The sequence below is a fragment of the Cryobacterium sp. M96 genome (assembly GCF_002929845.1).
GTDB classification, from domain to species: Bacteria; Actinomycetota; Actinomycetes; order Actinomycetales; family Microbacteriaceae; genus Cryobacterium; species Cryobacterium sandaracinum.
This window is the reverse complement of sequence record NZ_PJJS01000037.1, coordinates 1-57,671: the sequence shown is the minus strand read 5'-3', so window position 1 is coordinate 57,671 and position 57,671 is coordinate 1. Positions and strand designations below refer to the sequence as shown.

The 57,671-nt window shown below is 68.5% G+C and carries 48 protein-coding genes and 1 pseudogene (1 of these 49 running past the window's edge); 28 read left to right on the top strand and 21 right to left on the bottom strand.

All coding sequences use genetic code 11. From position 1 onward, the window contains the following. The 4 genes and pseudogenes from CXY79_RS04095 to CXY79_RS04080 all read left to right on the top strand — a co-directional run. On the top strand, positions 1-1,745 hold the 3' portion of the coding sequence (locus tag CXY79_RS04095) for an AMP-binding protein (RefSeq protein WP_104099875.1). The gene continues 190 nt to the left of window position 1, outside the view; only the last 1,745 of its 1,935 coding nucleotides appear in the window; its start codon lies off the left edge, out of view; it ends in the stop codon at positions 1,743-1,745. Between the two features lie 78 nt (positions 1,746-1,823). After that, on the top strand, positions 1,824-2,183 hold the full coding sequence (locus tag CXY79_RS04090) for a DUF485 domain-containing protein (RefSeq protein ID WP_104099874.1): 360 nt from the start codon (positions 1,824-1,826) through the stop codon (positions 2,181-2,183). Then, on the top strand, positions 2,180-3,823 hold the full coding sequence (locus CXY79_RS04085; protein WP_104099873.1) for a cation acetate symporter: 1,644 nt from the start codon (positions 2,180-2,182) through the stop codon (positions 3,821-3,823). Before CXY79_RS04090 ends, CXY79_RS04085 begins: the two co-directional genes overlap by 4 nt. 138 nt (positions 3,824-3,961) lie before the next feature. After that, positions 3,962-4,195, top strand: a pseudogene (locus tag CXY79_RS04080) (alcohol dehydrogenase catalytic domain-containing protein); the annotation flags it as partial. Between the two features lie 84 nt (positions 4,196-4,279). On the opposite strand, the gene CXY79_RS04075 reads toward CXY79_RS04080, so the two are convergent. Beyond that, positions 4,280-5,059 (bottom strand): SDR family oxidoreductase, encoded by a 780-nt coding sequence (locus CXY79_RS04075; protein ID WP_104099872.1) that lies wholly within the window; start codon positions 5,057-5,059, stop codon positions 4,280-4,282. Positions 5,060-5,085: 26 nt separating this feature from the next. On the opposite strand from CXY79_RS04075, the gene CXY79_RS04070 reads away from it, so the two are divergent. From CXY79_RS04070 to CXY79_RS04040, 7 genes are all read left to right on the top strand, one after another. Further along, entirely contained in the window at positions 5,086-6,282 is a 1,197-nt protein-coding gene (locus tag CXY79_RS04070; protein WP_104099871.1) for an acyltransferase family protein, read from the top strand. A gap of 117 nt (positions 6,283-6,399) precedes the next feature. Beyond that, positions 6,400-7,731 (top strand): bifunctional o-acetylhomoserine/o-acetylserine sulfhydrylase, encoded by a 1,332-nt coding sequence (locus CXY79_RS04065; protein WP_104099870.1) that lies wholly within the window; start codon positions 6,400-6,402, stop codon positions 7,729-7,731. 339 nt (positions 7,732-8,070) lie between these two features. Then, on the top strand, positions 8,071-9,297 hold the full coding sequence (locus CXY79_RS04060) for a homoserine O-acetyltransferase (RefSeq protein ID WP_104099869.1): 1,227 nt from the start codon (positions 8,071-8,073) through the stop codon (positions 9,295-9,297). A gap of 125 nt (positions 9,298-9,422) precedes the next feature. Continuing rightward, the gene (locus CXY79_RS04055; RefSeq protein ID WP_104099868.1) at positions 9,423-10,898 is read left to right on the top strand and encodes a DUF4389 domain-containing protein; all 1,476 of its coding nucleotides are present in this window, start codon (positions 9,423-9,425) and stop codon (positions 10,896-10,898) included. Positions 10,899-11,028: 130 nt separating this feature from the next. Further along, positions 11,029-12,198 (top strand): sensor histidine kinase, encoded by a 1,170-nt coding sequence (locus CXY79_RS04050; protein ID WP_104099867.1) that lies wholly within the window; start codon positions 11,029-11,031, stop codon positions 12,196-12,198. After that, complete coding sequence (locus tag CXY79_RS04045) at positions 12,195-13,493, top strand: hypothetical protein (RefSeq protein WP_104099866.1); 1,299 nt, start codon at positions 12,195-12,197, stop codon at positions 13,491-13,493. Before CXY79_RS04050 ends, CXY79_RS04045 begins: the two co-directional genes overlap by 4 nt. Positions 13,494-13,553: 60 nt before the next feature. Beyond that, complete coding sequence (locus CXY79_RS04040; RefSeq protein WP_255408575.1) at positions 13,554-14,240, top strand: response regulator transcription factor; 687 nt, start codon at positions 13,554-13,556, stop codon at positions 14,238-14,240. 450 nt (positions 14,241-14,690) lie between these two features. Here the strand turns inward: CXY79_RS04040 and CXY79_RS04035 are convergent, their stop codons facing one another. The 3 genes from CXY79_RS04035 to CXY79_RS04025 all read right to left on the bottom strand — a co-directional run bounded on the left by CXY79_RS04035 (position 14,691) and on the right by CXY79_RS04025 (position 17,201). Next, positions 14,691-15,026 (bottom strand): thiamine-binding protein, encoded by a 336-nt coding sequence (locus tag CXY79_RS04035; RefSeq protein ID WP_104099865.1) that lies wholly within the window; start codon positions 15,024-15,026, stop codon positions 14,691-14,693. A gap of 13 nt (positions 15,027-15,039) precedes the next feature. Beyond that, on the bottom strand, positions 15,040-16,269 hold the full coding sequence (locus CXY79_RS04030) for a glycosyltransferase 87 family protein (protein ID WP_158250221.1): 1,230 nt from the start codon (positions 16,267-16,269) through the stop codon (positions 15,040-15,042). A gap of 71 nt (positions 16,270-16,340) precedes the next feature. After that, a complete protein-coding gene (locus CXY79_RS04025) occupies positions 16,341-17,201 on the bottom strand; it encodes an ADP/ATP-dependent (S)-NAD(P)H-hydrate dehydratase (protein WP_104099863.1) in 861 nt (286 codons plus the stop codon). 74 nt (positions 17,202-17,275) lie between these two features. Here CXY79_RS04025 and CXY79_RS04020 point away from each other — a divergent pair, with 74 nt between their 5' ends. Continuing rightward, positions 17,276-18,367 (top strand): NADH:flavin oxidoreductase/NADH oxidase, encoded by a 1,092-nt coding sequence (locus CXY79_RS04020; RefSeq protein ID WP_104099890.1) that lies wholly within the window; start codon positions 17,276-17,278, stop codon positions 18,365-18,367. Between the two features lie 6 nt (positions 18,368-18,373). Here the strand turns inward: CXY79_RS04020 and CXY79_RS04015 are convergent, their stop codons facing one another. The 3 genes from CXY79_RS04015 to CXY79_RS04005 all read right to left on the bottom strand — a co-directional run bounded on the left by CXY79_RS04015 (position 18,374) and on the right by CXY79_RS04005 (position 22,480). Beyond that, positions 18,374-19,435 carry a hemolysin family protein gene (locus tag CXY79_RS04015; RefSeq protein WP_104099862.1) on the bottom strand — a complete coding sequence of 354 codons (1,062 nt, stop codon included), beginning with the start codon at positions 19,433-19,435 and terminating at the stop codon, positions 18,374-18,376. Next, entirely contained in the window at positions 19,428-20,861 is a 1,434-nt protein-coding gene (locus CXY79_RS04010) for a hemolysin family protein (RefSeq protein WP_104099861.1), read from the bottom strand. The genes CXY79_RS04015 and CXY79_RS04010 overlap by 8 nt, the downstream gene beginning before the upstream one ends. 179 nt (positions 20,862-21,040) lie before the next feature. After that, positions 21,041-22,480, bottom strand: a complete 1,440-nt coding sequence (locus CXY79_RS04005; protein WP_104099860.1) for a GuaB1 family IMP dehydrogenase-related protein — start codon at positions 22,478-22,480, stop codon at positions 21,041-21,043. Between the two features lie 132 nt (positions 22,481-22,612). Here CXY79_RS04005 and CXY79_RS04000 point away from each other — a divergent pair, with 132 nt between their 5' ends. Both CXY79_RS04000 and CXY79_RS03995 read left to right on the top strand, forming a co-directional pair. Further along, positions 22,613-26,425: a multifunctional oxoglutarate decarboxylase/oxoglutarate dehydrogenase thiamine pyrophosphate-binding subunit/dihydrolipoyllysine-residue succinyltransferase subunit gene (locus CXY79_RS04000; protein ID WP_104099859.1), complete on the top strand. Its 3,813-nt coding sequence runs from the start codon at positions 22,613-22,615 to the stop codon at positions 26,423-26,425. Positions 26,426-26,869: 444 nt separating this feature from the next. Beyond that, the gene (locus tag CXY79_RS03995) at positions 26,870-27,706 is read left to right on the top strand and encodes a VOC family protein (protein WP_104099858.1); all 837 of its coding nucleotides are present in this window, start codon (positions 26,870-26,872) and stop codon (positions 27,704-27,706) included. Here the strand turns inward: CXY79_RS03995 and CXY79_RS03990 are convergent. Together CXY79_RS03990 and CXY79_RS03985 are read right to left on the bottom strand one after the other, a co-directional pair. Further along, positions 27,703-27,945 (bottom strand): zf-HC2 domain-containing protein, encoded by a 243-nt coding sequence (locus tag CXY79_RS03990; protein WP_104099857.1) that lies wholly within the window; start codon positions 27,943-27,945, stop codon positions 27,703-27,705. The genes CXY79_RS03995 and CXY79_RS03990 overlap by 4 nt on opposite strands. Further along, positions 27,942-28,547, bottom strand: a complete 606-nt coding sequence (locus tag CXY79_RS03985; protein WP_233191227.1) for a sigma-70 family RNA polymerase sigma factor — start codon at positions 28,545-28,547, stop codon at positions 27,942-27,944. The genes CXY79_RS03990 and CXY79_RS03985 overlap by 4 nt, the downstream gene beginning before the upstream one ends. A 110-nt stretch (positions 28,548-28,657) precedes the next feature. Here CXY79_RS03985 and aroA point away from each other — a divergent pair, with 110 nt between their 5' ends. The 3 genes from aroA to bcp all read left to right on the top strand — a co-directional run bounded on the left by aroA (position 28,658) and on the right by bcp (position 31,715). Next, on the top strand, positions 28,658-30,016 hold the full coding sequence (aroA, locus tag CXY79_RS03980) for a 3-phosphoshikimate 1-carboxyvinyltransferase (RefSeq protein WP_104099855.1): 1,359 nt from the start codon (positions 28,658-28,660) through the stop codon (positions 30,014-30,016). Continuing rightward, a complete protein-coding gene (gene rsgA, locus CXY79_RS03975; RefSeq protein ID WP_104099854.1) occupies positions 30,013-31,062 on the top strand; it encodes a ribosome small subunit-dependent GTPase A in 1,050 nt (349 codons plus the stop codon). Before aroA ends, rsgA begins: the two co-directional genes overlap by 4 nt. A gap of 173 nt (positions 31,063-31,235) precedes the next feature. After that, the gene (bcp, locus tag CXY79_RS03970; protein WP_104099853.1) at positions 31,236-31,715 is read left to right on the top strand and encodes a thioredoxin-dependent thiol peroxidase; all 480 of its coding nucleotides are present in this window, start codon (positions 31,236-31,238) and stop codon (positions 31,713-31,715) included. Between the two features lie 176 nt (positions 31,716-31,891). Here the strand turns inward: bcp and CXY79_RS03965 are convergent, their stop codons facing one another. Further along, positions 31,892-32,347 carry a hypothetical protein gene (locus CXY79_RS03965; RefSeq protein ID WP_233191224.1) on the bottom strand — a complete coding sequence of 152 codons (456 nt, stop codon included), beginning with the start codon at positions 32,345-32,347 and terminating at the stop codon, positions 31,892-31,894. 183 nt (positions 32,348-32,530) lie between these two features. On the opposite strand from CXY79_RS03965, the gene CXY79_RS03960 reads away from it, so the two are divergent. Beyond that, the gene (locus tag CXY79_RS03960) at positions 32,531-32,779 is read left to right on the top strand and encodes a WhiB family transcriptional regulator (protein WP_035837005.1); all 249 of its coding nucleotides are present in this window, start codon (positions 32,531-32,533) and stop codon (positions 32,777-32,779) included. A 125-nt stretch (positions 32,780-32,904) separates the two neighbouring features. Here the strand turns inward: CXY79_RS03960 and CXY79_RS03955 are convergent, their stop codons facing one another. Beyond that, positions 32,905-34,398 carry a sensor histidine kinase gene (locus tag CXY79_RS03955; RefSeq protein ID WP_104099852.1) on the bottom strand — a complete coding sequence of 498 codons (1,494 nt, stop codon included), beginning with the start codon at positions 34,396-34,398 and terminating at the stop codon, positions 32,905-32,907. 76 nt (positions 34,399-34,474) lie between these two features. Between CXY79_RS03955 and CXY79_RS03950 the strand changes: the two genes are divergently transcribed. Further along, positions 34,475-34,939, top strand: coding sequence for a hypothetical protein (locus CXY79_RS03950; RefSeq protein ID WP_104099851.1), 465 nt, complete (start codon positions 34,475-34,477; stop codon positions 34,937-34,939). Then, positions 34,912-36,645 carry a DUF5671 domain-containing protein gene (locus CXY79_RS03945; protein WP_233191222.1) on the top strand — a complete coding sequence of 578 codons (1,734 nt, stop codon included), beginning with the start codon at positions 34,912-34,914 and terminating at the stop codon, positions 36,643-36,645. The genes CXY79_RS03950 and CXY79_RS03945 overlap by 28 nt, the downstream gene beginning before the upstream one ends. A 93-nt stretch (positions 36,646-36,738) precedes the next feature. Here the strand turns inward: CXY79_RS03945 and CXY79_RS03940 are convergent, their stop codons facing one another. Continuing rightward, the gene (locus tag CXY79_RS03940; protein ID WP_199186721.1) at positions 36,739-37,995 is read right to left on the bottom strand and encodes a regulator; all 1,257 of its coding nucleotides are present in this window, start codon (positions 37,993-37,995) and stop codon (positions 36,739-36,741) included. A gap of 2 nt (positions 37,996-37,997) precedes the next feature. Next, positions 37,998-38,630, bottom strand: a complete 633-nt coding sequence (locus tag CXY79_RS03935) for a hypothetical protein (protein ID WP_104099850.1) — start codon at positions 38,628-38,630, stop codon at positions 37,998-38,000. Between the two features lie 211 nt (positions 38,631-38,841). Between CXY79_RS03935 and CXY79_RS03930 the strand changes: the two genes are divergently transcribed. Continuing rightward, positions 38,842-39,174 (top strand): helix-turn-helix domain-containing protein, encoded by a 333-nt coding sequence (locus tag CXY79_RS03930; protein ID WP_104099849.1) that lies wholly within the window; start codon positions 38,842-38,844, stop codon positions 39,172-39,174. 460 nt (positions 39,175-39,634) lie between these two features. On the opposite strand, the gene CXY79_RS03925 is transcribed toward CXY79_RS03930, so the two are convergent. Then, a complete protein-coding gene (locus tag CXY79_RS03925; protein ID WP_233191220.1) occupies positions 39,635-40,300 on the bottom strand; it encodes a hypothetical protein in 666 nt (221 codons plus the stop codon). 239 nt (positions 40,301-40,539) lie between these two features. Between CXY79_RS03925 and CXY79_RS03920 the strand changes: the two genes are divergently transcribed. Beyond that, on the top strand, positions 40,540-40,980 hold the full coding sequence (locus tag CXY79_RS03920; RefSeq protein WP_233191219.1) for an Rv3235 family protein: 441 nt from the start codon (positions 40,540-40,542) through the stop codon (positions 40,978-40,980). A gap of 444 nt (positions 40,981-41,424) precedes the next feature. Here CXY79_RS03920 and secA read toward each other — a convergent pair whose 3' ends face one another. The 6 genes from secA to mtrA form a co-directional block, all read right to left on the bottom strand. After that, positions 41,425-44,235, bottom strand: coding sequence for a preprotein translocase subunit SecA (gene secA / locus CXY79_RS03915; RefSeq protein WP_104099848.1), 2,811 nt, complete (start codon positions 44,233-44,235; stop codon positions 41,425-41,427). Positions 44,236-44,335: 100 nt separating this feature from the next. Next, on the bottom strand, positions 44,336-45,040 hold the full coding sequence (gene hpf, locus CXY79_RS03910; RefSeq protein ID WP_104099847.1) for a ribosome hibernation-promoting factor, HPF/YfiA family: 705 nt from the start codon (positions 45,038-45,040) through the stop codon (positions 44,336-44,338). 100 nt (positions 45,041-45,140) lie between these two features. Beyond that, positions 45,141-45,821 (bottom strand): ComF family protein, encoded by a 681-nt coding sequence (locus CXY79_RS03905; RefSeq protein ID WP_104099846.1) that lies wholly within the window; start codon positions 45,819-45,821, stop codon positions 45,141-45,143. An 86-nt stretch (positions 45,822-45,907) separates the two neighbouring features. Beyond that, positions 45,908-47,590, bottom strand: a complete 1,683-nt coding sequence (locus CXY79_RS03900) for an LpqB family beta-propeller domain-containing protein (protein WP_158250220.1) — start codon at positions 47,588-47,590, stop codon at positions 45,908-45,910. Further along, positions 47,583-49,232, bottom strand: coding sequence for an MtrAB system histidine kinase MtrB (mtrB, locus tag CXY79_RS03895; RefSeq protein WP_233191217.1), 1,650 nt, complete (start codon positions 49,230-49,232; stop codon positions 47,583-47,585). The genes CXY79_RS03900 and mtrB overlap by 8 nt, the downstream gene beginning before the upstream one ends. A 7-nt stretch (positions 49,233-49,239) precedes the next feature. Beyond that, complete coding sequence (gene mtrA, locus CXY79_RS03890) at positions 49,240-49,920, bottom strand: MtrAB system response regulator MtrA (RefSeq protein WP_104099844.1); 681 nt, start codon at positions 49,918-49,920, stop codon at positions 49,240-49,242. 131 nt (positions 49,921-50,051) lie between these two features. Between mtrA and CXY79_RS03885 the strand changes: the two genes are divergently transcribed. The 5 genes from CXY79_RS03885 to CXY79_RS03865 are packed head-to-tail and all read left to right on the top strand — an operon-like array spanning position 50,052 to position 55,427. Continuing rightward, a complete protein-coding gene (locus CXY79_RS03885) occupies positions 50,052-51,239 on the top strand; it encodes a hypothetical protein (RefSeq protein WP_104099843.1) in 1,188 nt (395 codons plus the stop codon). Positions 51,240-51,241: 2 nt separating this feature from the next. Next, positions 51,242-51,922: a DUF4129 domain-containing protein gene (locus tag CXY79_RS03880; protein ID WP_104099842.1), complete on the top strand. Its 681-nt coding sequence runs from the start codon at positions 51,242-51,244 to the stop codon at positions 51,920-51,922. Further along, entirely contained in the window at positions 51,919-53,154 is a 1,236-nt protein-coding gene (locus CXY79_RS03875; RefSeq protein WP_104099841.1) for a DUF4350 domain-containing protein, read from the top strand. Before CXY79_RS03880 ends, CXY79_RS03875 begins: the two co-directional genes overlap by 4 nt. Continuing rightward, positions 53,151-54,119, top strand: a complete 969-nt coding sequence (locus CXY79_RS03870) for a MoxR family ATPase (protein ID WP_104099840.1) — start codon at positions 53,151-53,153, stop codon at positions 54,117-54,119. Before CXY79_RS03875 ends, CXY79_RS03870 begins: the two co-directional genes overlap by 4 nt. Beyond that, a complete protein-coding gene (locus tag CXY79_RS03865; protein WP_104099839.1) occupies positions 54,120-55,427 on the top strand; it encodes a DUF58 domain-containing protein in 1,308 nt (435 codons plus the stop codon). 3 nt (positions 55,428-55,430) lie between these two features. Here the strand turns inward: CXY79_RS03865 and CXY79_RS03860 are convergent, their stop codons facing one another. Next, positions 55,431-56,426, bottom strand: coding sequence for a stage II sporulation protein M (locus CXY79_RS03860; RefSeq protein WP_104099838.1), 996 nt, complete (start codon positions 56,424-56,426; stop codon positions 55,431-55,433). A gap of 17 nt (positions 56,427-56,443) precedes the next feature. Here CXY79_RS03860 and CXY79_RS03855 point away from each other — a divergent pair, with 17 nt between their 5' ends. Beyond that, positions 56,444-57,298 (top strand): RDD family protein, encoded by an 855-nt coding sequence (locus CXY79_RS03855; RefSeq protein ID WP_104099837.1) that lies wholly within the window; start codon positions 56,444-56,446, stop codon positions 57,296-57,298. Positions 57,299-57,671: the final 373 nt, after the last annotated feature.

Here is a 57,671-nt window from a genome sequence, read left to right as displayed (position 1 = left end):
ACGCGCTCGACCGCCACGTGCTCGCCGGCCGCGGCGAACAGACGGCCGTCATCTACGACTCGGCGATGTCCGGCACCCGGGTGCGCCTGAGCTACCGCGAACTTCTGGGACGCGTCGAGCGCTTCGCCGGGGTGCTCCGCGCCAGCGGCGTCGGCCAGGGCGACCGGGTGATCGTCTACCTGCCGATGATCCCGGAAGCCATCGTCGCCATGCTGGCGTGTGCCCGCATCGGCGCCATCCACTCCGTCGTCTTCGGCGGCTTCGCAGCCAGCGAGCTCGCCGTGCGGATCGACGATGCGCGACCGACCGTGATCGTGACCGCCTCCGGCGGCCTCGAACCGGGCCGGGCGGTCGAATACCTGCCTCTGGTCGAACGCGCCCTCGCTCGCAGCAAGGGCTCGGTGCACACCGTCATCGTGCGCGACCGGGAGATGGTCCCCGGCTGCGCCGCCGACTACGCCGGCACCAGCGACGTGGCCTGGCTGGACTGGGCCCACGAGGAGAACGAGGCCTCCCCGGCCGCGCCGATCAGCCTTCGCTCCGACGACCCGCTCTACATCCTGTACACCTCCGGAACGACCGGCAATCCGAAGGGGATCGTCCGCGACAACGGCGGCCACGCCGTGGCGCTGGCCTGGTCGATGGCCAACATCTACAACGTCAAGCCCGGCGACGTCTTCTGGGCGGCCTCTGACGTCGGCTGGGTGGTCGGCCACTCCTACATCGTCTATGCCCCGCTGCTGGTCGGCGCCACCACGGTCATCTATGAGGGCAAACCGGTCGGCACCCCGGATGCCGGGGCGTTCTGGCGCGTGGTGGAGGACTACCAGGTGTCAGTCCTGTTCACGGCGCCCACGGCCATCCGTGCCATCCGCCGCGTCGACCCTGACCTGGTCGAACTGGCGGGGCACGACATCCAGAGCCTGCACGGGCTGTTCCTGGCCGGCGAACGCCTCGACCCGGAGACATACCACTGGGCCAATGACGGGCTGCACTGCCCGGTGGTCGATCACTGGTGGCAGACCGAGACCGGCTGGGCGATCTGCGCGAACCCGCGGGGCATCGCCGACATCCCGACGAAACCGGGCTCGGCCACGTTCCCGGTCCCCGGCTACGACATCGCCATCCTCGATTCCCAGGCCAAGCCGGTCACGAAGGCCGGCAAGGACGGCAACATCGCCATCCGCCTCCCGCTGCCGCCCGGCGCCCTGCTCGGGATCTGGGGCAGCGAAGACCGCTTCGAAAGCTCCTACCTGTCGGCTTTCCCCGGCTTCTACGCCACCGGAGATTCCGGCCACTTCGACGAGGACGGCTACCTCTATGTGATGGGCCGCACCGACGACGTGATCAACGTTGCCGGGCACCGACTGTCCACCGGCTCGCTCGAGGAGGTGCTCACCCTGCACCCCGCGGTCGCCGAGTGCGCGGTGCTCGGCGTGCGCGACCCTCTCAAGGGGCAGCGCGCGGCCGGCTTCGTCACGCTCAAGTCCGGGGCCACGATCGACCACGACACTCTCGGCGCAGAGCTCATCGCGCTGGTGCGGGAGCATGTCGGGCCGGTGGCCGCGTTCCGAGACGTGACCATCCTGGACAGGCTGCCGAAGACCCGGTCGGGGAAGATTCTCCGCAAGACCATCCGGCAGATCGTCGATGGCGAGGCCTACACCGTACCGCCGACGATCGAGGATCCCACGGTTCTCGACGCCCTCAAGCAGGCCGTGCATGGAGTCGGCCCGAACGCCTGAAGCACCAGTCGACCCCCACAGATCACCCCAGCACCATCCCACACAGTCACATCCCTTCACCGGAGCAAAGGAGCCCGCATGGCGGAATCACTGAAAGACAAACTCCCGGACGGAGTAAAACCGTCCACCATCGACTACATCGCGTATGAGAAGACGCCGAAGTTCATCCAGCTGAAGAAGCAGCGCCGCGGGTTCGTGCTGCCGCTGGCCGCCTTCTTCTTCATCTGGTACTTCGCCTTCGTGCTCGTCGCGGCCTACCTGCCCGACGTGATGGCAATCCCGGTCTTCGGCAAGTTCAACCTCGGACTGGTGCTCGGCCTCGGCCAGTTCGTCACCACCTTCGCCATCACCATGTGGTACGTGTCGTACTCGAACCGCCGTCTCGACCCCCTCGGGGCCGAGCTGCGTGCCGAGCTTGAGGAGATGGACAAGAAATGATCGCAACCAGCATTCTGCAGTCCCTGCCGGGCCGCCTGGCCCAAGCCGTCGAACCCGCGGAAAACAACCCCGTGCTGAACATCTCGATCTTCCTCGCTTTCGTGGCGGTCACCCTGATCGTCGTCATTCGCGCCGGGCGCAACAACAAGACCGCGGCCGACTACTACACCGGCGGCCGGTCCTTCACCGGCCCGCAGAACGGGTTCGCCATCGCCGGCGACTACCTCTCCGCGGCGTCGTTCCTCGGCATCGTCGGGGCGATCGCGGTCAGCGGTTACGACGGCTTCCTGTACTCGATCGGCTTCCTCGTGGCCTGGCTCGTCGCCCTGCTGCTGGTGGCCGAGCTCATGCGCAACACCGGCAAGTACACCATGGCGGATGTGCTCTCCTTCCGCCTGCGTCAGGGTCCCGTGCGCGTGGCCGCGGCGACGACCACCCTTGCCGTCTGCTTCTTCTACCTCCTCGCCCAGATGGCCGGAGCCGGCGGCCTCGTGTCGCTGCTCCTCGGCATCAACGACAAGGTCGGGCAGTCCGTCGTGGTCACCGTGGTCGGCGGCCTGATGATCATGTACGTGCTCATCGGTGGCATGAAGGGCACCACCTGGGTGCAGATCATCAAGGCGTTCCTGCTCATCATCGGCGCATTCGCGATGACCGTCTGGGTGCTGGCCATCAACGGCTTCAACTTCTCGGCGCTTCTCGACTCGGCCATCGCCGCCTCGACGAGTGTGCCGGCCGACGCCATCCTGGTGCCCGGCCTGAAATACGGCGAGAACCCGCTCGACTTCGTCTCGCTCGCCATCGCCCTGGTGCTCGGCACCGCGGGCCTGCCGCACGTGTTGATGCGCTTCTACACGGTGCCCAGCGCCAAGGAAGCCCGTCGCTCGGTCGTCTGGGCGATCTGGCTGATCGGTGCGTTCTATCTGTTCACGCTGGTGCTCGGCTTCGGTGCCGCCGCGCTCGTCGGAGCAGATGTCATCCTCGCCGCTCCCGGCGGAGTGAACTCGGCCGCGCCGCTGCTCTCCCTCGCGCTCGGCGGACCGCTGCTGCTCGGCTTCATCTCGGCCATTGCGTTCGCCACGATCCTGGCCGTGGTGGCCGGGATCACGATCACCGCCGCGACCTCCTTCGCTCACGACATCTACATGAGCGTGATCAAGAAGGGCAAGGGTGACCCCGACGCCGAGGTCAAGGTCGCACGTCGTACCGTCGTCATCATCGGCATCCTCTCGATCGCCGGCGGCATCGGCGTGCAGGGGCAGAACATCGCCTTCCTGGTGGCCCTGGCCTTCGCCGTCGCGGCGAGCGCCAACCTGCCGACCATCCTGTACTCGCTCTTCTGGCGCGGCTTCACCACCCGCGGCGCCGTGTGGAGCATGTACGGCGGCCTTGCGGTCACCGTCGGTCTGATCATCTTCTCGCCGGTCTTCTCCGGCACGGAGACGTCGATGTTCGGTGCAGACGTCAACTTCGCCTGGTTCCCTCTGAGCAACCCCGGCATCATCTCCATCCCAATCGGGTTCTTCCTGGGCTGGCTCGGCTCGGTCACCAGCACTCGCAAGGAAGACCCGCTGCTGGCCGCGGAAATGTCCGTGCGGTCCATGACCGGCTTCGGCGCCGAGAAGGCCTCCGAGCACTGATCGAAACCGTACGACCCGCATGACCACTACTCCCCTCGGTTGCACCCCAGCCGGGGGGAGTAGTGTCATTCCGCGGGCCGGAGGGCCAGACCATCCGCCGACGCCGAGCCTTTGACGCATGACTGGAGAAGATTCTCAATGAAAGCTGCACGTTTCCACGGCCAGAAAAACGTCCGCATTGAAAGCATCGAAGATCCGGAGACCCGCAGCGGCACAGTGAAGATCGCAGTCGCCTGGTGCGGCATCTGCGGCACCGACCTTCATGAATACCTCGACGGCCCGATCTTCACCTCGGTGCCCGGCCACCCGCACCCGCATCCGCTTTCGCATGAATCCCTCCCGGTCACTATGGGCCACGAGTTCGACCTCACCAGCGAGGGCTTCGACACCCTGATCAACCACAACGACACCGCTGTGAAGATCCTGGTCCACCCCTAGGCAGAACGCTTGAGTGCGTCAGTCTTTGGGTGCCAGCGGCCCCCGCGCGACTCGCGTGGGGTCCGCCTGCGCAACCGGCTTGATCACGATCAGGTCCAGATTGACGTGGGCCGGGCGTTCGACGCTCGACACGATCGTCTCGGCAATATCTTCGGCGGTGAGCGGATTCGGCACCCCGGCGTAGGCCGCGGCAGCCTTCTCCGCATCACCGTTGAAGCGCACCAGCCCGAATTCCTCGGTCTGCACCATCCCGGGGGCAACCTCGATCACCCGGATCGACTCGCCATTCAATTCCAGGCGCAAGACTTCCATCAAGGCGTGCGCGGCGAACTTCGCCGCGTTATACCCTCCACCTCCGAGGTAGGCGACATGACCCGCAATGGACGTGACCGTGACGATGTCGGCGGCGCCGCCCTCCGCCCGGATCCCGGCGCGCAGCAAGGGCAGTACGGCGCTCGTGACCCGCTTGACCGCGAGCACGTTGATCTCGAACATCCAGGCCCAGTCCTCGATCTTCGATTCCTCGACGGTGTCCAGCCCCACTGCGCCGCCCGCGTTGTTGACCAGCGCGTGCACCGGCCCGGACGCCGCGAGATAGTCGCGCAGCGCGTCCACGTCGGCCTGCCGGGTGAGGTCGGCCGTGAAGACCTGCGCCCCGGTCTCCGCCTGCAGCGTCGCGAGGCGGTCGGCGCGGCGAGCCACCCCCACCACATCCCAGCCCCGCTGGCGGAACAGGCGCACGGTGGCGGCACCGATCCCCGAACTCGCACCGGTCACAACGACTCTTTTTGTACTCATGGTTCCATTCTGGTCGGAGAAGCAGCATGATGAGCCCACGCGCCGCCGGAATACCGCACGTGCAGAAACGACGCGTGCCGCTCTGGGACAATGCGCGCTGGATCGCGATCGCCCTGGTTGTGCTCGGGCACGCCATCCTGAAACTCATCGCCGAGTCGGATGTCGCCTACGAGTTCTATCTGTTCGTCTACGCCTTCCACGTTCCGCTGTTCGTCGCCGTCAGCGGGTACTTCGCCCGGTCGGGCCCGCTCGGCACCCGCCAGCTGCATCGTCTGGTCACCGACATCGTGCTCCCCTACGTGATCTTCGAGACGATCTGGACAGTCGTGCACTGGCTACTCGGCGGCGAATTCCGCCTGGACTACTCGTCCCCCTCCTGGACCCTGTGGTTCCTGATCGCCCTCCTGGCCTGGCGCCTCGCCCTGCCCTTCCTCGTGCTGCTGCGCCATCCGCTGCTGATCAGTTTGATCATCTCCGTCGGCGCCGGGTACTTCGCGTCGATCGACAGCACCTTCGCGCTGTCGCGCACGCTCGGGCTGCTGCCGTTCTTCGTCTTCGGCTGGCAGCTACGCCAGTGGAAGCTCACCGACCGCTGGCTGGGGCTGCACGCCACCGCGGTATGGCGCTGGCGGACCGGCGCGTTCACCCTGTTCACGGCACTGCTGGGCGTGATCGTGGCGAACATCGACGCCCTTCGTGAGGCGCAGGTGCGCCAGTTCCTGCTCTACGACGAGGCCTACCCGGCGTTCGGCTACGACCAGCTCTGGGCCGGCGTTATCCGTCTGGGTCTGCTGCTGCTCGCGTTCGCCCTCATCGTGGCATTCCTGGTGCTCATGCCCCGGCGACGGCTCTGGTTCACGCCCTACGGCGCGGCCACGATGTACATCTACCTGCTGCACAGTTTCGTGCTGTTCCTCCTGCGCGAGAGCGGGGTGCTCGGCGGACCCCAGCCGGGCTGGGTGCTGCCCGCGATGATCGGGTTCAGCGTGCTGATCTCCATCGCCCTCTCGCAGCGGATCGTGCGCAGGGTGTTCCACCCGCTGATCGAGCCGCGCGCCCGCTGGCTGTTCCGCAAGAAGGCGCGCACCGACACCGGCACTATCGTGCTTCCGCACCTCGACGCGCCTGCCGGCACGCTCGCCGCCGAGCCTCCCGCAGAGCCTCCCGCAGACGCACCGCCCGCAGACCCTGCCGTCGGCACACCGCGCGACACGCCGCGCTGACCGCTTCGTGACGCTGTGTTGCGGTGTCCGTTGCCAGCTCGACAACCCCCTGCCTAGAATCGCTGGCAGAGCGCTGGAAGGTCCACGCTCGTCGAGGATCACCCGGGAGATCACCTCATGAGCGACAACGCTGCAGACTGGAAGTTTGAAACCAAGCAGGTGCACTCCGGTGCCCAGCCCGACCCGACCACCAATGCCAGGGCCACCCCGATCTACCAGACCACGTCCTACGTGTTCGACAGCGCCCAGCACGCGCAGAACCTGTTCGCACTGGCCGAATTCGGCAACATCTACACCCGTATCATGAACCCGACCCAGGCCGTCGTCGAAGAGCGCGTCGCCGCCCTCGAAGGGGGCACCGCAGCCCTGCTCCTGGCCTCGGGCCAGGCCGCCTCCACGTTCGCGGTGCTGAACATCGCCCAGGCCGGCGACCACATCGTCTCGTCGAGTTCAATCTACGGCGGAACCTACAACCTGTTCAAGTACACGCTGGCCAAGCTGGGCATCGAGACGACCTTCGTCGAGAACCAGGACGACCCCGAGGAGTGGCGCCGGGCGCTGCGCCCCAACACCAAGCTCTTCTTCGCCGAGACCATCGGCAACCCCAAGATCAATGTGCTCGACATCCGTCTCGTGGCCGATGTGGCGCACGCCGGCGGGGTGCCGCTCATCGTCGACAGCACCATCGCCACCCCCTACCTGATCCGCCCGTTCGAGCACGGCGCGGACATCGTCGTCCACTCGGCGACCAAGTTCCTCGGTGGCCACGGTGCCGTCATCGGCGGCGTCATCGTCGACGGCGGCACGTTCGAATGGTCCAAGAACGTGGAGAAGTTCCCCGGCCTCACCGAGCCGGACCCGTCCTACCACGGCGTCAGTTACACGGGCGCGGTCGGCGACGGCATCGCCTACATCATCAAGGCGCGCGTGCAGCTGCTGCGCGACCTCGGATCCGCGATCGCCCCGGCGAGCGCCTGGCAGCTCATCCAGGGCATCGAGACTCTCAGCCTGCGCATCGAACGCCACGTGCAGAACGCCCAGGACATCGCGGAGTGGCTCGAGAACCACCCCGACATCGCCTCGGTCAACTACGCCGGCCTGCCGTCGAGCCCCTGGTACGCCGCCGCCAACACCTACGCGCCCCGCGGTGTCGGCGCCGTGCTGTCCTTCGAGTTGAAGGGCGGAGTGGATGCCGGTCGCGCCCTCGTCGACAACCTTTCCCTGTTCAGCCACCTGGCCAACATCGGCGACGTGCGGTCGCTCGTCATCCACCCGGCCTCGACCACGCACGCGCAGCTCACCCCGGAGCAGCAGCTCACGGCCGGTGTGACGCCGGGCCTGGTGCGCCTCTCCGTCGGCATCGAGAACATCGCCGATCTGAAGGCCGACCTCGAGACCGGCCTGGCGGCCGCCCGCGCGGTTGTGCAGGCATCCCGCGCCAACGCCTGACACGCCCCCAGCCGCTGCCAATCCGGATGGGTATCCCCCCAGGCGGGTGGGTAATTAATTCGACGGAGATTTTGCCCTCTACACCCGGTTTCGGCCCGTTTCAGGCCAAAATCGGCAAAATCTCCGTCGAATTCGTTCGGGTGGCGAGCTGATTCGGCTCCGCCGAGTGCGAACAGAGTGCGAACAGAGTGGAAACCCAGTGCAACCCGAGTGAAAATCGGGTGCGGCCCGAGTGCCGGCCGGGTACTCCGCGGCGGCGGCCGGGCGCGCGGTGCGCTCACCAGACGGTGCGGTGACAATAAGCCGGAAGGGCTGCTCACCCGGCAGAATAGGGAGCCTATGGACTGGCAATATTCGGCAGACACCGTCCCGTCGAGCTTCGTGACCGAAGCCCAGGCGCGGTCGCTGCTCGGCAAACCCCCGGCGACGGGTGCGTGGCGCGACGGCGACCCCGTGGGGAACCGTCGTTTCCTCGACGTCGGTGCGCTGCACTTTGAGGGGGGCAGCAGCCTCGGCGCCGTGCGGATCGCCTACGAGACGTGGGGCGAACTGTCCCCGAGCGGCGACAACGCCGTGCTCGTGCTGCACGCCCTCACCGGCGACAGCCACCTGGTCGGCCCGGCCGGCCACGGCCACCCGACCGCGGGCTGGTGGAGCAGGATCGTCGGCGCCGGCCTGGCCATCGACACCGACCGCTGGTTCGTGGTTGCCCCGAACATGATCGGTGGCTGCCAGGGCAGCACCGGTCCGGCCTCCCTCGCCCCGGACGGCTCCGAATGGGGCACCCGCTTTCCCTACCTCACCATTCGCGATCAGGTCGCCGCGCAGGTCGCCTTCTCAGACCATCTCGGCATCGACCGTTGGGCCGCCGTCGTCGGCGGCTCGATGGGCGGGATGCACGCGCTCGAGTGGGCCATCGAGCATCCGTCCCGGGTCGCCCGCCTGGCAATCCTCGCGGCACCGCCGGTGACGACCGCCGACCAGATCGCGCTGAATTCGGTGCAGATCGAAGCCATCCGCAGCGACCCGCTCTTCCGCTCCGGCGACTACTACGACGCCGCGGACGGCGACGGCCCGACCCGCGGCCTCGCCCTGGCCCGGCGGATGGCGCTGCTGAACTACCGCAGCTCCGAGGAGCTCAACCTGCGCTTCGAGCGCGGCTGGCAAAGCGAGATCAGTCCGCTCGGCGCGGGCGGCCGGTTCGCCGTCGAGTCCTACCTCGATTTCCACGGCAACAAGTTCACCCGGCGGTTCGACGCGAACAGCTACATCGTGCTGGTCGAGGCCATGAACTCACACGACATCGGCCGCGGCCGCGGCGGTGTCGCATCCGCCCTCTCCCGCATCGATGCGCTCAGCGTCGTCGTCGGCATCGACAGTGACCGCCTCTTCCCCCTCGAGGGCCAACAGGTCATCGCCGCCCACCTGCAGGGCAACATCGACGACACGGATGCCGTCACGCTCCACTCCGGCTTCGGCCACGACGGTTTTTTGATCGAGAACGAGGCCATCGGCGCGCAACTTCTGCGCGTTCTGAGCCGTCCCGCTCCCTCGCATCGAGCTTGACACGGTCCCGGATCAAGACGACGTCGACCGGCAGGCCACGGAACGCGACACCCTCGTGAACCGAGTCGTGCCCGTGAATGAGACGTACCCTGACTCGAGACGTACCCGATGAGAGGACACGCGCCATGAAACCCGGTTCCGTTATCATGTTGATCTTTGGCGCGATCCTCTCCCTGCTCGGCTTCTCGCTGGCCCTGGCCGGGGCGATGACCGCCGTGGTCAACGCGCAGGGCGAGGACGGCTACATCACCAGCCCCGCCCGCTCGTTCTCGGTACAGTCGTTCGTGCTCACCTCGCCCCGGATCGGCTCGATCGAGCTCCAGGACGTCCCGGCGGACATCGGCACTCTCCGACTCCGCGCGCTCTCCACCTCCACAGCGGACGTCTTCATCGGCGTCGCGTCTCAGGCCGACGTCGACCGCTACCTGGCCGGAGTGAATAGCACCGAGCTGCGTGACCTGAACATCAATCCCTTCCGTGCGGTGTACCGCGACATTCCGGGCAGCCGCGCTCCCGAAGCTCCCGGCGCCCAGGACTTCTGGGTGTCCTCCGCCGAGGGTCCCGGCACTCAGGAGATCGACTGGGATCTGACGAGCGGCAGCTGGGCGGTCGTCGTCATGAACGAGGATGCCAGTTCCGGCGTCTCAGTCGCCCTGCAGGCCGGCATTCGCCTCGGGTTCCTCGCCCCGCTGGCGGTGGGGCTGCTTCTGGTCGGCCTGTTCATCCTTCTCATCGGCCTGGTGCTGACCGTGTTCGGGGCAATCGGCCTGGGCCGCGGCACACTGCCCGCAACCGGGCCCGACACACCGCTCGGAGCAGCAACTTTCGTCGGAGCAGGCCCACCCGGGGCGACCGCGGTCCCTGCCCATCCCGGTGGGCGGACGTTTCCCGCCCGGTTGACCGGAACCCTCGACGAGGGGCTGTCCCGCTGGTTGTGGTTGGTGAAGTGGATCCTGATCTTCCCGCACGTGGTGGTGCTGCTGTTCCTCTGGTTCGGGTTTGTCGTCACCACCATCGTCGCCGGGTTCGCCATCCTGTTCACCGGTCGATACCCGACGGCCCTCTTCCAGTTCAACGTCGGGGTGCTGCGCTGGAGCTGGCGGGTGTCCTTCTACGCCTACTCGGCGCTCGGCACCGACCGGTACCCCCCCTTCAGCCTGGCGGCGTCGGCCGACTATCCCGCCGATCTGCAGGTCGATTACCCGGAGCGCCTCTCGCACGGGCTCGTTCTGGTCAAATGGTGGCTATTGGCGATTCCGCACCTGCTGATCGTGGCGGCCTTGACCGGAAGTGCGACGATCTGGCGGAACGACGAGGGCGACTCGGTCTTGAACACCGTCCCGTCCCTGATCGGGGTCCTGGTGCTGATCGCCGCGGTCATCCTCCTCTTCACCGGCCGGTACCGGCGCAGCCTGTTCGATCTGATCCTCGGCATCGACCGCTGGATCTTCCGGGTAGCCGTCTACACCGCCCTGTTCCGCGACGAGTACCCGCCGTTCCGCCTCGACCAGGGCGGCGCCGACACCCCGGAGGCCGCGGTCACACGAGCACCGATCGCACCCGCCGCACCTGCCGGCGGAGCGGTGTCGAGCACGCCCTGAGTCGCCGGTCACGCCCGTCGGTAACGCCGTCGGCCGCGCGGACGCCGACGGATGCCACGGAGCGCGCGGGGGAACGGACACCGGGCCGGTAGGGTTCTGTATAGAGGGCAAATGGGGTGAGAGCGCCGCTATGCAACGAATCTACAAGGAACGTGACCGTCTGCTCCGCAGAGCGGCTCGCCTGTGCGGATTGGCCGGCTCGGCCGCCGCGCTCCTCGCGATGCTTGTCCCGGGCGGCTTGACCGTGAGCACCCTGGCCCGGAGCCTGCCACTGCTGCTGCTGCTGGTGGCCGGCCAGTACCTGCTCGGCCGGTCCGGCCGGATGCGCTGGGTCGCTCTGATCCTGGTCTCCGGCATCGCCGTGATCCTGCTCGTGGGCTGGTCGGGCCAGCGTGCCACCGGCCTGAACCTCGTCGAGCAGGCCATCATCGGCGACATCGCCGCCGGAGCCCTGAGCTGCGTCGCCCTCGTGCTCGTGGTCAGCACCGCCCGCCTGCTGGTGCTGTCCCTGGCATTCGGTGCGACCGTTGCCAGCGTGCTCGCCGCCACCCGCGCCTCGTCCGACGCCACCGTGCCCCTCCTGCTCACCTTCAGCGTCTGGCTTGCCATCGCCCTGGTGGCCTGGTGGCTGGCCCAGAGCGTGCCGCGCGTCATGGCGCGCATCGCCTTCATCGGCCGCGCCCACCTCGCCGAGCGCCATGCCAGCGAGCTCGAAGCCCAACGCCGGCAGGATGCCCGGCTGCTGCACGACACCGTGCTGGCCACCCTCACCCTCCTCGCGCACTCCGGCGTCGGCGTCAGCCCGGCCGCACTGCGCCAACAGGCCGGCGACGACGCCCGGTTGCTGCGGCAGCTACGGCTCGGCGGCCTCCCCACCCCGCGCCGCTCCGGGGTCTACACGCTCGAGCCGGCCACCGAGTCAATGCTCGGAAGCACCCTCGAATCGGTCAAGCAGCGGTTCGGGCGGATGGGACTCGATGTGGACTGGCACGGCAGCGGACAGGTTCTTCTGCCCAGCGACGTGCTCGACTCCTTCCTCCTCGCCCTCGGCGAGTGCCTCGAGAACGTGCGACGTCACGCCGGCGTCGCCCGCGCCGACGTGACGATCACTGATGACGACACAACCGTGCGCGCCATGGTCACCGACGCAGGGGTCGGCTTCGACCTCAGCGGCGTTAGCGCCGAACGCCTCGGTTTCGCCGAATCGGTCGTGGCCCGCCTGCGCGACGTGGGCGGCAACGCCCGCCTCTTCTCCTCCCCCGGCTCCGGCACCACGGTCGTGCTCGAGGTGCCCAAGTGACCGTCCCCGGCATCGTCGACGCCCGCCGCCGTGACGCGCGCCGCGCTGCGGCGGCGGGCGGGTCCGACCAGCCGAGCAATCAGGACCGCCAGGAACGCCGGGCTTACCGGCGCAGTTTCCGACGCCCCGAACGCACCGAGCAGACCACGCGCGCCAACCAGAGCGGCCTGGGTGGCCGCCACCTCGGCATCGGCCTGACGTTCAGCGGCGGCTTCATCACCCTGTTCCTGTTCGGGCAGTTCGCCGTGCAGTGGTCCGAATATCCCGACCCGACGCCCAGCCTCATCGCGTGGGGTCTCCTGATGGCGACCACGGTCCTGGCACTGATCACGGTGCAGCGCCTTTCGGCTCGGATGCCGGACTGGCTGTTCGCCGCGGCCATCGCCGCCGGCGCCGCCGTGGTGGCGCTCGACCTGATCGGGTCGTGGGGCGAAACCGACTCCGGCGTCTACCCGACCGCCGCCGCCGCCGTCGGCACCCTGCTCATCTCCCTGGCCACCGTGCGCCGCGGGCACGACCTCGTCTCGGCCGCGATGGCGCTCGGCCTGCTTCTCTTCCTCGGGGCGCTCACCGAGGAGCGCGCCGATCCGCTCACCTTCGCCCCCGACCTCCTTGCGATCAGCCTCGCCATCCTGCCTCCGCTGCTCGGCGTCGCCACGGTGCGGGGATTCCGCCGGATGGCCCAGCGTGAGCTCGACCTGGTGCTGGTGCAGAGCACCATCTCCCAGCCGCAGTTCGCGGTGGGGATGTTCGCCTCCGAGGAACTCGCCCGTATCGACCTCGACGCGGAGACTCTGCTCGACGACGTCGCGAAGGGTCGCACGGCGCTGCCGCTGAGTTCCGAGAAGTCGACGACGGCGGCAGACCTCGCCACGCAACTGCGGCTGCACCTGATCCGGGGCCGCCGGGAGACCTGGCTGCACCACGCGATCACCGAGTCCGAGTTCCTGGGACCGTCCGTCGGCCTGCACGACCCGGCGGGGCTGGCCGGCATGCTCAACCCCGACCAGCGCGATGCCCTTCTGCGCACGATCTGGCTGCTGATCAGCGACACAACCCGCGACGAGGCATCCGTTTCGCTCTCTCTCGGTCCGATCCGACCCACGCACGGCGTCTCCGCTCGCCAGAAGTTACGATTTCCGATCGAATTGACCACGACGGGTGTGCCACGACGTCGAGTGGACCCCGAGACGTGGCAAGCTATCCGAATAGTCGGCCCTCACGTCGATTCCAGCCGGGACGGAAGTCTGCATCTGGAAATCGAATGCAGTATCGACAATCCCGCGGATGCTTAGGGTCCGTGGAACTACGCTGTTGAGCTTCTCATTCGGGGCCAGAAGCACAAGGAGACAGAAGTGACGAACACGACCACGTTGAGCACTGAGGCGCCGAGCAAGGACAACCCCATCCGGTTGGCCCTCGTCGACGACCACCGCATGCTGTTGGGGGCCCTCACCGAGTGGATCCGGGGGGCCGCGGACGACATCAACATGGTCGCCGCCGTCACCACCTGGCCCGAGCTGCTCACCCACCCCGAATTTCCCGTCGACGTCGTGCTCCTCGACCTCGACCTCAAAGACAACATCCCGGTCTCACTGAAGATCTCGACGCTCAAGACGGCCGGCGTGAAGACGGTGTTGATGAGCACCTACTCCGAGGCCGGGCTCGTGCGCGAGGCGCTGGCTGCCGGTGCGCTCGGCTACCTGGTGAAGAGCGAAGAGGCAACGATGATCGTCGAAGCGATCCGCTCCGCCTATGACGGCGACTCCTTCATCTCGGCCGAACTGGACGAGGCCCTCAACAACGGCGCGAACGGCGGTTCTCCCCGCCTCAGCGCGCAGGAGCGTCGGGTGATGGCCCTCTACGGCGCGGGCGAGCCGGTCAAGGCCGTCGCGCACCAGCTCGGCATCTCCGAGGAGACCGCCAAGAGTTACCTCAAGCGCATCCGGGAGAAGTACCGCCTCGCGGGCTTCGACGTGGGAACCAAGGTCGCCCTGCGCAAGCGCGCCATCCACGACGGCATCCTGCTCCAGGGCGACTGACTTCAGCGCTGCCGAACAGCCCGGCTGCCGAACGGCCCGGCTGCCTCGCGCCGACCACGCCGGCCACGCGGATCGCCTGGGTTCCATCCGGGAGCTCCACACCGTTCCCGCGCCGGGTGCGGTCCAGGAGGAACGTCCCCACGGTGAGCAACAGGCCGAAGAAGCTTTGGCCCTGGCCGATCCAGACCGGGGCGACGTAGCCGAAGTCGCCCGCGATGCCGAGGCCGTGAGCAGGTCTGCCTCCAGAGTACGGGGCCGGTGGCCCGAACGAATTCGACGGAGATATTGCTCTAAACAGCGCGTTTGGGCTCAAAAACGAGGGTTTGACCCAGAATCTCCGTCGAATTAATTAGACGCCCGGTACGGCGTTCCGCCGGGGTCAAACAGCGCCCCGCGGTATGGTCGGCTCTTACTCCCGGAGAGCGATGCAACCAGATGGGATTCACCTGGCTACGCGGCCGGTGTGGCGGCCGTCGATGCTGCGGCCTCGGCCAGCGCCGCCTCGAGGCGCTCGACCTTCCCGGTCAGCTCCCCGGTGCGGCGGCCCCGGATGTCGGCCTTGAGCACCAGGGACACCCGCGGCCCCCAGGCTCCGACGGCTTCAGTGGCGGCCTTGACCACCGCGAAGACCTCGTCCCAGTCGCCCTCGATGGTGGTGAACATCGAATCGGTGTGGTTGGGCAGCCCGGATGCGCGCACGATGCGCACGGCCGCGGCGACCGCGTCGTGCACCGACCCTTCGTCATCGTGGGAGCCGGACGGGGCGACGGAAAATGCAACCAGCATGGGGTTACTCCTTCTAATAGGGGGTGGGTGGGAACAGGATCTGCCACACGGCCCAGCCGAGCAGCACGACCTCCAGCACGTTGCGCACGGTCAGCACCAGCACCAGAGCCGGGTCTGCCACGAGCAAGAGGTCGTAGAAGTGCGGGTAGACGAGTTGGGTCAGGGCCGCGATGACAAGCCCGAGCACGGCCGGGAGCCGCCAGGCACGCCCCCGCACCAGCAGCCCGAAAATGATGGGCGCGGCCAGCCAGGTCGTGAACTGCGGCGAGCCGACCTTGTTGACGACGATCAGGGTCAGCACCAGGGCCAGCGCCAGCGGCGGGAACAGGCCGGCCGGTTCGGCGCCTGCACGCATCCGCTGGCAGGCCAGGAGCACCACGGCCAGCCCGCAGAGGGCGAGCAGGGGGGTCATCGCCACGATGGCGACGTTCGTGCCGGTGCCGATGATCTGGAAGGTGAGGATCTGCCGGTCGTAGTAGAGGTAACTGCCCGGCAGACCCAGCGCGGCCGGCCACATCCAGAGGCCGGCGACCGGGGACTCGATCTGGATGCCGCGGTTCGTCTGCTCGCCGACGAAGCTGAGCACGTTCGGCCCGCTGCCGAGCCCGAGCGCCACCAGCACGATGCCCAGGCTCGTGCCGGCCGCGGCGACGAGCACCCGCCAGCGGTCCTTCGAGACGACGAATAGCGCGATCACCAGGGCCACCGGCCAGATCTTCACCCAGGTGACCAGAGTCAGCAGCACGGTGCCCCAGACCGGCCGGGCGCCGACGAACAGCAGCGCGGCGATCGCCAGCGGCACGGTGACCGCATCGATCCGGGCGAGGGCGACGGGCCCGAGCAGCAGCAGGAAACCCAGCCACCAGGCCGCCGCGGCCAGGGCACGCCGGTTGCGGCCCCGCCCGAGCAGCAGCGCGAAGGTCCCGGCGTTCAGCAGGGTCACGAGCCCGAGCCAGCCGGCGGCGTAGAGGTCGGGGCCGAACGCGAGCGGCGCCAGGATGGGCAGGAGGGCCAGCAGCGGGTAGACGAAGCCGGTGGTGATGCCCACGACGTCGGCACCGGATGCCACGTCGGTCGCCCAGCCGAGGTAGACGACCTCCACATCGCCCAGCGGCCAGCCGGGGGACGCGAAACAGAGCCACCAGAGCACGCCGTGCACCAGTGCGAAGCCGGCCCAGAGCAGCGTTCGCGATGTCGGCACGCCGGCTCCGGCGGCCAGGTGTTCTGCGACGGATTGGGGCACGCTCCACCTTCGCACACCCCCACGGCTCCGCCGCCGCACCGGGACAGTCAGCGCGGGGCCCAGCGCGGCGGTCAACGCGAGCCGAGCAGGTCCGCGATCGTGGCCGGCACCGCGCCGGCGATGTCGAGCGCGGTGATCGGACCTCCGTTGGACGCCCGGGCCGCTGCCCGGGCGTGCACCAGGGCGGCCGTCGCCGCGAGATGGGCCGGCGCGGCGGCATCCGTCTGGATCGCCCGTGAATGCGTAGCCAGGAGGGCGCCGAGGATGCCGCCGAGCACGTCCCCGGATCCGGCCGTCGCCAGCCAGGAGGGCGCCTTCGACACCGTCAGCCGGGTGCCGTCGGGCGCCGCGATCCAGGTGACGCTTCCCTTGAGCAGCACCGTGACGCCCAGGCCGGACGCGGCGCGCACGGCCCACTCTCCCGGCGCAGCGGCCACCTCGGAGCCGGCCACCGACTCGCCCTGCGGGGAGAGCAGGCGGGTAAGCAGCCGGGCGAGTTCGCGGTAGTGCGGGGTGATCACGACGGGCCCGGTCGCCCGGCCGACCAGGTCGAGGGCCCCAGCATCGCACACCGTGGGCAGCCCCTCGGCCAGGGCGCCGAGCAGCGCGGCCTCGGTCACCCGGTCGCGCGCGGCGGCGTCCTGGCCCGAGCCGAGCAGCCAGGCCTGCACCTGCCCGGGGGCGGTGACGGCCTCCGGGCGTCGCTGCAGCACCAGGTCGGACGCCCGTCTCGGGCCGAGGTAGCGCACCATCCCGACCCCGGTGCGGAGGGCCGCCTCGACTCCGAGCACCGCGGCCCCGGGGTACTCGTCGGAGCCCGTGCGCACGCCCAGCACGCCGCGGCGGTACTTGTCGTCGTCCGCCCGGGGAACCGCGATCCGCTCGCGCGCCCGTGCGTCGTCCCATTCCAGCCATCCCCGTGGTTCGCTCATGCACTCACGATAGGTTGTTTTGAGTGCGTCGGGCCGGCCGCTTCGCCCGCCCACTCGACCCTTGGGGGAAATCCGTGGCTGTTGCCGCCCTGTTCGAACCGTTCACCGTGCGCGACGTCACACTGCGCAACCGCATCTGGGCGGCGCCGATGTGCCAATACGCGGTGCGGGAGAAAGACGGCGTCCCGCGGGACTGGCACCTCGTTCACCTGGGCGCGCTGGCCGCGGGCGGCGCCGGCCTGATCCTGGTCGAGGCAACCGCGATCAGCCCGGAGGGCCGCATCTCCCACGCCGACACCGGCCTCTGGAACGCGGAACAGACCGCCGCCTGGGCACCGATCGTGGCCTTCCTTCATGCGCAGGGCGCGAAGGCCGGCATCCAGCTTTCCCACGCGGGGCGCAAGGCTTCCGTCTGGCCGGCCTGGGGCGGAGACCGGCACGGCACTATGGCGACGGATGACGGCGGCTGGCCGACCGTGTCGGCCTCGGCCGTGCCGTTCCCCGGCTACGCACCGCCCGTGGCCCTGGATGCCGCGGGCATCCAGGGAATCGTTGACGGGTTCGCGTCCGCCGCGCTCCGGGCGGTGGAGGCCGGGTTCGACGTCGTGGAGCTGCACGCGGCGCACGGCTACCTGCTGCACCAGTTCCTGTCCCCGCTGAGCAACCGGCGCACCGACGGGTTCGGCGGCGGGCTGCCGAACCGGGCCCGCCTGCTGCTTCAGGTCGTGGCCGCCGTGCGCGCGGCCATCGGCGAGGAGCGCGCCCTGTTCGTGCGGTTCTCCGCCACCGATTACACCCCGGGCGGCTGGACCGAAGACGAGACGGCCGAGGTCGCCGGCTGGGCCGCGGCCGCCGGCGCCGACTTCTTCGACATCTCCTCCGGCGGCAACGTGACCGGGGTGCGCATCCCGCTGGGTCCCGGCTACCAGGTGCCGCTCGCCGAGCACGTGAAAACGGCGGCGGACGTGCGGGTCAGCGCCGTGGGGCTGATCACCACCGCGCACCAGGCCGAGCAGATCGTGGCATCCGGCCGGGCCGACGCGGTCCTTCTGGGCCGCGAACTCCTGCGCGACCCGCACTTCCCGCTGCGGGCCGCCCACGAGCTCGGCGCCGGCGTGGACTACTGGCCGCCGCAGTACCTGCGCGCCCGGTGGCCGGCCGCCTGAGAACGGCTACAGGCGGCGGGTCGCGTCCTGCACTTCGCCGACCAGCTCTTCGATGATGTCCTCGAGGAACAGCACCCCCACGGTCTCACCGGTCGCGGTGAACGAGCGCGCCAGGTGCGCGCCGGAACGCCGCATGGTGGCCAGGGCATCTTCGAGGTCGGTGTCCTCGAAGATCGACGCCAGCAAACGGATGCGCTTGCCCGGGATCGGCTCCGCGTAGCTGCCCTGCCCGACCGAGGTGGCCGTGTCGCCGTCGAGGTCGATGACGTCCTTCAGGTGAACGTACCCGGTTGGTTCACCGGACTCGTTCACCAGAACATAGCGGGAGAAACCGTGTCTGGTGACGGCCTTCTCCACGTCTGCGGGGGTGGCCGCCTCGGGCAGGCTGATCAGGCCGTCGAGGTTCACCGCGACGTCCCGCACCTTGCGGGTGGTGAACTCGAACGTGGCGCTGAGTGCCCCGGTGCCGTCCCGCAGCACGCCCTCCCGGGTCGACTGGGAGACGATGGTCGCCACCTCGTCCAACGTGTAGGTGCTGGTGGCCTCCTCCTTGGGCTGGACCCCGAACATTCGCACCACCAGGTTGGCGGTGGCGTTGAGCGTCACGATCACGGGCTTGACCAGGCGGCCGAAGAAGACGAGCGGCGGGGCGAGCACGAGCACGGCCCGGTCGGGGATGGAGAACGACAGGTTCTTCGGCACCATCTCACCGAACACGACGTGCAGGTAGGAGACCAGCAGCAGCGTGATCACGAAGGCGATCACGCCGATGGCCTCCTCCGGTAGCGGGGTCAGGCCCAGCGGGATCTCGAGCAGGTGGTGGATCGCCGGCTCCGAGACGTTCAGGATGAGCAGCGAGCAGACCGTGATGCCCAGCTGGGTGGTCGCCAACATGAGGGTGGCGTGTTCCATCGCCCACAGCGCTGTGATTGCGCGCTTCTCGCCGGCCTCGGCGAGAGGTTCAATCTGGGACCGGCGCGCGGAGATGACCGCGAATTCCGCGGCGACGAAAAAGGCGTTGGCCGCGAGCAGCACGACCAGCCAGACCAGCCCCGCCCAGTCACTCATGGTCACTCACCGTGCGCTCCGTGCCGTTCTTCTTGCGGTCACCCTTTTTGTCCAACTTTTTTTCGGATTTCTTGTCGGTCCTGGTACCGCGGTCGCCCTGGGCAGGCTCGCCGCCCTCCTCGGGCTCGACGGGCTCGCCGCAGGGTGTGAAGCGGAGCCGGTCGATCCGTCGGCCGTCGAGGCGTTCCACGGACAGCACGCCGCCGGCCAGCTGCACGACGTCGCCGACCACGGGCAGGCGACCTAATTCGCTCATCACGAACCCACCCACGGTTTCGTAGGGGCCGTCCTCCGAGATCACGATGCCCGTGCGGTCGAGCAGCTCGTCCGGGCGGAGCATGCCAGGGAATGTCAGAGAGTCGGTAGACAACACCACACCGGCGCGGGTGCGGTCGTGCTCGTCGGCAACCTCTCCGACGAGTTCCTCGACCAGGTCCTCGAGCGTGGCCACTCCGGCCGTGCCGCCGTATTCGTCGACGACGATGGCCATCTGGTAACCGCGGCCGCGCAGCTCGACCAGCAGTCCGTCGAGTTTCATGGTCTCGGGCACCCGGATGGCCTCGGACTGCAGGGCCGATACCGGGACATCCGCCCGGCGACGTCGGGGAACGGCCACGGCCTGCTTCACGTGCACGATCCCGACGATGTCGTCGACGCCCTCGTCGACGACGGGGAAGCGCGAATACCCGGTTTGGCGGGTGAGGTCGATGACGGCCTGGGCGGAGGCGGTGCGCTCGATGCTGGCCACCCGCGGGCGGGGCGTCATCACGTCCGAGGCGGTATGCCCGGAGAAGAGCAGCGTGCGGTGCAGGAGTGTGGCGGTGTCTTTCTCCAGCAGCCCGGCACTGGCCGAGCGCCGCACGAGGGAGGACAGCTCCTCCGCGGTGCGCGCCCCGGACAGCTCTTCCTTCGGCTCGATCCCGATCGACCGCAGCACACCGTTGGCGCTGCCGTTGAGCACGACGACGGCTGGTTTGAACACGGTCGTGAACAGTGTCTGGAACGGGATGACCAGCTTCGCGGTCTGCACGGGCAGGGCGAGGGCGAAATTCTTCGGCACCAGCTCGCCGATGATCATCGAGGCGAGTGTGGCGACGATGACCGCGGTCGTGACCGCGACGACCGGCACCACCGCCGTGGACAGTCCCAGGCCGATCAGCGACGGCGACAGCAGCATGGTCAGAGCCGGCTCCATGGTGTAACCGGTGAGCAGGGTGGTGAGGGTGATGCCCAGTTGGGCGCTGGAGAGGTGCGTCGAGGTGATCCTGAGTGCGGCGATGGTCAGGCCGAGTCGGGTCTCTCCTCGATCGCGGCGGGCCTCGAGCTCCGACCGGTCCAGGTTGACCAGGGCGAACTCGCTGGCGACGAACAGGCCGGTGCCGATGGTGAGGAGGAGCCCCGCGGCGAGCATGATCCACTCATACATGGCGGACCTCGACGACGGCGGCGCCGAAGTTCATGACCGAGACGCCGTTCGGGTGACGGGAAGAATTTCCGGGCGAGAAACCGGGCGCATGCGCAGGAGGGGGGTCGTCCATTATTCCGCTCAGTCTACCGCCCGGCACCGAGGCCACGAGTCGTTCCCGGGTGTCAGGCCCCCCACCTCTACCAGGAGACGGGCAGGGCCTTGCCCTCCTCGTAGCCGGCCGCCGACTGGATCCCGACCAGCGAACGGGTGTGGAACTCCGCGACCGAGGTCGCGCCCGCATAAGTGAACGAGCTGCGCACGCCGGAGGTGATCATGTCGAGCAGGTCCTCGACGGACGGCCGCAGCGGGTCCAGGTAGATCTTCGAGCTGGAGATCCCCTCGGCAAAGAGCGTCTTGCGGGCCAGCCCGTAGGCGTCGAGGCGGTCGAACCGCTGGCGCACAGCCCTGGTGGAGGCCATCCCCCAGCTCTCCTTGTAAATGCCGCCGGCGGCGTCCCGGTCGAGCAGGCCGGGTGCCTCGATCGTGCCGGCGAACCAGGATCCGATCATGACGGATGCCGCGCCGGCGGCGAGCGCGAGCGCCACGTCGCGCGGGTAGCGCACCCCGCCGTCGGCCCATACGTGCGCTCCGAGTTCCCGGGCGGCGGCCGCGGTCTCGAGCACGGCCGAGAACTGGGGGCGGCCGACCGCCGTCATCATGCGCGTGGTGCACATGGCGCCGGGGCCGACGCCGACCTTTACGATGGTGGCGCCGGCGCCGACGAGGTCACCCACGGCATCCGCGGTCACGACGTTGCCGGCCACGATGGGGATGCCGAGGCCCAGGTCGGCGACGATCTCGATCGCCCGCGTCATGCCGCCCTGGTGGCCGTGCGCGGTGTCGATCACGAGAACGTCGACCCCCGCGGCGACGAGCGCCCGGGCCTTGGCCGCGATGTCGCCGTTGATGCCGACCGCCGCGGCCACGCGCAGTCGGCCCTGCGCGTCCAGCGCGGGCTGATACAGGGTGGAGCGAAGCGCGCTCTTGCGGCTGAGGGTGCCGATCACCCGGCCGTGGTGCTGCACGGTGGCGAAGTCGAGCTCGGCCGCGGTCATCACGTCGAAAGCGCGGCGCGGGCCTTCGATATCGTCGGCGTCGAGGGAGGTCATCGTTCCGTGCAGGAGGTCTCCGAGGAGCGCGTCGGGCAGCGCCGTCGCCAGCCGGGACGCGTCGATGGCACCCAGGTAGTCGCCGTTCTGGTCGTTGATGACCAATCCCTGGCCGGCCACAGCCGGCACCTGCCGCAGGGCGAGCGCCACGGTGTCCCCCGGGGCGAAGTTGAAGGGGGTGTCGAAGCGGGTGGATTGGGCCTTGACCCAGCGGATCGCGGCGTCGAGTTCCTGCAGGTGCATGTCCTGCGGCAGCACGCCGAGCCCGCCGCGGCGAGCGAGCGCGGCCGCCAGGCGCGGCCCGGTGACCGAGTTCATGTTCGCCGAGACGATGGGGATGGTGGCGCCGCTGCCGTCGCCCGGGGCGAGGGAGACATCGAGGCGGCTGCTCACATCCGATTGACTCGGCACAAGGAAGACGTCGGAATACGTGAGGTCGTGGCTGGGTACCGCTCCATAGAACTGCATGGAAATAACGCTAGCGCCCCGCGGGGATGCCCGCAGCCAGGCCCGAGGGGATTAGGCTGGACGGGCAGACCGCACCGGGCGTGCACGACCGCTCGGGACATTCAAAATCAACGTAGAGAGTGGGAACCGGCTGTGTCAAGCCAGTTGACCGGTAGTGGATCCGACGAGACGACGTCGGGTGAATTCGGAGCGAACGAGTGGCTCGTCGACGAACTGTACGAACGGTACCTCGTCGACAAGAAGCTGGTGGACGAGTCCTGGTGGCCCGTCCTCGAGAGCTACCACCGGACCGCGAACGGCCGCAGCGACGGTTCAGAGGCTCCCGCGAGCAGCGCACCCGCAGGCGACGCGCCCGCCGTGATCGCTCCCGACGTGACCACGCCCGCGGCACGCACCCCCGCAACCCCGGCCGCCTCAGCGGCGGAGCCGGCCCCGATCACGGCGCCCATCCCCGTCGTCGGCGGGCAGCGCACCGCGCGCACGACGTCCAGCGCGCCCAAGCGGGTCCCCGTGCCGGCCGACATCCCGATCACGAACTCGCAGCCGACCGCCACCGAGGCCACCGAGGTCGACGTCGTCACCCCGCTCCGCGGCATGTCCAAGAGCCTCGCGGCGAACATGGCGGCCAGCCTGACCGTGCCCACGGCCACCAGCGTGCGCACCATCCCGGCGAAGCTCCTCATCGACAACCGCATCGTGATGAACAACCACATGAAGCGCTCGCGCGGCGGCAAGGTGTCGTTCACGCACCTGATCGGTTGGGCGCTGATCCAGGCGCTGAAGATGTTCCCCAGCCAGAACGTCTACTACAACGAGATCGAGGGCAAGCCCTCGGTCATCGCTCCCGCGCACGTCGGCCTCGGCATCGCGATCGACCTGCCCAAGCCCGACGGCACCCGCTCCCTGATGGTCCCGGCCATCAAGCGCGCGGACACGATGACCTTCGGCGAGTACCTCTCCTCCTACGAAGACCTCGTCACCCGGGCCCGCAAAGGCAAGCTGACGGCGGATGACTTCTCCGGCGCCACGGTCTCCCTCACCAACCCCGGTGGCATCGGCACGGTGCACTCCGTGCCGCGCCTGATGAAGGGCCAGGGCTGCATCATCGGCGCCGGCGCCCTCGACTACCCGGCCGAGTTCCAGGGTTCCAGCGGCAAGACCCTGACCGGCCTCGCCATCTCCAAGACCATCACGCTGACCAGCACCTACGACCACCGGGTCATCCAGGGTGCCGGCTCGGGCGAATTCCTCAAGATCGTGCACGAGCTCCTGATCGGGCAGCACAACTTCTACGAGGACATCTTCTCGGCCCTGCGCATCCCGTACGACCCGATCCACTGGGCGCCCGACATCAGCGTCGACCTGGCCAGCGCCGTCGACAAGACCGCCCGCGTGCAGGAGCTCATCAACGCGTTCCGCGTGCGCGGCCACCTGATGGCCGACATCGACCCGCTTGAATACACGCAGCGCTCCCACCCCGACCTGGAAATCTCGAACCACGGGCTGACCTTCTGGGACCTGGACCGCGAGTTCGTCACCGGCGGGTTCGGCAGCAAACGCCTGATGCTCCTGCGCGACATCCTCGGCGTGCTGCGCGACTCCTACTGCCGCACGACCGGCATCGAGTACATGCACATCCAGGACCCTGCCCAGCGCAAGTGGATGCAGGAAAAGATGGAGAAGAGCTACGTCAAGCCCACGCATGACGAGCAGATGCGCATCCTCGGCAAGCTCAACGAGGCGGAGGCCTTCGAGACCTTCCTACAGACCAAGTACGTCGGCCAGAAGCGGTTCAGCCTCGAGGGCGGCGAGTCCACCATCGCGCTGCTCGACTCGATCCTGCAGGGTGCCGCGGATGCCGGCCTCGACGAGGTCTGCATCGGCATGGCCCACCGCGGGCGCCTGAACGTGCTCACCAACATCGCAGGCAAGACCTACGGTCAGATCTTCCGCGAGTTCGAGGGCACGCAGGATCCCCGCACCGTGCAGGGCTCCGGCGACGTCAAGTACCACCTGGGCACCGAGGGCACCTTCCGTGCCACCAACGGCACGGAGATGCCGGTCTACCTGGCCGCGAACCCGTCCCACCTCGAGGCCGTCGACGGCGTCCTCGAGGGCATCGTGCGCGCCAAGCAGGACCGCAAGCCGATCGGCACCTTCTCCACCCTCCCCGTCCTCGTGCACGGCGACGCGGCCATGGCCGGCCAGGGCATCGTCCTGGAGACGCTCCAGATGTCCCAACTGCGCGGGTTCCGCACCGGCGGCACCATCCATCTGGTCGTCAACAACCAGGTCGGCTTCACCACACTGCCCGGTGACGGACGCACCTCGGTGTACTCGACGGATGTCGCCAAGACCATCCAGGCGCCCATCTTCCACGTCAACGGGGACGACCCCGAGGCCGTGGTGCGGGTCGCGGAGCTCGCCTTCGCCTACCGTCAGGAATTCAAGCGGGACGTCGTCATCGACCTCGTCTGCTACCGCCGCCGCGGGCACAACGAGGGCGACGACCCCTCGATGACCCAGCCGTTGATGTACAACCTGATCGAGGCCAAGCGCTCCGTCCGGAAGCTTTTCACCGAGGCTCTCGTCGGTCGCGGCGACATCACGCAGGAGGAATACGAGGCCTCGCACGCGGATTTCCAGGACCGCCTCGAGCGCGCGTTCATGGAGACGCACGCGGCGCAGTCCTCGTCGATCCCGATCGTCAGCGCGGCCGGTGCCGCGCCGCAGGGCATCGGTGCCGAGAAGCACGGTACCGACAAGCACGACGACGCGGTCGGGGAACCGGCCACGACCGGGGTGCCCGAAGCGGTCGTGCACCTGATCGGCGATGCCTTCCTGAACAAGCCCGCCGGCTTCACCGTGCACAATAAGCTGCAGCAGCTGATGCAGAAGCGCAACGACATGAGTCGCAACGGCAAAATCGACTGGAGCTTCGGCGAACTCCTCGCCCTCGGCTCCCTGCTGCTCGAGCGCACACCGGTGCGCTTCGCCGGCCAGGATGCCCGCCGCGGCACGTTCGTGCAGCGTCACGCGGTGCTGCACGACCGCATCAACGGCCAGGAATGGCTGCCCTTGGCGAACCTCAGCGAAGACCAGGCCCGGTTCTGGATCTACGACTCGCTGCTCAGCGAATACGCGGCCATGGGCTTCGAGTACGGCTACTCGGTGGAACGCGCCGACGCCCTGGTGCTCTGGGAGGCGCAGTTCGGCGACTTCGCCAACGGTGCCCAGACGGTCATCGACGAGTTCGTCTCCTCCGCCGAGCAGAAGTGGGGCCAGCGGTCATCCGTTGTGCTGCTGCTGCCGCACGGCTACGAGGGCCAGGGGCCGGACCACTCGTCCGCCCGGATCGAGCGCTACCTGCAGCTGTGCGCGGAAGACAACATGACCGTCGCTCGCCCGTCGACGCCCGCGTCGTACTTCCACCTGCTGCGCCGTCAGGCCTACATGCGCCCGCGGCGCCCGCTGATCGTCTTCACTCCGAAGTCGATGCTGCGCCTGCGCGGCGCGACCAGCGAGGTGGCCGACTTCACCACCGGCCGGTTCGAACCGGTCATCGACGACGCCCGGATCACCGACAAGCCGCGCGTCAAGCGGGTGCTGTTCCTGGCCGGCAAGCTCTACTACGACCTGCTCGCCGAACTCGACAAGAACCCGAACCCGGAGATCGCGCTGGTTCGCCTGGAGCAGTTCTACCCGCTGCCCGCCGTCGAACTCAAGCAGGTCGCAGACCAGTACCCCGACGCTGAACTCGCCTGGGTGCAGGACGAGCCGGAGAACCAGGGTGCCTGGCCGTTCTTCTACCTCGAGACGAACAAGCTGGGCCCGCGCCCGGTGACCCTGTTCTCCCGGGCGGCGTCGGCGTCGCCGGCGGCGGGCTCGGCGAAGCGTCACGCGGTCGAGCAGGCCGAACTACTACGCCAGGCGCTTACCCTGTGACCTGCGCCGACCGGCAGAACCGTTCGACAGAATGGGCCGCACCGGACGCTACGGCCCAGTCCTCGACGGGTGAGGCCTGATCGACGGGCTGTGTCACCCCCGCAAGATCAGAGGCGACGACCGCGTAGCGCTGGTCATGACCCGGCGTCGAACCAATTCGACGGAGATTTTCTTCCAAAACAGCATTTCCGGACGTTTTGGGTTGATTGGGGCGGAATCTCCGTCGAATTCGTTCGGGACAGCGCTACTGCACGGCTTCGGACTCGAAAGACACGGCGGGCCACACTTCATCCAGCGTCACGGTCCCCTGATCGCCCGGCGTCAGCACCGGGAACAACCGTTTCGGAACCGCGAACCCCTATCGCCCCTCGGCTATCAGGACTCACTCATCTAGGCTGGCCGCACCGCCCGCCGACGCATCGGCCACCGACAAGGAGCTCCGCCATGCCCGCACCGCACGCGAACCGAACCGGTCAGCCCTGCTGGGCCGACCTGATGACCTCCGACCTGCCGCGCGCCCGGGAGTTCTACACACGGCTGTTCGGCTGGACGGCCAGCGATTCCGGTTCGGAGTACGGCAACTACGTCACCTTCCGGAAGGGCGACGCGGACGTCGCCGGCATGAGCTCACAGGAGCCGGGTTCCCGACTGCCCGACGCGTGGACCACCTACCTGTCGGTGACGGATGCCGACGCCGCCGTCGCCGCCGCCCGCGCGGCCGGCGCAGACGTGCTGGCCGAGCCGATGACGGTGGGAACCATGGGCCGCATGGCCATCCTGATGGACCCGACGGGTGCGCCCTTCGGGGTGTGGCAGGCCGACGAGTTCACCGGCTTCGACGTCTTCGGCGAGGCGGGCTCACCGGTCTGGCACGAGCTGAACACCCGCTCCTATTCCGCCGCTCTCGATTTCTACACCGAGGTGTTCGGCTGGAAACCGGTCGTCCTGAGCGACACGGAGGACTTCCGCTACAGCACGATCGGGGCGGAGGGTGAGATGGTGACGGGCGTCTTCGACGCCGCGGAACACCTGCCCGACAGCGTGCCCTCGCACTGGCAGCTCTATCTCGGGGTGCCTGACGTGCACGCGGCCGTCACGACCGTGACAGAGCTCGGCGGCACGGTCGTCCGTGAGCCGTGGACGGCGGAGTTCGGCACCTTCGCGCTGGTCACCGACCCGACCGGGGCCCTGTTCGTGCTCGGCTCGGTCGACGAGCCGCTCCCCGAGGAGAAGAACATCGACGACGCCGGTGAGGAGGACGCCGACCTGCCGATCGGCTAGTGGGCGGACTGGATGGTGCGCAGCTTCAGCAACACCTGGTCGCGCAGGTCTTCGGGGGCCATTTCACGGCATGCGCGCTGCACAGCCTCGGTCAGTGTGCGCCCGACCAGGTGCTCGTCGCTGCAGTCGCTGCAGTGGGCGAGGTGCTCCTGAATGTCAGACGCGTCTTCGCCGCACAGTTCGTTGTGCAGGTATTCCTCGAGTTCGGCCTTGGCCTTCTCGCAGCCATAATCGGTCATGCTGGTGTGCTCCCGGTTCGAGTCTGGCCCGCCGCTGTTCCCAGGCCGCGCTCAAGGGCGTAACCGGCCAACAGGTCGCGCAGGAGGCGCCGGCCACGATGCAGGCGACTCATCACGGTGCCAATGGGTGTTTTCATGATTTCGGCGATCTCCTGGTAAGAGAACCCCTCCACGTCGGCGAAGTAGACAGCCAGCCGGAAGTCCTCCGGGATGGACTGCAAAGCGTCCTTGACGGCGCTGTCCGGCAGGTGGTCGATGGCCTCGGCCTCCGCCGAACGATTCGCCATCGCCGTGCGGGACTCCGCGCCGCCGAGCTGCCAGTCCGCGAGATCGTCGATGGTGCCCTGGAACGGCTCACGCTGCTTCTTGCGGTACGTGTTGATGAAGGTGTTGGTCAGGATGCGGTACAGCCAGGCCTTGAGATTCGTGCCCTGCTCGAACTGTTTGAACGCAGCGAACGCTTTCACGAACGTTTCCTGAACCAGATCCTGGGCGTCGGAGGGGTTGCGCGTCATGCGCATGGCCGCGGCGTACAGCTGGTCGATAAAGGGCAGCGCCTGCTCTTCGAACAGGTCTCGCATTTCGATCGCATCGGTTGTCATCACGGACAATCCTAAGCCGTCGCGTGAAACGACCGCAGGTCGCTCCAGCACCATGGACAGCGTCACCCTGGCCTCCCTCTTTTTTTCATCACCGACTATTCTGATAACCGATGTTGATCTCGAGATATTCCAAGCCTGAGTTCGATCCCTACGGCGACACGTCGCCCGAGGTGACGGATGCCCGCTGGCCCGCTCCGACGGCCGCCGGCCCGCTTTCAGCGTCCGTATCCCTGCCGGGGTCGAAGTCGCTGACCAACCGGGAGCTGGTGCTCAGCGCCCTCGCCGCGCATCCGTCGCTGTTGCGTGCCCCGCTGCACTCGCGGGACAGCGACTTGATGGTCGCGGCGCTGCGTCAACTGGGCACCGTCATCGAGGAGGTCCCCGGCGCCGGGGAGTTCGGTTCCGACCTGAGGATCACCCCCGGGGAGCTGCTCGGGTCGACGACCGTCGACTGCGGTCTCGCCGGCACCGTGATGCGTTTCCTGCCGCCGGTCGCGACGCTCGGCCTCGGGCCGACCACCTTCGACGGGGACGCCGGCGCACGCCGCCGCCCGATGGGCACCACCATCTCGTCCCTGCGGGCCCTCGGCGCCGACATCAACGACGACGGTCGCGGCGCCCTGCCCTTCACCGTGCACGGCACCGGCACGCTAGTCGGCGGGGAGATCACCATCGACGCGTCCACGTCGAGCCAGTTCGTCTCCGGCCTGCTGCTCGCCGCGCCGCGCTTCGGGCAGGGCCTGCACCTGCGCCATTCCGGCGAGCGCCTGCCCAGCCTGCCGCACATCGAGATGACCATCGCCACGCTGGCCCGGCGCGGCGTCACGGTGCACAGCCCGGCCGTCGGCGAGTGGATCGTGGCTCCCGGCCCGATCCAGGGCGCCGAGGTCGACATCGAACCCGATCTCTCGAACGCGGCGCCGTTCCTCGCCGCGGCCCTCGTGGCCGGGGGCAGCGTCACCATCTCCGGCTGGCCCGAGACCACCACCCAGGTCGGCGCCGACCTGGCCGACCTGCTGCCGCGCTTCGGCGCCGAGGTGTCTCGGGAGGGCGAACGGCTCACGGTCTCCGGGACCGGCCGCATCCGGGGCGTGGAGCTCGACCTGTCGACCGGCGGAGAGCTCGCGCCCACGCTCGTGGCCCTGGCCGCCCTGGCCGAGTCCCCGAGCACGATCACCGGGATCGGGCACATCCGGCACCACGAAACCGACCGGTTGGCGGCCCTCGCCGCGGAGATCAACGGGCTCGGCGGTTCCGTCACCGAGCTGCCCGACGGGTTGCGGATCGACCCGCGCCCGCTGCACGGTGGGCCGTGGAACACCTACGACGACCACCGGATGGCGACCGCAGGCGCGCTGATCGGTCTCCTCGTTCCCGGCGTGCTGATCGAGAACATCGACACGACCGCCAAGACCCTTCCCCAGTTCACCGACCTCTGGTCGACGCTCGTTTCCGGAGCCCCGTCGTGACGTGGTGGGCGAGTGCCGACGACGATGAGCCCGAGTTCGACGAGTCGAGCGTGCGTGTGCGCCCCAACCGCAAGGGCAGCAAACCGCGCACCAAGACCCGCCCCGACCACGAGAACGCGCTGACCGGGCGCATCCTCTCGGTCGACCGGGGCCGGTACACCGTCATGCTCGACGAGAACTTGCCTGCCGAGCGCCGAGTGACCGCCGCCCGGGCGAGCGAACTGCGCAAGCAGGCCGTCGTCACCGGCGACCGCGTCGACATCGTCGGCGACACGACCGGAGCACCGGGCAGCCTGTCCCGGATCGTGCGGATCGTGCCGCGCACGACGCTGCTGCGCCGCAGCGCAGACGACACCGACGCCGTGGAGCGAGTGATCGTCGCCAACGCCGACCAGATGCTGATCGTGGTGGCCGCCGCCAACCCGGAGCCGCGCATCCGTCTCGTCGATCGCTACCTCGTCGCCGCCTACGACGCGGGCGTGAATCCCATTCTCTGCATTACCAAGACCGACCTGGCCGACCCCACCGCCTTCCTCCGCAACTTCGCCGGCCTCGACCTGCCCGTCTTCGAGAGCCGCGACGACGCCATGCCGCTGGCGGAGATCTCCGCGGCCCTGGTCGGCCACGACACGGTCTTCGTCGGTCACTCCGGCGTCGGCAAGTCCACTCTCGTCAACGCCCTGGTGCCGGGCGCCCACCGCGCCGTCGGAGTCGTCAACACGGTGACCGGCCGCGGCCGGCACACGTCTTCGTCGACCATCTCGTTGCGACTGCAAACGGATGCCGGCCGGGGCTGGGTCATCGACACCCCCGGCGTGCGCTCCTTCGGTCTCGGCCACATCAACACCGACAACATCCTCAAGGCCTTCACCGACCTGGCCCTGATCTCCCAAAAGTGTCCGCGCGGCTGCACCCACCTGCCGAACTCGCCCGACTGCGCGATCAATGAGGCCGTTAGCGCCGGCAAGCTCGGCGAGACCGGCAAGGTGCGCCTGGACTCGCTGCAGCGTTTGCTCGCCACCTTCGCCGCCGCCCCCACCCACTAGCCCCTGTCACCCACCACCCCGAGCCAGCAGCCCCTGCATTGAACGAATTCGACGGAGATTTTGCTCTAGAAAGCCGTGCAGGGCCAAAAAACGGGTGCCTGACCCCAAATCACCGTCGAATTCGTCAGGGATGGGCGGAAAATGGGTACAGGCGGGACCAGTAGCGTGGGGGGATGACCGATTCCACGCGGCTCGCGACCGGCGACCAAGCCCCTCCGTTCACCCTGTCCGACCAGGACGGGAACGCCGTGTCGCTGGCCGATTTCGCCGGCTCGAAGGTCGTCGTGTACTTCTACCCGGCGGCGATGACGCCCGGCTGCACGAAGCAGGCCTGCGACTTCCGCGACAACCTCAGCTCACTGGCATCGGCCGGCTACCAGGTGCTCGGCGTGTCGAAGGATGCCCCGGTCAAGCTGAAGAAGTTCCAGGAGACCGAGCAGCTCACGTTCGCGCTCCTCAGCGACACCGACCTCGCGGTGCACACGGGCTACGGCGCCTGGGGCGAGAAGAACCTCTACGGCAAGACCGTCACGGGCGTGCTGCGTTCCACCGTCGTGATCGACGAGACCGGCATGGTCGAGCTAGCCCTCTACAACGTGAAGGCCACCGGCCATGTCGCGAGCCTGCGCAAGAAGCTCGGCCTGCCGGCCTGACCAAACGGATGCCGCCACGCGGCCGGCACAGTCCCGGCACGGTCCCTGCGCTGCCCCCACCGGCCGCAGGTGGCCCCTACCGGCCCCCGGAGCGCTCGAACAAACGTCTTACCCACCCCGCCGCTGCCGAAGCCGGAGCGGCCCAGCTGCGGCCCTGCTGCGCCGCTACTGCGCCGCTACTGCGGCAAGCCGTCCTCGGAGCGCGCTGACGTCGTTTCTGCGATTACGCGCCGCTGGAACAGCAGCACGAGGACCACGACCGACGGCAGAAGAAGCGCCCAGCCGAGGTCGGGCCGGGCGTAGAACCCCTGGAAGGAGCCGATGGCGACGGCGATCTGCACCATCTGCCAGGTGACGGCAGCGCCCCGGATCCAGGACCGGCGCCGCAGGGAGTTGACCGCGATGGCGGTTACCCAGGACGCGGCGATCAGCACCAGCACCAGGATGGCGAGGGCCGTGGCCAGGGAGGTCGGCGTCGCGATCAGCAACTCGAGAATGAGCCACGCGACCGCGACCCAGAGGAGGGCCGCCTCCGCGCAGAGGATCGCGGCGAGGAGCAGCACGGCCCCCGGCCGACGCACCCGGCCGGCCTGGTTCTCGTCGTCGCCGCTGTGGTCTGACCGTGCATTCACAGAGATATCCCATTCAAAACTATTGATTTGACTCCACCATTATGCGATCATTTTTGAGGCCCGGTTGACGCTCACAGGGACGTGAGTCGATCTGAACGAGTAGATCTACTACCCTTCCTGCAATCGGCAGCCTTTCATCTTCGGCCAATCGGCCAGGCATCCCTGCAATAAAGGAGCACCCCTATGGACTGGCGCGACAAAGCTGCCTGCCTCACCGCCGACCCGGAACTCTTCTTTCCGGTCGGTAATACTGGCCCCGCTGTGGACCAGATCGAGAAGGCCAAGTCGGTCTGCGCCCGTTGCAACGTCACCGAGGTGTGTCTGCAGTACGCCCTCGAAACCGGACAAGACTCCGGCGTCTGGGGTGGACTGAGCGAAGACGAGCGTCGCGCGCTCAAGCGACGCGCGGCCCGGGCCCGGCGCGCGTCCTAGCACGCCCCCCCCCGCACCACGGGATCACAGAGAAAGGCCTAGCTGAACGGCCGGGCCTTTCTTCGTTGCGCGCGACGCGCTCGGAACCCGAGGCGACACCCCACGGCGTCACCCCGCGCCCGGCCCTACGCTTCGCGCATGTACCGCAGCGGGATCTCGATGGTCACTTCGGTGCCGCTGCCCATCATGGTGTGCCAGTCGATACTGCCGCTAAGCTCTCCCTGGATCAGGGTGCGCACGATCTGGGTTCCGAGTCCCGACCCGACCTTGCCCTCCGGCAGGCCCGTGCCGTTGTCCCGCACCCGCACGGTGAGGGTCTCCTCGTTACGCTCGGCCTCGATCGACACCTCCCCCTCGCGTCCGGCCAGCCCATGCTCGACGGCGTTCGTCACGAGCTCTGTCAGCGCGAGGGCGAGCGGCGTCGCGTAGGCGCTGGGAAGAATGCCGAAACTGCCGGACGACTTCGGATGCGCCGTCGTGTTGTGCGCGGACGCCACCTCCATGATCAGCAGCAACACCCGGTCGAACACCACGTCGAAGTCGACCTTCTGGCTGAGGCCCTCGGACAGTGTGTCGTGCACGACGGCGATGGCGGCCACGCGGCGCATCGCCTGGTTGAGCGCTTCCCTGGCCGTGTCGGAATGCGTGCGGCGCGCCTGGATCCGCAGGAGCGAGGCCACCGTCTGCAGGTTGTTCTTGACCCGGTGGTGAATCTCCCGGATGGTGGCATCCTTCGTGATCAGCTCACGTTCCTGGTGCCGCAGCTCGGTGACGTCCCGGCAGAGCACGATGGCTCCGATCCGTTCGCCCCGGTTGCGGATCGGGATGGCACGCAGCGAGACCGTCACGCCGCGGGCCTCCACGTCGGTGCGCCATGGCGCCCGGCCGGTGACCACGAGCGGCAGGGTCTCGTCGACAACCGCCGTTCCAGTGAGCAGGCTCGTGGTCACCTCGGCGAGGGACTCGCCCTCCAGCTCGTCGGCGAACCCCATTCGGTTGAAGGCGGAGAGGGCATTCGGGCTCGCGAACGTGGTCACGCCGTCGACGTCGAGACGGATGAGTCCGTCCGAGGCGCGCGGGGCGCCGCGCCTCGGGCCGGTGGGGGCGCCCAGATCGGGAAAATCGCCGGACGCGATCATGGCGAAGAGGTCATTGGCGCAGTCGTTGAAGGTCAGCTCCTGCCGGCTCGGCGTGCGCGCCTCACTCAGGTTGGTGTGCCGGGTGAGCACCGCCACCGGCGTGTCCGAGATCTGGGAACCCGTGGAACTGAGCCGCCGCCGCACCGGGATCGCGCGCACCCGGGTAGGGGTCTCCTCGTACCAGTCGGGGGCCGTGGTGTCGACGATCTTCGCCGTTTCGAAAGCCTCGGTGACCTGCTGTCGCCACTCGACCTTGATGCTCTGCCCGACGAAGTCACGATAGAAGAGGGTGGCGGCGCTCGACGGCCTGGCGTGGGCGACGGCCACGAAGCTCCCGGTGCTGCTGGGCACCCACACGACGATGTCCGCGAAGGCGAGATCGGCCAGGAGCTGGCCATCCGCGACAAGCATATGGAGCCAGTCCACATCCTCCGCACTGCTGCGGCCCTGGGCAAGTACGAGATTACTGAGCGTCGACACAGCAATAGCCTAGGTCCCCCGGACACGTGCCACCGCCGTCGTGGTGCCGTCTCGTAGTTTGGGCCATGCTGAACAGATGAGCACAGCAAATGGAAAGCCCGATCGGACCCTGGTTGTCCTACTGTCCGTGATCGGAGCGCTGGTGGTCATCGCCCTCGTCGTCGTCTTCACCGGCGGCGAACCCGAACAGCTTGACGCCGACACCCCGGAAGGCCTCGTCCAGGACTATTCCGCGGCCGTCATCGACGGCGACGAGCAGGCCGCTGGCGCGTACCTCACCGAGGACGCTTTCAATGGCTGCGAGGACTTCGACCGGGGCCCCACCGACAACATGCGGGTCACTCTCGTGTCGACCACCGAGCGGGCCGAGTCGGCCGACGTGAAGGTGTCCATCGTCACCTCCTACGGCAGCGGCCCCTTCGGAGCCGACGAGTACGAGACCCAGGGTGTCTTCGACCTGGTGGCCGTCGAGGGCACGTGGTTGATCGATGACGCCCCCTACGAACTCAACATTTGCCCGAATCCGAAGGCCGGTTCCTGATGGTCAGCGTGGTGCTGCTGGTTGCCGTCCTGGTGATCGGCGGCGGTATCGCCGGCATCGTGATCGCGGTGCGCAAATCGACGCCATCCGGGGAGAGCGCGGCACAGCCCACGGTACGCCGGGTGATCGTATACATTCTGCTCTTCGCCCTGGTCGTGATTGCCGCCATCGGAGTGAGCGGACTGCTCGGGCGCCTCCTCGACACCGGCAACGCACTTGCCTCCAGCGACATCACCGGGCTCGCCCGCTCGCTCGCGTTCACCCTTATCGCCGGCCCGTTCGCGGCCGTACTCTGGTGGGTGCTGTGGCGCCGAATGGACGGCGCGGAACGCTCATCCGTCGCCTGGGGGCTCTACCTGGCCGGCCTGTATACGGTCTCCCTTGTCACGTTCAGCACCGCCCTGCTGACCACGGCGGCCGTGCTCGTGCGCGGGGACTGGCAACCGCGTCTCTTCGCCACCGGAGTGGTCTGGGCCGGCGTGTGGGTCTGGCACCTGTGGATGTCCCGGCACGAGGAGAAGAGCCCCACCCAGCTGGTCACCGTGGCCCCGATCCTCGGTTCCGTCTTCGGTCTCGTGATCGCGGTGGGCGGCGCCGTCACGGCCCTCAGCTCTCTTCTTGACGCCGCCGTCGACGCCGCCGTCGACGCCGCACCGAGCCTCACCCCGGGCGAACCCTGGTGGGAGTTGACCCTCCAGGCGCTCATCTGGTTCGCCGGCGGGCTGGTCATCTGGTGGTGGCACTGGATCCGCAGCCAGGCCTGCGACCTGCGCGGCGGCCTCGCCGATCTAATGGTCGTGGCCGTCGGCGTGGCCGGGGCGGCCATCCTGACGCTGAGCGGGATCGGAACCGTGGTGTTCCTGCTGCTCAGACTGGCCTTCGACCGCACCGACCCGGTCACCGACATCCTCGACCTACTGGGTTTCGGCGTCTCGGTCGCCTTCATCGGCGCACTCGTCTGGAGCTACCACCGGGGCCTGACCCTGGCCCGGTCGGACACGACGAGGGTGGCGACGAAGCTTGTGACCTCCGGCGTGGGTCTCGTGGCCGCGGCCTCCGGGCTGGGCGTGGTCGTGAACGCGATCCTCGCCGCCACGACCACCCCGCTCGCCGGTTCAGGAACCCGAACCCTCCTGCTGGGCGGCATCAGCGCCCTCGTCGTCGGCGGCCCGGTCTGGTGGCTGGCCTGGCAGCCTACGACGCCGCTCTCCCCCGCGGAGGTCCGCTCCACGGGACGAAGGGTGTACCTGATCCTGGTGTTCGGCGTGAGCGCGGTCGTTGCCATCGTGACGCTTCTGGTGATCGGCTACCGGCTCTTCGAGTTCGCCCTCGGCGACTTCACCGGGGACAGCGTGATCGACCGGGTGCGGGCCTCGCTGGGGCTGCTGGTAGCCACCGGCCTCGCCGCTGGGTATCATTTCGCTGTCTGGCGACGAGACCGCTCCGTGAGTGCAGAGGCCCCGCAGCCGGCGCGCACCATCGGCCGCGTGCTCCTGGTAACGGACGCCGACCCGGAACCCCTCAGCCTCGCAATCGGCGCAGCGACCGGAGGCGCGGCCGTCTTCGTGCTGAAGCGCGCCGACGGCGCCGGTAGCTCGGCAACGGTGGAGCATCTCGCCCAGGCCCTCACCGGCGTAACCGGAAAGCGGGTGCTGGTCGTCACGGGCCCCGGCGACCGGGTTGAGGTGATCCCGCTTCAGGAATGAGCGCCGGTGCGGCCTTCCGCATCGGGGTCGGCACAAGGGTCGACGCGCAAGTCGACGCGGGGTTCGACGCGGGATTCGACGCCGACGGTGGGCTCAGGTGGCCACCGCTGGCCGTCGCCATCTCGATTCCCGGCGCCGTCGCCCCGTGGCGGGCGCGGGCACCGGCAGCAGCTCCGTGCGCACGAAGCGACGGATGCTGGTGCGCGCCGGGGACTTCGGCGCGGCATCCCGCAGCGTGCGCCCGGCGACGATGGCCGCATCCGTGGACACCTGGTCCTGCGGCACCAGGATCGGCGACTCGATGCCGCCGAACCGGCGGAGCGCCGATACGACCTGCCCGTTCGCATCCAGCCCGACCGCGCCCCGGCGCACCCGGTTCATGACCACGCTGACCTGATCGGTCGTGACCACCTCGGCCAGGTCCACCCAGGCGCGCAGGAACCGGGCCATCCCGACCGGGTCGGCGAGGCCGCAGGCGACGACGTGGTCAGCCAGTCCGAGGCCCGTCAGGGTGGCCGCGTTGCGGCGCGGGGCGAACAGGTCACTGGAGATCTCCTCGTCGCTCTCAAGGCTGAACCCGGTGTCGAGCACGACGTAGTCGACCCAGATACGGAGCGCGTTGATGGTGCGCGTCACCCGCTCGGTGGAGAGCTCGGGCCAGCGCGACGGCCGCCCGATGCCGGTGAGCACCCAGAAGGCTCCCTGCGGTGAGTTGTAGCGCTGCGCGATGCGCTCAAATTCGGACCGGGTGAAGCTGTCCGAGCCGCCCAGGCGGCACGCAGCGGCGAAGCCCGGCGCCTCATCGAGCATCCCCAGGCTCGGCGCCACCGAACCGCTGTAGGTGTCGATGTCCGCCAGGGCGACGGTATGCCCGGCAGCGGCGATCTCCGCCGCGATGTTGATCGCCAGAGTGGTGCGCCCCGGGGCGCCGGCCGGCCCCCAGACGGCGATGACCGTGCCCTGCCGTTTTGTGCCGGGCAAGCCCGCCGGATCGCCGACCCGCAGCGGAATGGCGACCCCGGCGCCGATCAGCGCCTCAGTCTCGGCCCAGTCGGCGGCGGCGTCGACCACGTCGAAGAGGCCGAGCCCGGCCGCATTGCGTCGGTCCTGGTCGTTGGCGGCGAGCGCGATCACCCGGGCGCCGTGGGCGTCGCAGGCGGTGATCAGCTCGGCCGTGAGCGTGCTGCGGCCGGCTCCGACGATCACCACCTCGGGCGCGCACTGCCGCAGGGCGAGGATCACTTCGCCCGCAGTCGTCGAACGCGCCACGATCACATGGCCCTGCTCGATGATGTCGATCAGCAGACGGTCTTCGGTGTTCCGGTCGAGTGCCAGTGCGATGGTGGCCACGTTTACTTCTCCAGCGGTGCGTTGACGGGCACAACCGCGATGGCGTCGCGGTTCGCGATGGACTCCAGCACCGCCGCGACGGCTCCCTTCGGCACCAGGATCTCAAGTGTTCGGATGCCGCCTCCCGCCACGAGCCCCGTGGGCTCGACCAGACGCACGACCGCGGCCTGGTCGACGAGCACCGTCGGCGGCCCGAACGTGTTCGGGTCCGTTTTGCGGGCGGACCAGACGTCGACCACGGAGCCGGGACCGATGTTCGAGGCCAGGGCGCTGGTCAGCTCAACGACCACGCTCGTGACCTCGGTGCCGGCGGTGCGCCCGACCGCGGACGCAGGCACGAGTTCCCCGGCGGCGATCGTGCGGGTGACGACCAGCCCGTCATCCGGCAGCCCGTCGGGGGTCACGTACAGGTCTCCCGTTACACCAAGCCGCACCTGCGTGGCCACGAGGTCGGATGCCTCCACTCGGTCCCCGACGGCGAGCGCCGAGCGCGCGGTGAACACCGCCGTGGACCGGTCGGCGGCGGAGACGATCAGATAGACGCCTCCGACGGCGGCGACCACGAGCGCCAGCCCGATCGCGAATCGCGGATCGAACCAGAATTTCGGTCGTGCGTTCCTGGCGGTCTTGCTCACGGGCGCCTGCCTCCCCAATACTGACTCAATTGGTGCTGACTCGATGGAGCCGGATCGATGGTGCCGACTCAATAGTTTCGACTCGAAACTCCGTTTGACCCGGGAATCCGCCTCGACGTCCATCGTGGTCGTCTTCGCCCCCACGCGGGAAAGTTATCCACAGCCTCACTCCGCCCCGATTAGGGCCCGCCCGCCGACGGATAATCGATCCATGAACGATTCCGGGGCTGCTTCCAGTGTGGGCCGGTTCCTCACCCTGGCCGACACCGCGGAGATCCTCTCGTTGACGGTGGCCGAGGTGCTGGAGCTGGTGCGCACCGGTGAGCTGCCGGCCATCCGGCTCGGCACCCAGAGCACCCCGGCGGGCGGCGCAGGCACGATCGGGGCCGGCAGCGCGGGCGTGTGGCGGGTCGAACGGATCGTGCTCGAGTCTTTCATCGAGGCCAAGTACGAAGAGGCCCGGCGCATGTCGCTGTGGCAGCAGTCGGACTTCGGGAACATCCCCGAGCTGTCCGGCGGCACGATCATCCGTCCCGACGACTGACCCGGCTAGATTGATGCATCCTCGTCGTGTGGTTGTGCCACTCCCGGAGGGTCAGGGCTGACCACACGGGGGCACGCTGCTCATCCAGGCGGACCGCTGTCCCCGGCGTTGAACCAATTCGACGGAGATTCTTGGTCAAACCACCGTTCTCGAGCCCAAACGGGCTGTTCAGACTCAAATCTCCGTCGAATTCGTTCGGACGAGTTGCTGCGGGCTGTGAATGCGAAAGGCACGGCGGCTCAGCGCGGACGGTTGGCGCAGACGGTTGGCGCAGACGGTTGGCGCAGAGCGTTGGCGCAGAGCGTTGGCGCAGAGGATTAGGCCAGAGGGTTTGGCCAGGGGGTTAGGCCAGAGGGTTAGGCCAGAGGGTTAGGCCAGAGGGTTAGGGCAGAGGGTTAGGCCAGAGGGTTAGGCCAGAGGGTTAGGCCAGAGGGTTAGGGCAGAGGGTTTGGCCAGAGGGTTAGGCCAGCCGTACGAGCTGGATCTCGCCTACCGGCACGATGCGGTACTGGTGCACCTCCGCTTCGCGGCGCAGGGTACCCGGCGCGTGCAGGGCCAGGTCGATGTGGTCCCGGCCCACCCGGTCGATGGTGCCGGGGAGCACACCCGCACGGGTGTGCACCTCCAAGTTGGAGCGCCGTCGGCAGAGGTCTCGCAACACAAACGCCAGGCCGATGCGGTCCACGACCCGGGCTGCGGATTCGGGCTCGGTGCCGAGCGATCCGGGGATCTCCCCCCGGCGCAGGACGACCCCGGCCACGGCGGCCAGCGGGAGCACGCACTGGGAACCGGCGGAGACGGAGTCCAGCAGGTCACCCGCCAGCCAATCCCGCCCGAATGTGGTCGGCCGCACGGCGATCGTCTCCCCCGTCGCGAGCACGATCCGCAGCACACCCGCACCGGGGACCGACCCGGTCCAGGGCTCTGATCCTTTCCGGGGATCTGCGGCGACGGCGGGAGTGCGCGCGAGGTTGGTCAATCGGTTACGCAGAGACAGCCGACCCAGCCGCAACCGTTCTTCTTCGGCGCGCAGGTCGATCTCCTCGGCGTGCAACTCGTGTTCGAGCTGCCCCTCGAGGTCGTCGAAAAGGTTGTCCCAGCGCACAGTCCCGAAGTTAGCCCGCACGACCAACATCCTGCCCGGGTTATCCACAGGTCTTAAAAGCACTCGACACCACCGTCCCCGGCTGATTGAGTGTCGAGCACGGCCCGTACCCCCCCGCGTGGGGGTGCCTGACCCTCGCCAACACCTGCTCCACCGAATGTCTGCTCCATCGCACGCCGGATCCACCCGAACCCCTTGAACCACCCGATTGCCACGGCAGGTGTGCCGCCGGCAGCGGACTCACGCACCTCGGAGGAGTCATGAGCGATCCAGCCAACACCCCGGCACGCCAACCCCGGTCAAGGGACAACAAGTTCGTCCAGGACGACTTCTTCGGCCACCAACCGAGCAGCAGGGACCAGCTGCCAGACCCGGAGCCACTGCTGATCAACCTCACCCGCTGCGTGATCGAGGTGCTTGCCGGCGCCCGAGAGCTCGACCAGCTCGCCCGGTGGGTCAGCGACGACGTTTACCGGCACCTGCTGAAACGGGTGGTGCTCTCGGCACGGGCGCGCGCCGTCAAGGGGCAGAAGGCCCAGCGGCCCGCGTTCACGATCGGGCGGGTCACGATTTCCGAGCCGCGAGACGGCGTGATCGAGGCCGTCGTGATGGTGCACAGTAAGGTTCGCGTTCGCGCCGTGGCCCTGCGCCTGGAAGGGATGGACCAACGCTGGCGGGCCAGCGCTATCAACGTGTTGTGACAACCGGCTCCGCGGGAGAAATGAGCCCTCGCCCCGGGGGCGCGCTCCAAGGGGATTGTTCCCACTGCCGAGGTAGGCGCGCAGTGAACCGCGACGCGACTCGAACGTGTGTGACCGCTGCGGACCAGTGCGGGACCAGCGCGGAGGTCCGGCCCGGCGGGTCGATTCTCCCATGCTGGCCACAAGACCCGCCGGATGCGCGGCGGCGCTCGAGCGGTTCGGATCCCCGTCGAACTCCGCCGCGCAGCCCGAACGAATTCGACGGAGATTTCGCCGGAATCGACTCTAAAAACTCCGAAAAGGCAGTTTCATCCGAGAATCTCCGTCGAATTCGCTTACCGGACGCGGAGCCCCGCCGTGATGAACGGCATCCACGCGGTGCGGGCGGCTCTGGGCCCCGGGAGCGCCTCCATCGTTCGATGAAGGCGCACGGACCTGACCGGGCTACTTCTTGCCCTGAGCGCGCCGTTCGGAGCGATTGACCGGAACGGGCTTCGAGTCGTCGCCGCGCTGGCCGAACGCGCCGCGCTGGGGCGGTCCGGCCACCACGTCCGTCTCCGCCTCATCGGCGGGAGCCGCGGCGCTCGCCCGGCGGGCACGGTCGGTAGCGGCCTGCTGGATCTGTCCGCGCTGGTTGCGTACTTCGACTCCGCCCGAATCGCTCGGGGCGGTGTAGCTGAGCTTCTCACCCGCGGCCGCGGCCGGGGCGAGTCCCTTGGCGGCGACGATGGGACCGGCGACGGCGCCGGGGGCCTGGCTGACCTCGACCTCGAGGTTGAACAGGAAACCGACGGTCTCCTCGCGAATCTGGCCCATCATCTGCTGGAACATGACGAAGCCCTCGCGCTGGTACTCCACCAGGGGGTCGCGCTGGGCCATGGCGCGCAGGCCGATGCCGTCCTTCAGATAGTCCATCTCGTAAAGGTGCTCGCGCCAGCGGCGGTCGATGACCGACAAGACGACGCGGCGCTCGAGTTCACGCATCGCCGGTGAACCCAGCGACTCTTCTCGGTGCAGGTAAGCGACCTTGGCATCCGAGAGAATCTCACGGCGCATGAAGTCGCGGTTGATCTTGCCGCGGTTGCCGGCCTCGGCAACGACCTCGTCAATGGTCAGTCCCACCGGGTACAGCGTCTTGAGCTCGGTCCACAGGGCATCGAAGTCCCAGTCGTCGCCGTTGCCTTCGCCTGTGTGCACCTCGAGGACCTCGTCGACGACGTCTTCCAGGAAGCGCTGCGTGCGCTCATGGAGGTCGTCGCCCTCCAGGATGTGCCGGCGGTCGCCGTAAATCGCCTCGCGCTGACGGTTCAGAACGTCGTCATACTTGAGCACGTTCTTGCGGATCTCGGCGTTGCGGCCCTCGACCTGCGCCTGCGCGCTACGGATGGCTCGACTGACGACCTTGGATTCGATCGCCATGTCGTCGGGAATCCCCTGGCGGCCCATCAGGCTCTCGGCTGCGCCGGCGTTGAAGAGGCGCATCAGGTCGTCGGTCAGCGACAGGTAGAAGCGGCTCTCGCCCGGGTCACCCTGGCGTCCGCTGCGACCGCGCAGCTGGTTGTCGATGCGGCGCGACTCGTGCCGTTCGGTGCCGAGCACGTACAGGCCGCCGGCGTCGACGACCTTCGCAGCTTCCACGGCGACCTCGGCCTTGACGGCGTCGAACACGTCGTCCCAAGCGGTCTCGTAGTCCTCGGGGGTTTCGACCGGGCTCAGGCCTTTCGCGTTCATCTGGGCGACGGCGAGGAACTCGGCGTTGCCGCCGAGCATGACGTCTGTGCCTCGACCGGCCATGTTGGTGGCGACGGTCACCGAGCCCAGACGTCCGGCCTGCGCGACGATCGCGGCCTCCCGGGCATGGTTCTTGGCGTTGAGCACCTCGTGCCGCACGCCCTTCTTGGCGAGCAAGCGCGACAGGTATTCGCTCTTCTCGACGCTCGTCGTGCCGACCAGGACCGGCTGCCCCTTCTCGTGCCGGGCGACGATATCCTCGACGACCTGGCCGAACTTGGCCTCTTCGTTCTTGTAGATCAGGTCTGACTGGTCGATGCGCTTCATCGGCTTGTTCGTGGGGATGGACACCACGCCGAGCTTGTACGTGCTCATGAACTCGGCCGCCTCGGTCTCCGCGGTACCGGTCATGCCGGACAGCTTCGAGTAGAGCCGGAAGTAGTTCTGCAGGGTGACCGTCGCCAGGGTCTGGTTCTCCGCCTTGACCGCGACGCCCTCCTTGGCCTCGATCGCCTGGTGGATACCCTCGTTGTAGCGACGGCCCATCAGGATGCGCCCGGTGTGCTCATCGACGATCAGCACCTCGCCGTTCATCACGACGTAGTCCTTGTCTTTCTTGAACAGGGCGTTGGCCTTGATCGCATTGTTCAGGAAGGAGATCAGCGGGGTGTTCGCGGACTCGTAGAGGTTGTCGATGCCGAGGTAGTCCTCGACCTTCTCGATGCCGGGTTCCAGCACGCCCACGGTGCGCTTCTTCTCGTCGACCTCGAAGTCGACGTCGGGGATGAGCTTGGTCGACAGGCTCGCGAACTCGGTGAACCAGCGGTTGGCCTCACCGGAGGCAGGACCGGAGATGATCAGGGGCGTGCGCGCCTCGTCGATCAGGATCGAGTCGACCTCATCGACGATGGCGAAGTAGTGCCCGCGCTGCACCATGTCGGAGGACTGCCAGGCCATGTTGTCGCGCAGGTAGTCGAACCCGAACTCGTTGTTCGTGCCGTAGGTGATGTCGGCCAGGTACTGCTCGTGGCGCTGGGCCGGCGTCTGGCCGGACAGGATGCAGCCGGTGGTCATGCCGAGGGCACGGAACACGCGACCCATCAGCTCGCTCTGGTAGCTGGCGAGGTAATCGTTGACCGTGATGATGTGCACGCCGCGGCTGGTGATGGCGTTCAGGTAGGCCGCCGTCGTGGCCACGAGGGTCTTGCCCTCACCGGTCTTCATTTCGGAGATGTTGCCGAGGTGCAGGGCCGCCCCGCCCATCAGCTGCACGTCAAAGTGGCGCAGTCCCAGGGTGCGGGTCGAGGCTTCACGCACGGCGGCGAACGCCTCGGGCAGTAAGTCGTCCAGCGACTCACCGCCCGAGTAGCGCTCACGCAGCACCACGGTCTCGTTCTTCAACTCCTCATCGGTGAGGTGGCTGAAGTCATCTTCCAACGCATTGGTGGCCTTCGCATACTGCTCGAGACGGCGCAGCAGACGCCCTTCACCAACACGAAGTACTTTTTCCAGAATTGAGGCCACGAATGCACTCCACTTGTCGTCACGGCGTGTGCACACGCCTGTCGTCGTTGCCGCACGCTCACAGCGTCCGGCATGCGGCAACTATAACAAGGCTAGATGGTCAGTTGCTGCGCTCCCGGGAGGGCGGCACGACCTCCCCGGCCTCATCGGCGTTCTCGTCAAGTTCGATCACGCCGTAGTCCCAGCCCTTGCGACGGTAGACGACGCTCGGACGCTTGGTTACGGCATCCTGGAACAGGTAGAAGTCGTGGCCGACGAGTTCCATGAAGTAGAGGGCGTCGTCGACGGTCATCGGTGCGGCCGCAAAAACCTTGCGGCGGATGACGACGGGGTTGTAGACGTCGTCCGGTTCTTCGGTTGCCGGCGTCTCCGCGTTCACGACGGGGATTGCTCCGGTGCGCACCCGCTCGAGCACCTCGGCGTCGGCCGGCTTGATGTCGACCACGCTGAAATCGACGGATGCCGCGTCGTGCAACGAGATGGGACGGTGGGCCCCGCCGCGGTGCAGCTTCTGGCGGTCCTTGGCACGGCGCACCCGTTCGAGCAACCGCCCCAGGGCGACGTCGAACGCCGCGTACTTGTCGGAGCCGTCGGCTTCGGCTCGAACAATCGGCCCCTTGCCGATCAGGGTCAGTTCGACCCGGTCGTTGCCCGTGGCACCGTTCTTCTCCCGGTGGCGACTCAGCTTGATCTCGAGAGCCAGCGCCTTCTCGGCAAGACCGGCGACCTTCTCGGCCTTCTCGGTGGCATACTCGCGGAAACGATCAGTGATCCCTAGGTTTCGTCCAACGATGTTAATTTCCATGACGACCTCCAGATCTGGCGAACCGCCCGTATCTGGGCGATTATTACGCGCCTTCACGACCCACCGTAGCCGTGCGCGCCGGATAAGTCACAGCCTTTTGTCAATCTGTTTTCGATGTACTTTCGGCAACGGGGAAACGACGCCGTGTTTCCGCCAGAGTGGCCACGCCGACGACCTCGCCGCCCGCAGCGAGCAGGGCACGTCGCACCTCGAGCACGGTTGCCCCAGTGGTCAGGATGTCGTCGACGACCAGGATACGGAGGCCGGACAGCGACCGGTTCGCGACCAGCGAACCCGTTCGATTCCGGCCTCGCTCTGCGCTGCCCAGTCCGACCTGGTCCTGCGTCTCGCCCACGGTACGGAGCAACCGAGTCGGCCGGAGCCCCGAGTGACGGAGCAGCAGCTCCACCGGGTGATAGCCACGGATGCGCCACGCCTGCTGTGACGAGGGGACGGTCACGAGGTGCACCCCGGCACCCTCCGGTATGGTGGCCAGCGCCGCAGCCACGGCGACCCGGAGCGGACCGGCCAGCGCGCCGGCGGCATCCGTTCGGCCACCGTCCTTGAACGCTCCCAGGACCCGCCTGGCCACGCCGGAGTAGTCCAAAGCGGACCACACCAGGACACCCGATCGTTCGGAGCTGTGCGCCCGCGGTGCCAGGGCTGCCCGGCAGACCCCGCACAGGGCCCGGTCGGGCATGCCGCAGCCGCTGCACTCGGTGGGCATCAGAACTGCCCACGCGTCGAGGGCAGCCCGGGAGAGGCCGGCTGGAGGGCGCATCCCGCCATCGTGGGGCCAGGCCCGGCCGGCCCGGGCGCGGGGCTCGAACCGGTGCAGAACCGGCTTCCGCACGATCGGTGGAGGGGCTACCCGCCGATGCCCTGCTGGGTGGCCAGGAGGGTGACACCGCCGAGTCGTTCCTGCCAGCCGGCACCGCGCTGCACCAGGAGACCGCCCGTGGACGAGAGCGCACGCAGGTCGCGCAGGTTGTTGCTGCCGACCATGGTGACGCTGTCCGGCGCGGACTCGAGGCGCGTGGTGAGTCCACCCAGCTGCAAGGCCACGATCCGTCCCTCACCGCTGGGGAGGCGGGTCAGGCAGGCCACGGTGAGTTCGTCGATCCAGGCCGCGTCCACGGCCGTGCCTCCCGGCGCGGCCAGAAGCACCGCGTCGCCCAGCGCGACCGGAGTGCTCTTGTCCCGGGTGATGGCGCTGACGACAAATCGGCTGTCCTTGCCCGACTGGAGCAGGGCGATCAGCCGAGTGCCGTCCCGCGACACGCGCAACGACTGGATCGCCGAGACTTCCGGCCACGGTGTAGGGACGGCGGTCGCTTCGCCGTTCGGGCCGTACACGAACAGTTCACCGGGGCGGGCGGCGGGCACCGACCAGACGAAGCCGTAATTGTCGATGGCAGGCGCGATCAACCCCTGGCGGGGATCGAGCTGCACCGGGTCGTCACCGACCCTGACGCCGTACACTCCCGTTCCCGTCAGCACGGCGGCCGCGGTCTGACCGGGCGAGAGGGTGACGGAGGTCGGGTCCAGGGCGACGATCGAGCCGGACAATCCGGCGATCGGGCTGATCGAGGAACCGCTTGCCGCCAGGAATCCGAATTCGCCCTCGCGCAGGATCAGCGCCCGGGCGTCGACGCGGGAATTCGCGGTCGGGGCGTTCGCACTCAACTCGGCGATGTCCTGCAGGTTGCGGTTGACGGTGATGGTGGCGGACAGCCCGGGCGGAAGGCTGTTGGACAGTTGGGCCTTCATTCGCTGCAGGGTGACCCGGTCGGCGTTCAGCGCTTCGCTGTTGAGGTCGACCTTGGCGTCCCTGGCGATGACCTGCACGGCATCGGCGGTGAGCTTGGTGCCGTCGGGGAACGCCGTCACGACGGCTCCGGTGAACCAGGGGCTCGGGCCGTCGAGCAGTCCGTTGACGATCTTCGTCAGAGTAGCCCCACTGCGCGGGTACCAGCGCAGATCGGGCACCAGGTAGCTAAAGCCCGGGTCGAAGAAGTAGAGCGCCTGGGCGGTGAAGACATCTTGAAAGATATTCCGATCGACGACCGTGCCGTTCGGGGCCGCGCCGATGCGCCACTGGCCGCCGACCTGCACGAACTGGTAGCGCAACGCCACCGCGGTGGGCGACTCGACCTCGCGGTACTCGCCGCGCTCATCCACCTCGGCGACCGGATTCACCGAGAACTGCATCTGACCCTCGCCGACGGAGACGATGCTGCGCCCGGTGGCGTCGTCGATGGTCACCCCGGAGTCGGGCTCCCAGGAGCTGCTGTAGTTCGGAGCCAGGAACTCCCGCGCTATCGCGTAGTCGTTGTCGGGGCTCGTCGCCGCGTCGATGAAGCCGCGCAGGATCGCCTCGGGGGTGGCGTCCTTCTGCGGTCGCGAGGGCAGGAACACGGGTGCCGGGGTGGCGCCGGGCTGCACGGTCTGCCCCGCGCGCACGCCTCCGTCGCGCGGGATTCCCGCGCATCCGGTCAGGGCCACCGCGAGCGCGACCAGGCCAGCGAACATCCGGGTTCGACTACGCATAGTGCCCTCCCGTTTCTCCGGCGGCCGTGCCGCCGCCTGCATCGGCCGGGGGCAGCGGGCTCGGCGAGCTCGACAGCGTTCCGTTCGCGCTGCGCGGCAGGGTCAGCCGGAAGCACGACCCCTCCCCCGGGTGCGACCAGACCTGCAGCCAGCCGCCGTGCACGACGGCGTCTTCGAGGGAGATCGACAGGCCGAGGCCGGTGCCGCCGATGGTGCGCTTGCGCGACGGGTCGGCCCGCCAGAACCGGTCGAAAACGTGGGCCATCTCGGCCTGGCTCATACCCATGCCGTAGTCGCGCACCGACAGGGCCACCGCGCTCTCGTTGCTGTCGACGGACACGATGATCGGCTTGCCCTCTCCGTGCTCGATGGCATTGCCGATCAGGTTGTGCATGATGCGGCGGATGCGGCGGGGATCGACGTCCGCGTCGAGGTGCCCGCCCGGTGCCACCAGGGTCAGCACCGTGCCCTTGGAGTCGCCGAGCGAGCGCAACCCTTCGATGGCGTCCTCGGCCAGGTGCACCAGGTTCGTGGGCTCAGTCTCCAGCTGCACCGACCCGGCGTCGTATTTGCTGATCTCGAGCAGGTCGCTCAGCAGCAGCTCGAAGCGCTCGACCTGCGTGTGCAGGAGCTCGGCCGTGCGTTCGACCGCCGGCGGGAACGTGGCACGGTGGTCATAGAGAACGTCGCCGGCCAACCGGATCGTCGTCAGCGGGGTGCGCAGCTCGTGCGAGACGTCCGACACGAAGCGCTGCTGCACCTCGGACAGGTCGGCGAGTTCCTTGATCTGGCTCTGCAGGCTGTCCGCCATGCCGTTGAAGGAACGGGCCAGCGTCGCGATGACGTCTTCACCTTTTTCCGGGATGCGCACGCCGAGGTCACCGGAGGCCAGCCGCGCGCTGGTGGCCGCGGCCACGCGGATCGGGGTGACCACGAAGCGCACTACAATCCAGGTCACGCCACCGATCAGCAGGATCAGCACCAGGCCGGCGATGCCGAGGGTTCGCTGCACGAAAGCCAGGGTTGCCTCGGCGTCGGCCAGGCTGTACCCGATGTACAGCTCGTACCGGCCGGCGACCGGCACGGTGAGCTGGGAACCGACGACGATGCCGGGAACCAGCGCGCCGTCATCCGTCGCAAGCGTCACCGACTGCCAAAACTGCTCCCCGGCTTTCTCCTGCACCTGGAGGCGGAGAGCGGGCGTGATCACGCCGGTCGAATCACCGAATGACGAGGAGTCCTGCGGCGCCACAGTGGAGGCGTCCTGCCCGGGAGACCGGAAGATGGCGATCATCTGGGACGAGGATGCCGCGGTAATCAGGGTGCGGGCGGAGCCCACCAGGGTCTGCACCTCCACCCGGTCCGCGGCGTCGGAGGCGTCGAAGATGCCCTGGGCGGCGGTCGTGGCCCGGTTCGAGTCGACGAGCACCTGGTTCAGTCTTGATTGAAACAGGTCGTTGCCCACACTCGCGGAGATGTAGACCCCGACCACCATGATGGCCATCCCGGACAGCGCCACCGTGATGGTCACCGTGCGGAACTGCAGCGAGGAACGCCACAGTCCGCCGATCCTGGCCGGCCAGTCCCGCCAGTCCCGCCAGTCCCGCCACACGCTGCGGTCGTTACCGGTGCCACCGAACACGAGGAACCTAGCCGGCCGCGCCGGCCCGATAGCCGACCCCGCGCACCGTCATGACGATGCGCGGGTTGTCCGGGTCGTCTTCGACCTTGGCGCGCAAACGCTGCACGTGCACGTTGACGAGGCGGGTGTCCGCCTTGTAGTGGTAGCCCCAGACCTGCTCCAGGAGCATTTCCCGGGTAAAGACCTGCTGGGGCTTGGACGCAAGTGCCAGCAGCAGGTCGAATTCGAGCGGGGTGAGGTTGATCTGCCGCGAACCGCGCCGCACCTCGTGCCCGGCGGCATCGACGACCAGGTCCCCGATCTGCAGGTTGGCGGGGGTCTCCGATGAAATCGGGCGCAGGCGCGTGCGGATCCGGGCGACCAGTTCCTTCGGGTTGAACGGCTTGACCATGTAATCGTCAGCGCCGGACTCGAGGCCCTTCACGACATCCGTCGTGTCGGTTCGCGCGGTCAGCATGATGATGGGCGTGCCGGATTCGGCGCGGATCAGGCTGCAGACCTCGATGCCGTCGAGGCCGGGCAGCATCAGGTCCAGCAGGACCAGATCGGGCTTGACGGCGCGAAAGACCTCCAGGGCCAGGGAGCCGTCGGCGCAGAAGACCGGCTCGAAGCTCTCCGCGTGCAGCACTATGCCGATCATCTCGGCCAGCGCGGTGTCGTCGTCTACGACTAGAATGCGTGCGTTCATCAAACCGTTTTCCACTCAGTCACCCAAAATACCCCGGTGAGTCATGCAATCACTGGCTCAAGAGTAGTCGACGGCGCCGCAGGAAAGCTCAACGCGCTCATTCCACACCGAGGTATGCCAGCATAGGTTTCGTGACCGACCCGCAGAACTGGCACTCCCCGACCGATGACGGGCGCAGCATCCCGGTCGGCGACGAGCAAAAACCGCCCCTCGCGCCCGCCGGTTTTATGCCCCCGGCAAAACCGACCGCTGCTCCCGGCGCGAATACGCCGCCGGTCTGGGGTCCCCCACCGACCTGGACGCCCCCACCCAGACCGGGACTGATCCCTCTGCGCCCGCTGGGTTTCGGAACCCTGCTGTGGGCGCCGTTCCAGGTTCTGCGTCGCAACCCGAAGGCGACCTTCGGCAGCGCGCTGCTCGTTCAGGCGGGCGTCGCCCTGATCGCCGTCGTCATCGTGGGTCTGGTCTCCTACTTCGCGCTCGCACGGGTGGAGAACTCTCCACTGGAGGACCGCGACGCGCTCGAGGCCGGCGCGACCCTCAGCATTGTGCTCTCGGCCATCGTGCCGCTGGCTCTGGCGGTGGTCGCATCCGCTCTGTTGCAGGGCGTCATCGTGATCGAGGTGGCCCGGGCCACGCTCGGAGAGAAGCTGCGGCTGGGCGCCCTGTGGCGCGCCGTGCTGCCGCGCCTCTGGCCGCTGGTGCTCTGGACCCTGATGCTGAGTTCGGCCCTGATCGCGGCCATCGCCCTCGTGGCCGGACTGGTGGTGTTCTTCGTCTCCCTCGGCGGAGCGGGCGTGGGTCTGGCGGTGGTCACCGGCATCCTCGGTACGGTCGCCCTTCTCGTGCTCGGCATCTGGCTGTTCACGAAGACCTCGCTCGTGCCGAGCATGATCGTGTTGGAACGGCTCGGCATCCGGGCGGCGGTGGGGCGGTCCTGGTCGCTGACCCGCGGCTACTTCTGGCGCACGTTCGGCGTGCAGTTCTTGGTGGCGACGGTCGTGAACGTCGTCTCCCAGATTGTGACGACGCCGCTGTCGCTCCTGTTCGGTGCCGCCATCTCCGTGGTCGACCCGAATGCCGCCTTCGATGCGTACCTCCCGTCAGTGATCCTGTACGTTCTGACCATCCTCATCGGCCTGGTGCTCGGCGCCGTAGCAGCCGTGGTGCAGTCGGCCGCGACCGCCCTGATCTACATCGATCTGCGGATGCGCAAGGAAGGCCTCGACCTCGAGCTGGCCCGATTCGTCGAATCGGCCGCCGGCGCCGGTGTAGACCCCTACCGGTCGAAGCCGGCACACGCCTCGGAGACTGCCTGAGCATGATCGCAGGGTCGCACATCCACACGGTGATCCGGGCGGCGATACCGGTCGATCCCGGCGCGCCCGAAGCGCGGAAGTGGCTGCGGGAAGAGCTGGCCAAGGCTCCGTACGAGGCCGCCAAGCCCACCTGGTTCGACCGGTTGTCGACATCGATTCTGGACTGGTTCGCCTCCCTCACCGCGCCCTCGGCCGACGGTTTCGCCGCCTGGGTGCCCCTGCTCCTGACCGTGGCCGTGGTGGTCCTGGTCGTCGCCGCCCTCCTCATTTTCGGCCTGCCCCGGCTCAACCGGCGCAGCCGGCTCGCGTCCGACCTCTTCGGCGTCGACGACCGTCGCGGCGCCGCCGACCTGCGTCGTGCCGCGCTGGCCGCCGCCTCCCACCGGGACTGGAATCTGGCGAGTGCCGAGATGTTCCGGGCGCTGGCGCGCGGACTGTCCGAGCGCACCATCCTGATCGTGACGCCGGGCACCACCGCGCACTCCTTCGCGGCGCGGGCCGCCGAGGCCTTTCCCGGCGAACGGGTGCGACTGAGCGAGGCGGCCGAGCTCTTCGACGGGGTGCGCTACCTGGGGGTCGACGGCACCGAGCAGCGCTTCCTGGCCCTGGCGGCGCTCGAGAGCGACCTGCGGGCCGCCCGGCCGCCGCACCTCGAGGACCCAGCCCCGACGAAGCAGCCATGAGTCTTCTCATCGAAACGGCCTCACAGTCGGCCGAAAACGCCGTCTCCTCCACACCAACCCTGCGCGAAGCCGGACGCCGGGCGCGGTACTGGCTGCTCGCCGGCGTCAGCGCACTGATCGTCGCCGTCGTCAGCACCGTCCTCGCTGCGGGCGGCGGCGTGGGCGGTAAGCCCCTCGAGGCCGACAGCGCGGCCCCAGCCGGCGCGCGGGCGCTCGTCGAGGTACTCCGCCGACAGGGTGTCAACGTCACCGCCGCCGACACCCTCGCGGAGGCGCGGAGCCTGGCCGGCGCCGCCGCCAACCCCACCGTGTTCTTCTTCGACGAGAGCGGCTACCTCACCGACGACCAGCTGAGCGCGATGTCCGCCCTGGCCCCGCGCACGGTGGTGGCCTCCCCCGATTTCCTGGCGCTGCAGACGCTGATCCCCTCGGTGGGCTTCGGCGGCGTGTCCCAGACCGCGGTGTCCCGTGCCGCCTGCACGGTCGCGGCCGCGGTCAAGGCCGACAAGCTCTCCCCCGGCGGCTCCACACTCACGATCCCGGCCGACGACGCCGAGCTGAGCGGATGCTTCACCTCGGGAGAGAACGCCTTCGCCCTGGTCGAACAGGCAACCGCCGACCGGACCCTCACCCTGCTCGCCGACGGCACCCTGTTCAGCAACGAGAAGATCGGCCAGGCCGGCAATGCCGCTCTCGCACTCAACCTGCTGGGCGCGGGGGACGACCTCGTCTGGTACCTGCCAACGATCGCCGATGTGCCGGGAACCGGAACGCCGTCGCTCGGCGAACTGACGCCCGGTTGGGTTACCCCGACCCTGATCCTGCTGGTGCTGGTCACCGTGGCCGCGGCCGTCTGGCGTGGGCGGCGCTTCGGGCCTCTCGTCGCCGAGAACCTGCCGGTCACCGTGCGGGCCAGCGAGACGATGGAAGGACGGGCCCGGCTCTACGCGCGCAGCAACGCCCGTCTGCGCGCCCTCGACGCACTGCGGGTGGGCGCCGTGCAGCGCCTCGCCGGCCAGGTCGGGTTGTCGCGGCTGGCGAGCCTCGACGATGTGATCGCCATGGTGGCCACCGTGGTCGACCGGCCGCCGGCCGACGTTCGGACCGTGCTGGTGGACGCCGTTCCGGCATCCGACTCCGATCTCGTCGCCCTCTCCGACCGCATCCAGGAAATTGAGCGGGCCACGGCCCGCGCGACCACGCCCCTGCCACCCGGAAGAATGGACTCATGAGCACTCATACCCCTGTCGATACCCTGCGAGGCTCCCTCGCCCAAGTCCGTACCGAGGTCGGCAAGGCCGTCGTCGGACAGGACGGCGCGGTAACCGGGCTGATCATCGCGCTGCTCGCCCGCGGCCACGTGCTGCTCGAGGGTGTGCCGGGCGTCGCCAAGACCCTCCTGGTGCGGTCCCTGAGCCACTCGCTCAGCCTGGAGACGAAACGGGTGCAGTTCACGCCGGACCTGATGCCGGGCGACGTGACCGGCTCACTCGTCTACGACGCCCGGGTGGGCGACTTCGAGTTCCGCAAGGGCCCCGTCTTCACCAACATCCTGCTGGCCGACGAGATCAACCGCACCCCGCCGAAAACCCAGTCGGCCCTCCTTGAGGCGATGGAGGAACGCCAGGTCAGCGTCGACGGGCGCTCCCTCCCGCTACCGGACCCGTTCATCGTCGCGGCGACCATGAACCCGATCGAATATGAGGGCACCTACACGCTGCCCGAGGCCCAGCTCGACCGGTTCCTGCTCAAGCTCGTGCTCGACGTGCCGGAGCGCGACGCGGAATTCGAGGTGCTGCGGCGCCACGCTGAGGGCTTCAACCCCCGCGATCTGGCCGGTGCGGGCGTCACCGCGGTTCTCGGCGCGGAGGAGCTGAAGACGGCCCAGGCCGCCGTGGCATCCGTGGGCGCCAGTCCGGACGTTCTCGCCTACATCGTCGACCTGGCCCGCGCAACGAGAAGCAGTCCGTCGGTCAAGCTCGGCGTCAGCCCGCGCGGCACGACCGCGCTCCTCGCCGCGGCCAAGGCGTGGGCCTGGCTGAGCGGCTATGACTCGATCACCCCCGACCATGTGCAGGCGATGGTGCTGCCGGTCTGGCGGCACCGCGTGCAGCTGCGGCCGGAGGCGGAACTCGAGGGCGTGTCCGTGGACGCGATCCTGCGTGCCGTGCTCGCCCAGGTGCAGGTGCCGATCTAAGTGACGCTCACCGGTCGGTTCGTTGCCCTCCTCGCGCTCGGCGTCGTGCCGATCGTGATACTCGGGAGTACCCCGGGGATGGCGACGGCCGTGCTGGGACTATGGGTGCTCGCCCTGGTGGGTCTCGGCATCCTGGACCTGGCCCAGGCCGGATCGCCGCGGAAGATCGTGCTCTCCCGCAGCATGCCCTCCCGGGTGCGCCTGGGCGAAAGCGTGACGAGCGACCTGTACCTGACCAACACCGGGGGTCGACGACTGACCATGGTGGTGCGGGATGCCTGGCAGCCGTCAGCCGGGACGGGCAACAACCGCACGCCGCTGGTGCTGCCTCCTGGCGAGCGACGGCTGGTGTCGCTGCGAATGACGCCCACCCGGCGCGGTGAACGCCGGGTGGACCAGGTCACGGTGCGCTCGTTCGGGCCGCTCGGGCTGTGGGCCCGTCAGGCCACCCTCCGGGCACCGGGCCAGATTCGGGTGCTCCCGCCCTTCAACTCGCGCAAGCACCTGCCGTCGCGCATGACCCGACTCAAGGAGCTCGACGGGCGCACCAGCCTGCTCGTGCGCGGCCAGGGCACCGAGTTCGACTCCATTCGCGAATACGTGCGCGGAGACGACGTACGCTCGATCGACTGGCGGGCCACGGCCCGGCACAACGACGTCATGGTGCGCACCTGGCGCCCCGAACGGGACCGCCGGGTGGTCATCCTGATCGACAGCGGCCGCACCTCAGCCGCGCGCATCGACGACGAGCCGCGCCTCGACACGGCTTTCGAGGCGTCGCTGCTGCTCGCCGCGCTGGCGGCCGGGGCCGGCGACCACGTGGACTTCATCGCCTACGACCGTCGGGTGCGCGGCCGCGTGCAGGGTGCGCAGGGAGCGGAGCTCCTTTCGCGCATGGTCGACACCATGGCCCTGATCGAACCGGAGCTGATCGAGACTGACTGGTCGGCCGTTCCCGGGGAGGTGCGCGCGGTGACGAGCCGCCGGGCCTTGGTCGTACTGATCACGTCGATCGACGCGGCCGGAGCCTCGAGCGCCCTGCTGTCGGTGCTCCCCCAGTTGACCCGCAGAAACACCGTGATCGTCGCATCCGTCACCGACCCAACCACCCTGGAGGCCACGCGCCCGCGCGGCAACCGGGAGGAGATCTACCGGGCGGCGGCCGCCGAACGGGCACTGCTCGACGTGGCCAGGGTCTCGGCCGCCATCCGACGCCAGGGCGCCGAGGTCGTCACCGGCTCCCCCGCCGACCTGCCACCCGCACTGGCCGACCGCTATATCGCGCTCAAGGCCGCCGGCCGGCTCTAGGTGCTAGGCCGCGTAGATCCGAGTGCTGCCGGCCTCGAATTCGGCCAGATCGCCGGTCTCACCCGCCCGCACGGCACGCCGGCCGAGCACGAGCATGTAGGCGAGGAAGGCGAGGAGGGCGGCCGCGCCGATCCCGATCTTCACCGGCCACGGCCACGGGGCCGGGGTGACGAAACCCTCGATCACCCCGGAGACGAAGAGCACGAAGACCAGACCGATGGCCACCGTCGAGAGGGCGCGGGCATCCTCGGCCAAAGCCTGCGCGCGAGTGCGGGCCCCCGGGGCGATCCAGGCCCAGAAGATGCGCAGTCCACCTGCCGCGGCCACGAAAATAGCGGTCAGTTCGAGCATGCCGTGCGGTGCAATGTACAGGAAGAACACGTCGCCCTTGCCGTAGGCGAACATAACCGCGGCCGTGATGCCGACGTTCTGCGCGTTCTGCAGCACGATGTAGGGCACGTAGACGCCGAGGATCCCAAAGGCGATGGCCTGGGCGGCGATCCACGCGTTATTGGTCCAGACCAAGCCGGTGAAGGATGCCGCGGGATTCTCCGAATAGTAGTTGACGAAATCCTCGTTGACGAGTTTCTGCAGCTCGGCGTCGGAGCCGACGGCGGCCAGGGCCTCAGGGTTGCCGGAGATCCAGAAACCGTAGAGGCCCGCGACCACAATCGTCACCACCGCCACGGCAAGGGTCAGCCACCGCAGGCGGTAGAGGGCGGCTGGCAACTGCAGCACGAAAAAGCTCGGGATCTGGGAAACAACGTTCGCGCTCGCCCCCGTGAACCGCAGCCTCGCCCGGGACAGCGCCACCGAGAGCCGGTCACCTTCCAGCGTCGAACCGGCGGTCGACTTGATCGCGGACAGCTGGGTCGCGCCGGACTGATACCGCTCGATCAGCTCGTCGGCCTGCGCGCCGGAGAGCCGCCGCTGCGAACCGAGCTCAGCCAGGCGGTCCCACTCGGCGCGGTGCGCCGCTGAATATGCGTCAAGGTCCATCTGCTCTAATAGTAGACATGGAGCAGCCCGGCAAGGTGGCCGATCACGGCCAGTATTCGTGGAGCGAGCAGGAATTGGTCACCGGCGAGGCCGTTGCCCTCGATGTAAGGGCGGCCAGCATCATCCTGCGCGCCGCCGGAACGATCATCGATTATGTTGCCTACATCCTCCTCTTCCTGGGGGTGGCCTTTCTTGTGGCGGGTCTCACGGGCGTGGCAATCGACGACGCACTCGGACGGGCGCTCGGGATCGCAGGCCTGGTGGTCTGCCTGCTCATCGTGCCGATGGCCGTCGAAACGGCCAGCGGCGGACGGTCCCTGGGCAAGCTCGCCATCGGCGCCCGCATCGTTCGCGACGACGGCGGCGCGATCCAGCTGCGCCACGCGTTCATCCGCGCCCTGCTGGGCATCATCGAGATCTACTTGACGTTCGGCGGCATCGCCGCCACCACTGCGCTTCTGAACAGCAAGTCCAAACGCCTGGGCGACCTGCTGGCCGGCACGTACAGCCAGCACGAGCGGGTGCCCCGCCTCACTGATCGAACCGTCCCGCTGCCGCCCGTGCTCGAGGCCTGGGCCCAGACGGTCGACATTGTGCGTCTCCCCGATCGCCTGTCCCGCCGCATCGCGCAGTTTCTCCGCCAGGCCGACAAGCTGACTCCGGCTACGCGGCTGCGCCTCGCAGACAGCCTGTCCACCGAGGCCGCCCCGTTCGTGTCGCCGAAGCCAGAGGCCCCGGCGGAGGTCTTCCTGGCCGGGGTCGCCGCGGTGCGCCGAAGCCGGGAGTCCACGGCGCTGAAGCTCGAGCGGGAGCGTCTCGACCGTCTGCTGCCCATTCTGCATAGCCTCCCGCACGGTTTTCCCCAGCGGTAGGGCAACGGACCTCTCCCCGGCCGTTCCCGCGAAGTATCCGACGAAGAATGTGGCGCTGCCGCCCGCGGGGCGCCCTCGCATCAGGGCCCGTGTGTGTGTGGCTAACTCAGGACATCTGTTGCCCGGAGTAGACGGCCGCCGCGGGTTAGTGCGGCATTGGTGCGGATGCCCGGCACGGCCCGGCTGGATCTCCTGAGTTGGCCACGACCGCTGCTGGATGTGCGCCGCGGGGTGGATGGGGCGGGGGCGTCGCTGTTGGACGCGTGGCCACCGGGCGCCGGGCGCCGGGCGGGGTGGTGGTGGTTAACGCACAATGGCCACCCGTTGGGGTGGCCATTGTGTGTGTTGCTACGTTGAGTCCGGCGGTGTCCTA

What these genes read in the sequence shown, in the direction of transcription:
- CXY79_RS04090 (WP_104099874.1), top strand. Translation starts at nt 1,824, where the DNA reads ATGGCGGAATCACTGAAAGACAAACTCCCGGACGGAGTAAAACCGTCC.
- CXY79_RS04085 (WP_104099873.1), top strand. Translation starts at nt 2,180, where the DNA reads ATGATCGCAACCAGCATTCTGCAGTCCCTGCCGGGCCGCCTGGCCCAA.
- CXY79_RS04075 (WP_104099872.1), bottom strand. Translation starts at nt 5,059, where the DNA reads ATGAGTACAAAAAGAGTCGTTGTGACCGGTGCGAGTTCGGGGATCGGT.
- CXY79_RS04070 (WP_104099871.1), top strand. Translation starts at nt 5,086, where the DNA reads ATGATGAGCCCACGCGCCGCCGGAATACCGCACGTGCAGAAACGACGC.
- CXY79_RS04065 (WP_104099870.1), top strand. Translation starts at nt 6,400, where the DNA reads ATGAGCGACAACGCTGCAGACTGGAAGTTTGAAACCAAGCAGGTGCAC.
- CXY79_RS04060 (WP_104099869.1), top strand. Translation starts at nt 8,071, where the DNA reads ATGGACTGGCAATATTCGGCAGACACCGTCCCGTCGAGCTTCGTGACC.
- CXY79_RS04055 (WP_104099868.1), top strand. Translation starts at nt 9,423, where the DNA reads ATGAAACCCGGTTCCGTTATCATGTTGATCTTTGGCGCGATCCTCTCC.
- CXY79_RS04050 (WP_104099867.1), top strand. Translation starts at nt 11,029, where the DNA reads ATGCAACGAATCTACAAGGAACGTGACCGTCTGCTCCGCAGAGCGGCT.
- CXY79_RS04035 (WP_104099865.1), bottom strand. Translation starts at nt 15,026, where the DNA reads ATGCTGGTTGCATTTTCCGTCGCCCCGTCCGGCTCCCACGATGACGAA.
- CXY79_RS04025 (WP_104099863.1), bottom strand. Translation starts at nt 17,201, where the DNA reads ATGAGCGAACCACGGGGATGGCTGGAATGGGACGACGCACGGGCGCGC.
- CXY79_RS04015 (WP_104099862.1), bottom strand. Translation starts at nt 19,435, where the DNA reads ATGAGTGACTGGGCGGGGCTGGTCTGGCTGGTCGTGCTGCTCGCGGCC.
- CXY79_RS04010 (WP_104099861.1), bottom strand. Translation starts at nt 20,861, where the DNA reads ATGTATGAGTGGATCATGCTCGCCGCGGGGCTCCTCCTCACCATCGGC.
- CXY79_RS04005 (WP_104099860.1), bottom strand. Translation starts at nt 22,480, where the DNA reads ATGCAGTTCTATGGAGCGGTACCCAGCCACGACCTCACGTATTCCGAC.
- CXY79_RS03995 (WP_104099858.1), top strand. Translation starts at nt 26,870, where the DNA reads ATGCCCGCACCGCACGCGAACCGAACCGGTCAGCCCTGCTGGGCCGAC.
- CXY79_RS03990 (WP_104099857.1), bottom strand. Translation starts at nt 27,945, where the DNA reads ATGACCGATTATGGCTGCGAGAAGGCCAAGGCCGAACTCGAGGAATAC.
- CXY79_RS03985 (WP_233191227.1), bottom strand. Translation starts at nt 28,547, where the DNA reads ATGACAACCGATGCGATCGAAATGCGAGACCTGTTCGAAGAGCAGGCG.
- aroA (WP_104099855.1), top strand. Translation starts at nt 28,658, where the DNA reads ATGTTGATCTCGAGATATTCCAAGCCTGAGTTCGATCCCTACGGCGAC.
- bcp (WP_104099853.1), top strand. Translation starts at nt 31,236, where the DNA reads ATGACCGATTCCACGCGGCTCGCGACCGGCGACCAAGCCCCTCCGTTC.
- CXY79_RS03960 (WP_035837005.1), top strand. Translation starts at nt 32,531, where the DNA reads ATGGACTGGCGCGACAAAGCTGCCTGCCTCACCGCCGACCCGGAACTC.
- CXY79_RS03950 (WP_104099851.1), top strand. Translation starts at nt 34,475, where the DNA reads ATGAGCACAGCAAATGGAAAGCCCGATCGGACCCTGGTTGTCCTACTG.
- CXY79_RS03930 (WP_104099849.1), top strand. Translation starts at nt 38,842, where the DNA reads ATGAACGATTCCGGGGCTGCTTCCAGTGTGGGCCGGTTCCTCACCCTG.
- CXY79_RS03920 (WP_233191219.1), top strand. Translation starts at nt 40,540, where the DNA reads ATGAGCGATCCAGCCAACACCCCGGCACGCCAACCCCGGTCAAGGGAC.
- hpf (WP_104099847.1), bottom strand. Translation starts at nt 45,040, where the DNA reads ATGGAAATTAACATCGTTGGACGAAACCTAGGGATCACTGATCGTTTC.
- CXY79_RS03905 (WP_104099846.1), bottom strand. Translation starts at nt 45,821, where the DNA reads ATGCGCCCTCCAGCCGGCCTCTCCCGGGCTGCCCTCGACGCGTGGGCA.
- CXY79_RS03900 (WP_158250220.1), bottom strand. Translation starts at nt 47,590, where the DNA reads ATGCGTAGTCGAACCCGGATGTTCGCTGGCCTGGTCGCGCTCGCGGTG.
- mtrA (WP_104099844.1), bottom strand. Translation starts at nt 49,920, where the DNA reads ATGAACGCACGCATTCTAGTCGTAGACGACGACACCGCGCTGGCCGAG.
- CXY79_RS03880 (WP_104099842.1), top strand. Translation starts at nt 51,242, where the DNA reads ATGATCGCAGGGTCGCACATCCACACGGTGATCCGGGCGGCGATACCG.
- CXY79_RS03875 (WP_104099841.1), top strand. Translation starts at nt 51,919, where the DNA reads ATGAGTCTTCTCATCGAAACGGCCTCACAGTCGGCCGAAAACGCCGTC.
- CXY79_RS03870 (WP_104099840.1), top strand. Translation starts at nt 53,151, where the DNA reads ATGAGCACTCATACCCCTGTCGATACCCTGCGAGGCTCCCTCGCCCAA.
- CXY79_RS03860 (WP_104099838.1), bottom strand. Translation starts at nt 56,426, where the DNA reads ATGGACCTTGACGCATATTCAGCGGCGCACCGCGCCGAGTGGGACCGC.
- CXY79_RS03855 (WP_104099837.1), top strand. Translation starts at nt 56,444, where the DNA reads ATGGAGCAGCCCGGCAAGGTGGCCGATCACGGCCAGTATTCGTGGAGC.